The following is a 57,671-nucleotide window of genomic DNA, read 5'->3' on the forward strand; positions in this document are numbered from 1 at the left end:
GGCTGCGAGGGGACACCACAAGGAACAAGGCCAGCCGAACCCCACGACTGCCTCAACACGCGAAAAGGCGCCACGGAAACCACTCCGTAGCGCCCACTCGGCGCGCCTAATCGGCGTGCCGCAAAGAAAAACCCCGCCGCCCCTTCACGGGGTGGCGGAGTGAAAGCTACTGAGGATTACTCAGCGGACTCCTCGGAGGAAGCCTCGCCCTCAGCCTCAGACTCGGAAGCAGCCTCGGCGGCTTCGGCAGCCTCAGCGGCGGCCTTCTCTTCTGCTTCCTTCTCGGCAGCAGCCTTAGCCTCGGCCTCTTCCTTGGCCTTCTTCTTCTTTTCGGTGATGGCCTCGATGGTCGGGCCGTTGTTGGCCTCGGACAGAGCAGCGTTGAACAGGTCCAGCTTGGACGGCTTCTCCTCGGCGACCTTCAGGGTGCCCTCGGCACCCGGCAGGCCCTTGTGCTTCTGCCAGTCACCGGTGACCTTCAGCAGAGCCAGAACCGGCTCGGTCGGCTGAGCGCCGACGGACAGCCAGTACTGAACGCGCTCGGAGTCGATGTCAATCAGGGACGGCTCCTGCTTCGGCTCGTAGATACCGATGTTCTCGATAACCTTGCCGTTACGACGGGTACGGGAATCCGCAATGACAACGCGGTAGTGAGCGGTGCGGATCTTGCCCAACCGCTGCAGCTTAATCTTGACAGCCATGTGTGGCTCCTTTACTTAAGTCACTGGGCAGTTCAGACACCCGCCGCTTGCCGGCGGGCCGGTTCAGCCCTTGGGTTTTTAGCTGCGCGTGACTACCGGCCGACCGTAGACGGGAACGGGTTTACGCAGCAACCCTAGACACATTACTGGATAACCCCCGAAAAACGAAATCCCAACGCGCCGTTGGGCAGGTCGTTGTGGACTCTAGGGTGGGACAGAGTAATCTACTAAGTGGCCATGTCCGCAGACTCGGGCCAAAGTCGCACGTCAAAGAATGAAACGCGAACAGAGTTTATGTCACAAGATTCCCCACGCAGTTTTCAGTACCGGTATGACCTCGACGGTCTCCGCGGTATTGCCATCGGTTTGGTGGTTATCTACCACGTATTCGTCGGCCGTGTCTCCGGCGGCGTGGACGTCTTCTTGCTGCTCTCCGGCTATTTTTTCCTCGGCTCCCAGCTGCGGTACGTAACGAAGCCGAACGCCACCTTCAACCCCTGGTGGCCCATCTGGCGCACCCTGCGGCGCTTGGTGCCGGCCCTGGCTCTGGTCATCGCGGTGACCTACCTGCTGGTGTATTTCTGGACGCCGCAGCTGATGCGCATCGAGCTGACACAGCAGATCACCGCCACGATGCTCTACTACCAAAACTGGGAGCTGGCCTCCCAGAGCGCCGACTATGCGGCGGCCGCGGCGGACACCTCTCCCCTGCAGCACATGTGGTCGATGTCGGTGCAGGGCCAGTTCTACCTGCTGGGCATCGCCTTCGCGCTGATCCTGGGTGCGGTGATGCGCTGGCGCGGCCGGTCCAGCAAGGTCAACGCCGTGGCGGGCCCGATCCTCATTGTGGTCACCATCGCCTCGTTCGCCTACGCCAGCCGCTTCGGCTTCTTCGGTACCCCGGAAAATTACTACTCGACCTTCTCCCGCGCCTGGGAGCTGACCCTGGGTGCGGTACTGGCCATCTACGGCCACCGCATCCGCATCCCGCAGCGCCTGTCCGACGCCGTGACCGGCCTGGGCCTGCTACTGCTCATGTTTACCGGCGCGGCCATCGCGGATTCCACCGCCTACCCGGGCCCGCTGTCCCTGATTCCGCTGGGCGGCGCGGTGCTCATCATCATCGGTGGCGGCGGCCGCATCTCCCGCGCGATGGCGTCCAAGCCGGCACGCTGGCTTGGCGATGTCGCCTATTCCCTCTACCTGTGGCACTGGCCGCTGCTCATCCTGTCCACCTCGGCACTCGGTATGGAGCGCCCGGCCTGGTGGTTGGGCGCCATCATCATCGCTCTGTCCCTCGTGCTTGCCGATGCCACCCACCGCTTCATCGAGGCCCCCTTGCGGCAGCATCGCAAGCGCCCCCTGGCCGACGACATGCCCGTCCACAAGGCCATGGCCACCATGCGGGAGAAGGTCGGAACGCTACGTGCAGCCGGCGGCGTGGCGGCGACCGCCCTGGTCATCGCCCTGCTGTCCGTGCACCCGTGGTTCAAGTCGTCCCTCGACAGCGAGGAAGCTGAATACTTGGATCCGACCCTCTACCCCGGAGTAATGGCGCTGATGGGCCAGGACGTACCGGCCAACCAGCCGGTCAAGCCCGACCCAGTGCGCGTGGGCAGCATGGTCCCGCCGGTGGCCTACCAGCACTGCTTCATCCCGGACACCGCGCCCGGGGATTCCTTCTTCGAGATCGACAAGGACGGCAACCCGTGCATCTTCGGCGATCCGGATTCCGACGTCGAGGTCTACCTGGTGGGCGGCTCCCACGCGGAGCAATACGCCTCCGCCATCGACTCGCTGGGCAAGGAAATGAGTTTCAAGGTCGTGCCGCTGTTGCGCCAGGACTGCCCCATCGAGCTGGGCGACGAGCTCACCGTCACCCCGGAGTGCGCCCAGTGGTCCGAGCTGGCGACCGAGCGCATCCTCGATGCCGACCCCGACCTGGTCATCTCGAATACCACCCGCCCCAGGGGTGAGCACGGCACCGGTCCCGACGTCGTGCCGGCCGGTTACGAGCGCTTCTGGGAGGTCTTGGCCGACAACGAGATCCCGTTCCTGGGCCTGCGCGAGAACCCCTGGGGCTTCGATAAAAACTTCAACCCCATCGAGTTCGATGAGTGCTACGTGGCCAACGAGGACGCCATCGGCTGCGGCACGACCCGCGAACAGAACTACCAGCCGGTCGACCCGTCGGCGGCCATCCTGGCCCAGTGGCCGAACATGATCGCCGTGGATACCTCCGACTGGTACTGCGACGCGGACAAGTGCCCGGTCGTCATCGGCAACGTCATGGTCTACCGCGACATGCACCACATCTCGAATGCCTACGCGATGTCCATGAAGCCACTGCTGGAAGACCTCATCGCGCCCTTCCTGGCCGGCGAGCCCCAGCAGCAAGAAGCTCCGGCGCCGCCCGTCCCGGAGGACGAGGCAGAGCCGGAGCCGGCGGGGGAAATCTACTACTAGCTACTTCTTCTTGCCTTGGCCGAAGTCAAGGTTGTTGAGGTCGATGTTTTCCATGCCCTTGGGCATGCCCGGCATCCCACCCGGCATTCCTGGCATGCCGCCGCCACCCATCTGGTTCTGCATCTTCTGCAGCTCCTCCATGGACGGCATACCGCCCGGCATTCCCGGCATCCCACCGGGCGCCCCGGAGCGCTGGCGGCCGCCGCCCTTGCCCTTCTTGCGCTTGCCGTTTTTGCCCTTGCGGCCCTTGGGCTTCTTCTTCGTCGCCGAGCGGGCGCCGCCGCCCATGCCGAACTGGCCGGCCATCTTGGTCATCATTTTCTTCGCCTGCTCGAAGCGTTCGATGAGCTGGTTGATATCGGAGACCTTCACGCCGGAGCCGTTGGCAATGCGCTTGCGGCGCGAGGCGTTCAAAATCTTCGGGTTTTCGCGCTCAGCCGGGGTCATGCCGCGGATGATGGCCTGGATGCGATCGAGCTGCTTCTCGTCGACCATGTCGGCCATCTCGTTCATCTGCTTGCCGCCGGGCATCATCTTCAGCAGGTTGCCGATGGGACCCATCTTGCGGATCATCAGCAGCTGATCCAGGAAGTCGTTCAGGGTCAGCTCGCCGCTGCCCATCTTGGCCGCGGCCTCCTCGGCCTTCTGCTGGTCGAGGGTGGACTCGGCCTGCTCGATGAGCGAGAGCATATCGCCCATGCCCAGAATGCGGCTGGCCATGCGCTCCGGGTGGAAAACATCGAAGTCGCCGAGCTTCTCGCCCGTGGAGGCGTACAGGATGGGCTTGCCGGTGACCTCGCGGATCGACAGGGCGGCACCACCGCGGGCGTCACCGTCGAGCTTGGTCAGCACGACGCCGGTGAAGTCGACGCCGTCGCGGAAAGCCTCGGCGGTCTGGACGGCGTCTTGGCCGATCATCGAGTCGATGACGAAGAGGACCTCGTCCGGGTTGACGGCGTCGCGGATGTTGCGTGCCTGGGTCATCAGGGTCTCGTCGATGCCCAGTCGGCCAGCGGTATCGATAATCACCACGTCGTGCTGCGCGCGCCGCGCCTCAGCGATACCGTCGCGCGCCACCTGCACCGGGTCCCCGTGGGAGGTGCCCATCTCGTGGTCGTGGGAATCCAGGGATGTGCCCGGATCCGGGGCGAAAGTCTTCACGCCGGCGCGCTCGCCGACGATCTGCAGCTGCTGGACCGCGCCCGGGCGCTGGAGGTCGCAGGCCACCAGCATTGGGGTGTGGCCGTCCTTTTCCAGGTGTTTGGCCAGCTTGCCGGCCAGGGTAGTCTTACCGGCGCCCTGCAGGCCGGCGAGCATGATGACCGTCGGCGGGTTCTTCGCCAGGTTCAGCCGGCGGGTCTCCCCGCCCAGGATCTCAACCAGCTCTTCGTTAACGATCTTAATGACCTGCTGGGCCGGGTTGAGCGCCTCGGAGACTTCCGCACCGGCCGCGCGCGCCTTGATTCGCTTGATGAACCCGCGGACTACCGTCAGGGAGACGTCCGCCTCCAGTAGCGCGAGGCGAATTTCGCGCGCGGTGGCGTTGATGTCTGCCTCGGTCAGCTTGCCTTTGCCACGCAACCCTTTAAGGGCTGATTGCAAGCGATCGGACAATGACTCAAACACGTTTCTGGCTCTCCATTATCTTTGGGGTTATCTATTAACTCCCTCAGCTTAGTCGCTAGACAGGGCCGCGGTCACATTCGCAACCACCGCGGCGCGGCTTAAGCCCGTATAAGGGTTGCCGCGCAGGCAGATGGTCACGATCATCGTCGCGCCCAGTGCCGCGTGCTCCATCCACTCGATCTCCGGCAGCTGGGAGATCAGCGTGCCAAGCGCCGCCCGCCGCTCGACGGTGCGCACCTCCAGTAGGCCTTCCGCGTTGAACATCGCCGTCGTGTGCCCACCAGCCACCTGCGGCAGCCGGGAGTGCACGCCGGACTTGTAGGCCTGCAGGAAGCGGTCGATATCGCTGGCGTCCTCCCAGGACTCCTGCACCGTGCGCGCGGAAAACTCCGCCGCCAGCGCCCCGCCCGTGTACTCCATGCGCGAGTTCACTACGGTCCAGCCCAGGGCGGCCAGCAGGGCCAAAACCTCGACGATGCCACGCTGCTCCGCGTGCAGCGACACCGTCAGCAGCTGGTTGTCGCTATCACGGGTCACCGTCAGCTCGCTGGGCGCCGGCACCCGCGGGCGCGCGTGCGGCTGCGGCACCAAGGCCTGCAGAGCGCGGCGGCACAGCTGCCCCGCGGCGGCCTCCAACCGGTTATTCCAAACCCCGGGGCCGGTGGATTCGGCATCGGCGCGCGTGAGTACGGACAGCAGGGAGACGGTGAGCTGGTCGTAATGGCAGGCGGTCAAAAGGCGGTCGCGGGCCGCGTCCGAGGCTGGGTCCATGGTGCGGGCCAGCCGCGACAGGGTGGTGTGCTCGGCGACCAGGGTCTGCGCCCGCGACCTATCGGCCAGGTTCAGCCGCAAGCGCGCGGCCATGCGCGTTACCATCTCCGCCCCGACCAGCGCGTGCGGACGGTCATAGCCCTTGCCGATGTCGTGGAAGAGCGCCGCGAGCAGCAAGATGTCCGGGCGGGCCACGCTGGTACGTTGCTCGGCGCAGCGCGCCACCGTCGCCAAGCTGTGGTAGTCAATGCTGTGGGTGTGCACCCGCTCGCGCGGCATCAGCCCCCGGATGTGAGCCCACTCGGGCACGATCTTCTCCCACAGCCCGTGCGCGTCCATCTCCCGGATGACCCGCGGCGTATTCGCCGGCGAGGACAGCAGGGCGAAAAAGTCGTCGGTAGCGGCCGCGGTAAAACGCTCCGGCAGGGCGGGCAGCTCGCGCAGCGTGTGCCACACGCCGGCGGCTACGGGGCGCCCCGTGCGGGCCGCGGCCGCCCCGACGCGTAAGACTAGGGCGGGGTCTTCCAGGTTGGGGTGGCGCGAGAGCGTGATATAGCCGCCGTTGTCAATAACGTCCAGATCCAGCGGCCGCCGCGGCGACTGCGCGCCCCGCTTGCCCACCAGCCCCCGGGCCGTTGCCAGCCCGCGCTCCACCGCGCGGTCGACGCGCGTGGCCGTATCCACTAAGGCCGCAGACAGCTCGTAGCGGTCCGCGTACCCCAGCTCCGCGGCTACCGATGCCGCAAACTCCGGGTCCAGCACATCCCGGCGCCGGCGCGCGTGCTCGTGCAGCAGCGTGCGCACGTCGAGCAGCAGGCGGGTCTCGGCGCTTAGGTCGGGCGCGTCGCACAGGTTACCCAGCGCGAGCGCGCGCAAGAGCTGGATATCGCGCAGGCCCCCGCGGCCGTTTTTCACGTCCGGCTTCGTCATCGTCGCCACGGAGCCGGAACGGTGCCACCGGCGGATGGCCAGATCCAAGAAGGCGTCAAAGTTGCGCTGGAGCTGGCGCCGCCAGGAGGAATAGAGGTGGGCGCGGGCGGCATCGATAAGCATTTTCGAGCCGGACACGTGGGTCAGCTCCAGCTGGGACAGGCCGGCGGCGGTGTCCTGGGCGGCGATTTCGCCGCACTCGCGCGGGGTGCGCACCGCGAAATCCAGGTGGTAGCCGGCGTCCCAAATAGGGTTCCAGAGGTCAGTGGCATCCGGGATGGGGGCATCGTCCGGGCACAGCAGCATCAGGTCCAGGTCCGAGCGCGGGGTCGTCTCCCGGCGGGCGAAAGAGCCCGTGGCGGCCAGCGCACAGCCCGGCGGGACGGGCAGGCTTCGCAGGAGTTCTAGCGCGCGCTGATAGGCGTTGTCCCGCAGTTCTAGAGGGCGGATTCTCCCCGCTCCCCCGTGCGTACGCGGACGACGTCCTCGACCGGGCAGACCCAGATCTTGCCGTCGCCGATCTTGCCGGTGTAGGCCGCGTCGATGACGGCGTCGACGACCTCGGCGGCGGCGTCGTCAGCCACGACCATCTCGAGCTTGACCTTCGGCACGAAGTCCGTGGCGTATTCCGCGCCGCGGTAGACCTCACTGTGGCCGCGCTGGCGGCCGAAACCCTGCACCTCGGTCACGGTGAGGCCGTGGACCTCCAGCTGGCCCAAGGCCTCGCGGATTTCCGGCAGGGTAAACGGCTTCACGATGGCGGTCACGAGTTTCATGGATGAAAACCTTCCTGTGCTCTACTGCTGCTTCTGCTGCTGTTGGATACGGAGGGAGTGCTTGACGTCGGTGACGGTCACGCCGTAAATCGAGCGGCCCATGTAGTAGGAGCCGATGGCACCGATGATCCACACGCCGAAGCACGCGGCGAGCGCCTTGACAAGCGACATGACGTCGAAGCCCTCCGTGGAAAAGTCCACCACCAGTTTAGCCACGAGCAGCAGCGGGATAGCCAGACAGATGGTCGGGCCCAGCAGATTCACCCGTGTGAGCGCGTCCGGGGCGCGCCAGACCGCGACGGTGGTGGCCAGAACCAGCACCGTGGCGACGATGATGAGCACGGAGGCCACAATTTCGTAGATAGCCATGGGTTTAGCGCCTTCCCTTCGAGATGATGCGGGCCATCGACAGCGTCGGCAGCACGCCGCCGGCGATGGAGGCCAGCAGCGCGATGTCGTAGGCGATGGACGAGTAGACGATGGTCGAGCGGGCCAAAAAGATGGCGAGCATGCTGTAGAAGATGAGGTCGGCGACCACCGCGCGGGTGAGCTCGTCGCGCGTGCGCAGGGTTAGCACGAGCGCAGCGAAAACGCACAGTCCCATGATGAACACGCAGGCGGCAACCAACCAGTCGAAAGCGGTAAAAGCGGATACGTCAAACATTTAAACGTCCTTGCCTTTCTGCTGGCGGCGCCAGCGGCGGGTGGCCAGGGACTCGTTCTCGGAGATGGGCTGGTCTTCCGTCTCAGCCAGCTCGGGCGCGCGCAGGTAGCGGCCCACGGACTCGAGCGGGTACTCGTAGAACGCCGGGTCGGCCTCGGTGGCGCTGCCCTGCCCGGGCACGCCGTAGTCGAGCTCCTTGACGTGCGGGGCCAGGCGCTCCTCCATCTCCGCGATGCCGGCCAGGACCTCCGCGGGGTCGTCGCCCAGCACGGCCTGAACGATAACGATGCGCGGCAGGCCCTCCCGCGGGGGTTCGCGCAGGCCGAGCGAAAGGGTGCCCGGCGTGGCGGTAATCGAGGAAGTCAGCCAGAACAGCTCCCAGCTGCTGGTCACGCGCAGCGGGTAGCGCACGATGACCGGGTGGTAGCCCTTATCAGCCTTGAACGAGCAGGACGCGAGCTGGAAGCCGGAGACGAAGATTTCCTTAATGAACCAGAGGATATACGTTACAACGTGCATTTATGCTCCTCCCTCCAGTACGGACGGGTTAGGCAGCGCGACGGCATCATCGCCTAGGACCGCGTGGATGTAACTGCCGGTATCCAGCAGGTCGCCCGCGGCCGCCATGGTGTATTCGATGACGGGGCCGGCCAAGATGAACATCGTCAGCGACCCCAGGATGAGCGCGGCCGACGGGGCCATGAGCTTCTTGCGGATGACCAGCTCGTCCGGAACCTCGTCCTGGGAAAGCTGGCGGCCCCAGAAGACCTTGCGCCACACGCGCAGCATGGCCAGGAAGGCCGCGAAGGACGCCACCACGATGACAGTAATCGCGGCCCACGCCCAGCCGTTGCCGTTGCGGGCAATCTCCACGACCAGCATGACCTTGCCCCACATGCCCGAAAACGGCGGGAAGCCGACCACGGAGAAGGCGCCGGCGGCGAAGATCCACGCGATGATGGGATCCCTGCGCGCCAGGCCGGACAGTTTGTTGAGCCGGCCGGTGCCGTAGGTCTCCTCGATGGCGCCGGAGGCCAGGATAAGCGAGCCAACGGTGATCATGTGGTGGATCGTGTAGAGGATGCCGGCGGCCAGGGCGCGCTGCCCATCGGCGGCGGTAAACGCCAACATGATGAGGATGAACGGCATGCCGTTGAGCATCTGGTAGCCCAGCACGCGGCGGATGGTGGCCTCGGCCAGGCCGCCGAAGGAGCCGACGGCCATCGACAGGATCATCACCACGACGATAACCGCACCCCAACGGGCGTCCAGGTCGAAGAGCTGGACGTAAAGGCGGTAGAGCATGTAGACCGCCACCTTGGTGTGGAGGCTGGAAAACAGGCCCATGACCGCGGCGGAGGTGCCCGGGTAGGTGCGTGGCAACCAGGTGTGGACCGGGAAGACGCCGGCCTTGGCCGAAATTGCGATGATGATCAGCCCGGCGGCCACCGTCGCGGGGCCGTTGCCGGCCGCCACGCCGTTCAAGGCCGCTATGTTCACGGAGCCGGTCACGGAGTACATGTAGCCCACGCCCACCACCAGCAGCGTGGAGGCGAACAGGTTCACCAGCACGAAGGCGCGGCCCGAGGCCAGGCGGGCCCAGGTGCCGGACATCGTGATGAGCCCGTAGGACGGCAGCAACATGACCTCGATGAACACGAAGAAGTTGAACAGGTCGGCGGTAATCAGCGCGCCGGCCACGCCAGTCAGCAGGATGAGCGTCAGCGACGGGTAGTAGCGCGACTTGGTCTCCCCGCCGGCGATAGCGAACCAGTTCGCGCCGAAGGAGACGATCATCGCGGTGGTCAGCATGATCGCGGAGAAGGAATCCCCTACGAACGGGATGGCCACGTTGCCCGGGTACATGCCCACGTTGTGGGCCACCGGGCCGTTGTTGACGGTGTAGGCCAGCAGGCCCAGGCCGGCGAAGACGCCGACGGCGGGCACCACCAGCATGATGGCGTCGCGGACCGGGCGCCAGGGCGCCAGCAGCGCGAAGGCCGCCGCGATGAGCGGTACTGCCGGAAACAGCGGCAGCATTTGGCTTACTAGATCGTACATTGGTGCCTAGCCCTCCTTCGCGGTGCGGTCGGCGGCAGCTTGCTGGGTCTCGTAGACGTCCTCGTAGGCGTCGCGGGCGCGCTGGATGCGGCGCACCGCCTCGTCGGAGCGCTGCCGGATGTCCTGGTTGTGGGCGTCGCGCCCCAGGGTCGAGAACGGGTGGTCGACGATGTTGTCGTCGACGGGGTCGGCGGCATCGGTGTCGTCGTTGGGCCCCATGGCGGCCAGCGTCAGCAGGATGGTCGCGGTCGCCATGGAAATCACAACGGCGGTCAGGACGAAGGCCTGCGGCAACGGGTCCGCCATCTGCTCCGGCGGGGTCTGAGACGGGAAGGCCTCCCCGCGGAAGGAGTAGACGCCGGTGGCCAGCAGCGTCAGGTTAGCGCCGTGGCCGAAGCACATCATGCCCAGCACGATCCGTACGAGGCCGCGCTGCTGGATGAGGTAGACGGCCCCACCGATCAAGACGGCGATGGTCAAAGCCAAAATCATTTACTTCTCCCCCTTCTTACGGGCGCCGCGCCGCGAGCGGGTCAGCACCGGCTTCGGCGATTGCGCCGGGTTGATTGGGTCGGGGTACGGGTCGTCGATGTCTTCCATCGTGGCCTGCGGGGTGTTGGTGAGCACGGAGTCGTCGTCGTGGACCCACGGCAGGTACTCGCGCTCGGTGCCCGGGCGCAGGTAGCCGCCCAGGGCGTTGATGGCCATCGTCAGCATGCCCAGCACGGCCAGGTAGATGCCCAGGTCGAAAATCAGCGAGGTGGTCCAGTGCTGGCCCAGGGCCTCGCCGTGGATGGCCACCAGGAAGCCGCTCGGGTCGGCCAGGTAGCCGATGAAGCCGGCCACCAGCGCGATGATGATGCCGATGCCGGTCAGGCGGATGGGCGCCATCTGGCCGAAGACGATCTCGTCGCGGCCGCGTGAGAGGTAGGTCAGACCGATGGCCGCGCCCATGATAAGCGCGGCCGGGAAGCCGCCGCCGGAGGCGTTATGCCCGCGGAAGAAGACGATGACCGACATGATGACGAGGATCGGCACCACGATCTGCAGAGCCTTGCGCATGGGCACGGAGTTCAGCTGCGACTGCCCGAACGGGGCCGGGCGGGTGCCCGGCGAGAACGGGAAGCGCGGCAGCGTGGTCGTCACCGCGGCGATGACCACGGCGGCCATGCCCAGCACGGAGAGCTCGCCCAGGGTATCCAGGGCACGGAACTCCACGATGATGGTGGCCACGACGTTGTCGCCGCCGGTGATGTCCGGGGCGTTGTCCAAGTACCACTCGGCCAGGTCGGAGCGCTCGTGGCGGCCCATCAGCGTCCACACGCCGAGGAAGGCGGTGATACCGGCCAGCACGGCCACCACCACGGAGCCGTAGCGGCGGCGCGGGTTGCGCACCGGCTCGAACTTCTCCGGCAGGTAGCGCAGCACCATCATCATCACGATGACGGACAGGGCCTCCACCGTGAACTGGGTCAGGGCGACGTCCGGCGCGCCCAACAGGAACATCTGCAGGGTCACGCCCACGCCGACCGCGCCGACCATGACCGCGCCGGTCAGGCGGTTCCGAGTGCGCACCAGGCCGAACATCGATAGCACGATAATGCCCAGCGGCAGCAGGTCCCACGGGTTGTCCAGGCCGTCGACGCGCGGGGCCAGGGCCTGGCCGTCGATGCCCTCGCTGCCGAACAACGTCGTTGCTGCCAGCAGGATCACCAGCAACACGATGGGCAGCAGGTGGCGCGACGGGTTGTGGGTGGCGGCCATGGAGGCGAACACGTGGCCGATGCCCTCGCTGGCCTTGTGCAGCCCGTGCAGGAGCTGGTTGCCGTTGGCAGGCAGCAGCTCGCGGGATTCCAGCGCCGACCACAGCGGGCGGCGCACGGCCAAGCCGGCGATGCCGAGCACCAGCACCACCACGGAAATCACCAGCGGCACGTTGATGCCGTGCCACAGCGCCAGGTGGCTGTGGTGATCCATACCGACGGCGGCGGCGATTTTGTCCAAGGGGGCATCGAAAAGCCCGAGGATGAAGACCAGCGGGACGGACATGAGTCCGGGCAGGGCGGCCGGCAGCCACAGGGAGACCGGGGCCTCGTGGACGCCGGACATGTCCTTGTCGCCGTCGATGAAGGCGCCGAAGACGAGCTTCGCCGAGTAGGTAAACGTCAGCAGCGCGCCGATGCCGGCGGCGATCAGCAGGACCACTACCCCGGCGCCCCCGACGGGTGCGTCCTGGAACGCGGTCAGCATGCCCTCCTTGGACACGAAGCCCAGAAGGGGCGGGACCGCGGCCATGGAAGCGGCGCCGATGACCACTGAGACGAACGTGAAAGGCATCTTATTCCACAGCTTGCCCAGGTCCTTGATGTTGCGGGACCCGGCCTCGTGGTCGATCACGCCGATGAGCATAAACAGCGAGGACTTAAACAGCGCGTGCGCCAGGGTGTGGACGACGGCGGCGGCGATGGCAAACGGGGTACCCACGCCGATGGTCGCCACGATCCAGCCCAGGTGCGAGACCGTCGAATAAGCGGTCAGCTTCTTCAGGTCGGTCTTCTGGACGGCAAAGAGCGCGGACATGATTGCCGTGCCCATGCCGACGACGATCAGCAGCCAGTTCCAGACCGCGACGTCGTGAAACACCGTCGAGAAACGGATAAGCAGGTAGATGCCCGCCTTGACCACGGCGGCGGCGTGCAGGAACGCAGAGACCGGCGTGGCGGCCGCCATGGCCTCCGGCAGCCAGAAGTGGAACGGGAACTGCGCGGCCTTGGTGAAGGCGGAGACGGCGATGAGCACCGCGACCCCGACAGTCAGCGCGTGGTTGTCCGCCCAGACTGGCGAAATCAGGATGGCGTGCAGGTTGGTAGAGCCCACGGCGGTGGCGGCGATCGCCACGGCGGTGAGCAGCGTCAGCCCGCCGATAAACGTCAGGACGAGAGTGCGCTGCGAGCCCGGTTCACCGGTGGCACCGGAGCGCGCGATCAGCATGAACGAGGCCAGGGAGACCAGTTCCCAGGCCATAAAGAGCACGATCACGTCGTCGGCCAACACCAGCAGTAGCACCGACATAGTAAAGGCGGTCATCAGCGTGTAGAAGCTGACGTTGCCTTGGTGCTTGGGAAGGTACGCGGCGGAATAGATAAGGACGACGGCGCCGATCACAAGCGCGAGCAGTGCGAAGAACGAGCCGAGGGCATCCGCGCGCAACGAGACCCCAGCGTCCACCCCGGGCGCGAGGAAGTCCGCGACCCAGGTCAGCTGGTACTCGATGCCATTCCCGCTGGAGATCGCGGGAATTTCTCGAAGGAGGAGTCCCGCCGCCACGACGAAGATGGCCGCTAGCGGCCACCCTGCTTTTCGATCAAGTACCTTGACCGCGCCGGGCGAGCACGCCACTGCCAGTGCCGCGAGAAGGACAACATATAAAAGCGTCACAGGTTTAAAGCCTTAACACGATGGACGGTATTGGACATGTATGGAGTTTGCTGAAAATAGCATAAATACAGCCTCCCCAGATTAGCACTGTACTTAATCCGGATCACGTCACTGCCCGGGCAGACCGCAGATCACTTTGGCCCCCGGCTGCCAGCAGCAGCCAGGGGCCAAGGTGGGTCAGATGGGGTGTTTTCTTAACTTCCCAACAGGGCGTCGACGAAGCTTTCGACCTCGAAGGGCGCCAGGTCGTCGGCGCCCTCGCCCAGCCCCACGAGCTTCACCGGCACGCCGAGTTCTTCCTGCACCTGGAAGACGATGCCGCCCTTGGCGGTACCGTCCAGCTTGGTCAGCACCACGCCGGTGATGTCCACGACCTCACGGAAGATGCGCGCCTGGACCAGACCGTTCTGGCCGACGGTGGCGTCGATGACCAGCAGGACCTCGTCGACCTGCGACTTCTTTTCCACCACGCGCTTGACCTTGCCCAGCTGATCCATCAGGTCGGTGGAGGTGTGCAGGCGGCCGGCGGTGTCGACCAGGACGACGTCAACTTGGTTTTCGACGCCGGCGGCGACGGCATCGAAAGCCACCGATGCCGGATCCGCGCCTTCCTTGCCACGCACGGTGTCCGCGCCCACGCGCTTGCCCCAGGTCTCGAGCTGGTCCGCCGCCGCGGCGCGGAAGGTATCCGCCGCGCCCAGCAGGACCTTCTTACCCAGGGAGACCAGCACGCGGGCCAGCTTGCCCGTGGTGGTGGTCTTGCCGGTGCCGTTGACGCCGACGACCATGACGACCGCGGGCTTGCCGTCGTGCGGCATCGCCTTAATGGAGCGGTCCATCTCCACGTGGCCGGCCTCGATGAGCGCCTCGCGCAGCATGGCGCGGGCCTCGTCCTCGCTGCTAACGCCGCGCTCTGCGATCTTCCCGCGCAGAGACTCCGTGACCTTCAGCGTCGACTTGGTGCCCAGGTCCGCCATGATGAGAGTATCTTCGATTTCCTCCCAGGCGTCATCGTCTAGGTCGCCGGCAGACAGAATGCCCAACAGGCCCTGGCCAATAGCGTTCTGGGAACGCGACAGACGCCCGCGCATCCGGCCCAGGCGGCCGACGGCCGGCGCGATCTCCTCGCGCGGCTCCGCGGGTTCGGGCGCGGTCTCCGCCGCGGGCTCATCCGCCGATTCCGCTGCCGCGTCCGCGGCGGGAGCTGGCGTAGGCGCCGGGGTCTCCGCAAGCGCGCGCTCCGCGGAGCTGGTCTGCGCGTCGGCGGCCACCGCGGCTTCCTCGGCCTCCGCGGTGGAGGTCTCATCCTGTGCGGGCTGGTCCGCGGCCTCCGGCTCCTGCGGGGTCGCCGGGGTTTCCGGCTCAGCCGGTTCTGCGGGCGCGGCCTTCTCCCCTGCTTCGGCCTTCTCGGCTGCCTCGGACGGCTTAGCCTTCTCAGACGGCGCCGCGGCTTCGGCACGGTCGGCCTCGGAGGCGAGCGGGGCGTCGGCGAGCTCATCGGACTTCGCGCGGGCGACGGCCGCGGCGGCGATATCGGTGACACTCTCGGGCTTTTCGCCGCCGGGCTCGTCGGCGTTCGGCTCCTGACCGTCCGCCTGGTCGGAGTCAGCCTTGCGGACGTCCACCTTCTCACTGTCAGCCTTTGCCGGCTCGTCGTGGGCAGAGGCGAAGACCCCGGCCATGCCCGCGGCGTTAGCGTTGCCGGTGGCGTTCGGTGTGCCGGCGGGCTGCTTGTCGGGCTCGCTGCCGGCGGCGAAGTTAAAGCCGGACTTGGCCTGGTAGTTTCCTGATTTTTCCTGCTGGGTCAGTTCCTTCGGCTCGGTGTCTTCCTGGTTGAAGGACACCTTCTTGCTCTCGCCGCGGCGCTTGCCAACTAAAACCACCGCCACTAGGGCGATGACGATAAGCACGACCACGGCAATGCCAATCCATAGCGCTAAGTTAGATTCCATGCCTTCCATAGTGCCAGCAAACGGCCGCGTTAGTGAGGTGGGCCCAGGCGTTTAACCCCGGGCGGAGGCATCGACGCCGAGACGGGCGGCATCGTCAGCAGCCTTTTCGGTACCCGGAGCCGTGCCGGCGGGGTTCATGCGCTGGGAGATGACCCGGGTGATGCCGTCGCCGCGCATGGTCACGCCGTAGAGGACGTTGGCCACGTCCATCGTCGGCTTCTGGTGGGTGATCACGATGAGCTGCGAGTCGTTGCGCAGCTCCTCGAACAGGGCGATAAGCCGGCGCAGGTTGACGTCGTCGAGGGCGGCTTCGACCTCATCCATGACGTAGAAGGGCGAGGGGCGGGCGCGGAAGATGGCGACCAACATCGCCAGCGCGGTCAGGGACTTCTCCCCGCCGGAAAGCAAGGACAGGCGCTTGACTTTCTTTCCCGGCGGGCGGGCCTCGACCTCGATGCCGGTGGTGAGCATGGAATCCGGCTCGGTGAGCACCAAGCGGCCCTCGCCGCCCGGGAAGAGAGTGGAAAAGACCTTCGGGAATTCGGCCTCCACGTCGAGCCAGGCGTCGGTGAAAAGCTGCAGAATGCGCGCGTCGACGTCCTCGATGACCCCTTCCAGGTCGCGGCGGGCCTGGATGACGTCGTCAAGCTGCGTGGACAGGTAGCGGTAGCGCTCCTCCAGCGCGCGGTATTCCTCCAGTGCCAGCGGGTTGACCTTGCCCAGCGAGTTCAAGTCCTTCTCCGCCTGCTTGAGGCGTTTGTTCTCCGCGACCTGATCGAACTCCGGGCCCGGGGTGTAATCGCGCAGCAGGTCGGCGATGGAGATGCCGAGCTGCTCGGTGACTTTTGCCTCGGCTTCTTCGACGCGGACCTGGGCCTGGGTCTGAGCGACCTCGGCATCGTGGGCCTGCTGGGTGAGTCTTTCGGTCTGCTGCCGGGCTGAGGAGACGGCCTGCTTGGCCGAGGCCAGCCGCGCGTTGAGCACGTTTCGCTGGTTGACCAGCTCGTCGCGGCGCTCGGTAGCGCGGTCGAGGGCGTCCGCGGCCCGGGCGGCCAGGTCCTCGGCGTGGCGCTGCACGGCGGCCGCCAGGCGGGCCTGCGCGCGGCGGCGGGCCTGGGCGTTGTCGTGCCGCTGCTTGGCCAGGCGCTCGTTTTCGGCCTGGCGGCGCAGGTTGTCAGCCTTGCCGGCTACCTGGGAAACCTTTTCCTGCGCCGAGCGCGCGGCGTACTGGGCCTCCACCTGGCGGTTTTTAGCCTGCTCCAGCGCCGCCGATGCCGCTTCGCGCGCCGCGGAATCCGGCTCCTCGGTGGCCTCGTCGTCATCGATGCGGCTGAGCCGGTCGCGGATCTGCTCTAGTTCTTCGCGCGCCTTATCGAGCTCGACATCCAGCTCGGTGGCGCGGGCGGCGGCCTTCTCGTGCTCCTTGGTGTTCGCCTCGACCTGTTGGACTAGGCGCTGGTGATCTCGCTGCCAGGCCGCTATCTGGGCGTCGTGCTTCTGCAGGGCCGCGGTCGCCGAGGCCGCCGCGACGCGGGCCTCCTCGGCCGCCTGCTTGGCGCCCTCCAGGGTGCCGGACAGTTCCTCCGCGGCGGTCTGCGCCGCTTCCAGGCGCTGGCGCGCCTGGGCGATCTGCGCGCTGACCTCCACGGTCGAGGACGCGCCGGTGCCGGCCTGCAGCCAGCCCTCGCCGCAAAGGACCCCGTCGGGGGTCACCGCCCGCAGGCGCGGGTCGGCGGCGACGACCTCCCGGGCGGCATCCACCGTGGGCGCCAACACGACGTCGGCGAGCAGGCGGTTCAGGCCGGCGCTGACGGCGGGGGCTACCTCGACCTCGTCGAGCAACCAGCTGGTCCCGGCGGGCAGCTCGGCCTGCAGGCGCCAGCCGGAGCTGGCCGGGGCATCGGTATCCACCACGGCGGTGCGGGCGGCGCCGATGAGCTTATCCAGCACCTCGCCGTCGACTTGCCCGGCCTGGGCCTCGGCAAAGGCCCCCAGCGCCGCGGCCAAGGCGGTGTCGTATTTCGTGGTGACGTGCTCGGCCAGCGGGGAAAAGGCCTCGCCGAGTTCGATGGCCGGCGGGGCGGTCTGCACCAGGGTGTCGATCTGGGCGCGCAGCGTGTAAACCTCGCGGTCGCGGTCGCGCTGATCGTCGCGCAGCTGCTCGAGGCGCTTGTCGGCGGCGTCGGATTCGCTGGCGGCGCGCACGTGGGCCTCGTCGAGCGGCTCGCGCTCGGCCTGCAGAGCGGTGAGCTTGTCGCCGATGTCGTCGGCCTCCCGGCGGGCGCTGTGCACGCGTTCCCGCGTGGACTCGCACGTCGCCTCCTGGCGGGCCAGTTCTGCCTCCGCCTGCTCCACGCGGGCGGTCTGGGCTTCTTCCTGCGCGACTAGGCGCACCACGCCTTCGCGGCGGTCGGCCAGCGCGCGGACCTGGGCGCGGTGTTCCTTTTCCTCCGCAGCGTACTCCTCCTGGCGCGCGGCGACTTCTTCCTTGGCCTCCTCGAAGGCCTCGGCGGCGGATTCGGCGCTGGCCAGCAGCATCTCGTAGTCCTCGTCCGCCTGGCGGGCGCGAGCTTCTAGATCTTCGGGGTCCTGGCCCTGGTAGGCGGTGACCTCGCCCGAGGTGCGGGCGCGTTCGGCGGCAATGCGCAGGGTCGCCGCGACCCGCTCGCTCAGGTTGGACAGGTCGAACCAGACCTGCTGGGCCGCCTCCGCCGCAGGGGCGACCTCTTCCAGCTCAGTCTCGATGTCGAGCTGGGCGCCGGTGGTCTCCTCCAGCGCGGCCTGTGACGTGGCCAGGGACTCGGAAACGCGCTGGGTGGCCGCGCGGGCATCGTCGAGCTGGCCGCGCAGGGAAACGATCCGGGCACCGGCCAGGCCCAAACGGGCGTCGCGCAGGTCCGCCTGGACGGTGGCGGCACGCTGAGCGGCCTCGGCCTGGCGGGCCAGGGGCTTGAGTTGCTTGCCCAGTTCCTCGGTCAGGTCGGTCAGCCGGTCGAGGTTGGTCTGCATGCCGTTGAGCTTGCGCTGGGCCTTCTCGCGGCGGCGCCGGTGTTTGAGGACGCCGGCCGCTTCCTCAATATAGGAACGCCGCTCCTCCGGTCGGGACTCGAGAATCTCCGCGAGCTTGCCCTGGCCGACGATGATATGCATCTCGCGGCCGATACCGGAGTCCGAGAGCAACTCCTGGATGTCCATGAGCCGCGCCTTGGAACCATTAATTTCATACTCGCTGGCGCCGTCTCGGAACATGCGGCGGGTCACAGAGACCTCGCGGTAGTCGATGGGCAGCGCCCCGTCGGCGTTGTCGATAGTCAGGGTGACCTCGGCGCGGCCGAGCGGCTTTTTGTCGCCGGCGCCGGCGAAGATGACGTCCTGCATCTTGCCGCCGCGCAGCGTCTTGGCGCTGCCCTCCCCCATCACCCACGCGAGGGCGTCGACCACGTTGGATTTACCCGAGCCGTTCGGGCCCACCACGGCACAGATCCCCGGCTCGAATTTGAGCGTCGTCGCCGAGGCAAAGGACTTAAAGCCTTTGAGCGTGAGTGATTTCAGGTGCATTGGACAAAGTCTAACAACTTATCCTGCCCTGGCCGCGCACCAGACGCCGCTAACCACGGCGGATGACACCGTTTGGGTATAAGCGCAACCCATACCAAACGGCGTCAACATGTCAGGTAAAATTTTGCTGAACTAAGTTAAAATTTCCCGTAAATCTGCTCTAGGATTAAATCTTGAACCTTAGTTCAACTTCCCCGGTTGAACCCTACCCAAGAAAGCTGAGTTGAGAACAAGGTGACCACTCCTCAGGCCCGGGCCTTGCGCGCTCACAACGAGCGCAGCAAGCACGAGACCCGCCGGGCAGTTTTCCAGGCCGTCAAAGTCCTCGCTAAGGACAAGCTCTTTGCCGATATCACGGCCTCCGAGATCATCCGGACCGCGAAGATCTCGCGGTCCTCGTTCTACCGTCACTTCCCCACCAAAGACTCAGTAGTGGAACAGTTCATCCACCGCGTCTTCGACGAAATCGGCACCACCCCCTCGGCACGCGATTCCCTGCGCAGCTACTGGGCCGCGGTGCTGGACAAGACCTGGCAGTACCGCGAGGAGCTGACCCTAGCCATTTCCGCCGGCGCGCACTACCGCATCCTGGAAGAGCTCAACAAGAACCTCGCGGAATTCGACGACACCATCGCCGGCGTGACATGGAACGGGCTTTTGTTCAACATCATCATGTGCTGGGCGGATAACGATTTCTCCATGCCCAAAGAGGAGCTTTTGGACCGCGCCGTCAAGGTCACCCGCTCCCTGCCCGAGCCGCCGAACCTGGTCTCCACCACGATCCGTCCACCGCGCTAGCAGCCGCTGACAGCCATTAAGAGCCGTTGACAGCGGCTAAGGCGCTGGGGGCTTTTAGCGCTCGATGAATCCTTCCTCGCCCCGCGGGTCAGAATACTGTTCCACGACAGTATCCACCCGGCCGGGGCGAGACGTCGTTGTGGGCTCTTCCCGCAGCAGCTCGAGCAGCCGCGCGCAGCCTTCTCCCAGCCCTTCCGCGACGATCTGCACGCGCCCGTCCCGCAGGTTGGTCGCGTGCCCGGACAGCCCGAGCTCCAGCGCCCGCGAGCGGGTCCACCACCGAAACCCCACCCCTTGAACGTGGCCGTGGACGAAGGCGGTCATACGCGTGGTCATTGTGCTGTCACCTATTTTCTGTTGCGTGCGGCGGGCTAGGACTTGTCCGGGGTGGCATCGTCGCGCAGGATCTGGCGATCCTCGACGCTGCGCCGGGTGACCGGATCGCTGCCGTCCCAGCACTCGACGTTCTTAGCCTCAGGCAGCATGTCCCGGTGGAAGACCGGGTCCACGCCCTTGCGGCGCTGCTCGTTGTAGTTCTTGAGCAGCTTGATGGCCACGCCGCTCAGCGGCACGATGGCGATGATGTTGAGCACGACCATGGTCCCGGCGCCGGTATCTGCCAGCGAGAAGACCAGCGGCAGCGTGCCCACCGCGCCGAACCAGACGAAGAAGAGGACGACCAGGCGGAAGACAACCAACACGGCCTTGGAGCGCGACAGGTACTCCACGTTGGCCTCGGCCAAGTAGTAGTTGCCCAGGATGGAGGAAAACGCCAGGAAAAACAGGACGAAGGTCACGAAGTGGATGCCCCAGTCGCCCACCTCGGACGACAGCGCGGTCTGTGTCAGGGACACGCCCTCGGCCTCCTCGCCGTAGTTGACCTCGGAGCCCAGCAAGATGATGAAGGCGGTGATGGTACACACGACCAGGGTGTCGAAGTACACGCCCAGGGTCTGCACCAGGCCCTGCTTGACCGGGTGGGAGACGGTGGCGGTCGCCGCGGCGTTCGGGGCCGAGCCCTCGCCCGCCTCGTTGGAGAACAGGCCGCGCTGGATGCCCTGCATCATGGCAGTCCCCAGGGCGGCGCCGGCGATCTCTCTGAAGCCGAGCGCGTGGCCGATGATGGCCTCGAACATGGCCGGGACGGCGTCCAGGTTGGTCACCACCACGAACAGGCCCACAATCAGGTAGGCGCCGGCCATGAACGGCACGATGAGCTGGGTCATGTTGGCAATGCGCTGGACGCCGCCGAAAATGATGAGGCCGGAAATCGCAGCGATGACAACGCCCACGATGGCCTTGAAGGCGAAGCTGTCGTTGCCCATCGAGGTCGACAGGGAATCCGCGATGGCGTTGGTCTGGAAGGCGTTGTAGACAAAGCCGAAGGTAAAAGCGATGGCAATGGAGAAGACTACACCCAGCGGGCCCCAGCCCAAGCCGCGCTTCATGTAGTAGGCCGGGCCGCCGCGGTAGGCGTCACCGTCGCGGACCTTCCACAGCTGGGCCAGCGTGGACTCGATGAAGGCGGTCGCGCCGCCCAGAATGGCGATGATCCACATCCAGAACACCGAGCCCGGACCGCCCAGAGAGATGGCCACGGCCACGCCGGCGATGTTGCCGGTGCCCACGCGGGAGGCGGCCGAGATGGTAAACGCCTTGAAGGCGGAGATGCCGCCGTAGTCCTCGTCCTCATCGCGGCCGGTGCCGTTGGGCCGCTCGACGACGGCCTTGAACATGTCGGGCACCATGCGGATCTGGACCAGAACCGTGCGAATGCCGAAGAAGATGCCCGCGCCGATCAGCAGCCACGGCACCACCCAGGTCCACAGGAAATCGTTGCCTGTGCCAACGATGTTTTCAAGAAAAGTCATGTAAATAACATAGCCTAGATCACCCTGTGGGAGATCACCCGAAGATCTGGCACTGCGGGCAGTAGGACGTCGAGCGCCCGCCGAGGACCCGCCGCTGCAGGAGGCTGCCGCACCGCCGGCACGGCAATCCCGCCCGCCCGTAGGCGTTCAAGTCGCGGGAAAAATACCCGGACTCACCGTTGACATTGACGTAGAGGGAATCGAAGCTCGTCCCGCCGGCCGCCAGCGCGGTGCGCATGACCGCCGCGGCAGACTTGACGACCTCGCGGGCTCGGTACTGTCGCAGGGCGCTCGCCCGCTTTCGGGGGTCGAGGCCGGCCAGCCACAGGGCCTCGTCAGCGTAGATATTGCCGATCCCGGACACCACCGTCTGGTCCAGCAAGACCGTTTTGATGGGGACCTTCTTCGCCGTGATCCGGCGCGCGGCGGCCGCGATATCGAAGTTCGGGTCGAGCGGATCGCGGGCGATGTGCGAGATGGTTGCCAGCGGCCCGAAGTGCCAGCGGCCGAAGGTGCGCTGGTCGATGAAATCTAGCTCCACCCCGCCGGACAGCCGCGTGCGGATGCGCACGTGGGCGGAGTCGTTGTGACCCACCCGCAGCTGCCCCGACATGCCCAAGTGGATGAAGACCACGTTGCGGGCGGGGTCTGCGACGGGCTCGTCGGCCAGCTCTAGCCACATGTACTTGCCGCGGCGGGCCACCGCGCGCACACGGGCGCCCACGATGAGCTCACCCAGCGGCGCGTCCTGGCCGCGCGTGGCGCGCGGGTGGAGCACCTCGACGGATTCAAAGGTGCGCCCGACTACGTAGGGCTCTAGCCCACGGCGGACGACCTCAACTTCTGGTAATTCCGGCACAGTGTTTCAGGGTCTTCGGCTTCGCGGGATTAATCCGACCCCGCGCCCGGGTGCGCGGCGCCGGCGACCAGCCGCGGGGACTCGCGCAGCTTGTCGCAAGCCAGGTGAGCGGCCTGCTGCTCCGCCAGCTTCTTGTTGTGGCCCTCGCCGCGGCCGAATTCCTGGCCGTTGACCAGGGCGACGGCGGTGAAGGTCTGATCGTGCTCGGGGCCGGTGGAGCTGGCCTCGTAGACGGGCATCGGCGCGTGCAACTCCGCGCACAGCTCCTGCAGGGTGGTCTTCCAGTCCAGGTGGCGGCCGGCGACGGTGGCGGTATCAATCTTGTGCCTAAACAGGCGCAGCACCACCCGGCGGGCGGTCGCGAAGCCGAACTGGCGGTAGATAGCACCCAGCAGCGCCTCCGTGGTATCCGCCAGGATCGACTCCTTGTTCGCCCCGCCGGAGGACTGCTCGCCCTTGCCCAGCAGGATAAAGGGGCCCAGGCCGATCTCCCGGGCGATGTCCGCCAGACCGTAGCGCGAGACGATGGAGGCGCGCATCTTGGAAATATCGGACTCTGGCCGGGACGGGTACTGCTCATAGAGCTCCGCGGCCACGGACAGGCCCAGTACGGCATCGCCCAGGAATTCCAGGCGCTCGTTGTTGGGCAGGTGGCCGTTCTCGTTGGCGAACGAGCGGTGCGTCAGCGCCAGGCGCAGGTGCTCATCGTCCAGGTTGACCTGGAGCTTCTCGCGCAGGGGCTCGTGATCCACCGCGTCGTAGGCGGCCGCCCAGGCGGCCAGCGGGTCTAGCTTTGCTTTCTTGCTCACAGGAACTTCTCCAGTCGGGCCCACCGCGGGTCCACTGCCTCGTCGTCAGGGTCCTTTTCACCGGACACCCCGGCGGTCACACCCTTGGGGGTTTGGATATCGCAGCCGTTCTCACAGACCGGGGCGAAAGGCAGGCTCAGACCGACCTCGTCGATGAGTGGCTGCAGCAGATCGACCTCGTCGCCTTCGACCTGGCCGATCTCGTCGCCGGAGCCCTGCTCTTCCTCGGACTCCGGGTCGCCGGTGATGAAATCCGCGTCGGCGGCATAAACCTGGCTGACGTGGATGTCCAGCGGCGGGTTCAGGGGGCTTAAGCACCGGGAGCACTCGCCGTGCAGGAGGCCGCGCACGTCGGCATCGACAAGCACGCCTCCACCCAGCGGGGTCAGGGTCGCGTCCACGGTGAGCTCCTCGCCCTCCGACACGGCGAGCATTTCGCCGCCGATGCGCGCTGGGGTGGGACCAGTCTGGCTGCGCTGGGTCGGCAGGCCCTCGGCAGACGCCCCCAGCAGCGAAGCAACGTTGAATTTCAGTGGTGAAGTCATATCACCGGATATCCTACCCCGCCGGTCAACACCGCGGCGCGCCGCCCAGCCCCACAGCTGGCGCACGACTTTCCCGGCTAATCTGTCAGACCCCTGGGCACGCGGTCATAATGCGTTAGGTAGGCAGGTTTTCCCTTTAACAGCGCCGGCAGGCTACCTAAACTGGTAGACCATGAACATATCCATGTTGGCGGGCCTGCGCGAGGTGGCGTGGTCTTTCCCCCTCGCGGTCGTCGCCCCGACAGTCTGCCTGGGCGTGGTGGGCTGCCTTGTCCGCCGGCTACGCGGCCCGCACCCGGCCGGGCTAACCGGTACCACCGGCTCCCGCCTGCGCCGCGTCTGCCTCAGCGCACTGTTGACCGGCATGCTCGTCGGCGCCCTGCTGTTTGTACCGGTCCCCTTCGAAATCACCGTCATGCTAGGCGCGGCCTGCATGGCGGTCTGCGCAGTCCAACTGACCTGGAGCGCGAAGGAACCACTCAGCGCCGCGTTTTGTTCCGTGGGCGCGCTGACCACCGGGATCGGACTGGTCCATGCCTCCGTCTACGCGCTGGGGCTGCTCACCGGCCACGTCACCAGCGGTGGGGAAGGCGATCTGCTGACGTCCTTCCTCTTGCTGTGGCCACTGTGCGCGCTGCCCGGGCTCATCTTCGCCCTGATCGCAGCCTGCCTCAACATCAAGTCCGCGTCCGCCGAACCGGTACCTTCCCAGCGCACGCCGGCGTATTTCTAGCTACCGCGCCCGGCCCTCCCCAGCGCCCGCTGCTCGTCCAGCGGGCGCTTGCGCTTGCGCTAGAGGTTTGAGCTAGCCGCGGTTGTCGTAACCGGCGTCGTAGCCGTCGTAGGAGTCCTGGCCGTAGCCGTTGTAACCGCGGGAATAATCGCTGCCGCCGACCCGGCCGGCGGCGCCGGCGCCGCGGCGCAGGGCGGAGCGATCCGAGGAGATGGTGCGCAGCACGGAGTTGAGGGTTTCTTCGAATTCACCGAGCTTGTTGTCCACGAACTCGTCGCACTCAGTGCGCAGGCGGTGGGACTCGGAGTGGGCGGTGTCCACGATCCGGTGGGCTTCCTCGTTCGCCCGGCGCGCCACCTCCGACTCGGAGACCAAGCGGTCCTGCTCTTCCTGGCCGGCAGCGACTGCGCGTTCGTAGGACTCCTGCCCCTGGGCGACGGCACGCTCGGCGTCGGCGCGGGCCTTTTCCACGGTGGAGTCGGCCTCGTTCTGCGCGCGCTCGACCAAGCCGTTGGCGTGAGCCTGGGCGTCGGCGACCATGGACTCGGAGTCCGCCTGGGCACGGGCGATGATGTGATCGGCCTGCGCGTTGGCGTCCACCACGGTCTGCTCGGCGCGTTCCTCCGCGCCGCGGATAATCTCGTCCTGCTTGTCCAACACGTCCTGCGCGTCGTCGATCTCGACGGGCAGGGCGTTGCGCAGATCGTCCAGCAGGGCGAGCATCTCGTTGCGGGGCACCATGCAATTCGAGGTCATGGGAACGCCCCGGGCTTGCTCCAGGTTCTGTACTAGTTCATCAAGGCTTTCGAATACGCGGTACATAGTGACCAGCCTAGCCAGCGCGACCGGCCGCAGCGGCTTCCCACACTGGAATAGGGCGGAAAATCTCAAGTTTAACTTGAGACTATTTACGCCCCGTGCCGCAGACGCTTAAGCGCCCGCGGTATACCCACGCGGGCTGCGCCGGTTTTAGATGACGCCTTGGGCCAGCATGGCGTCGGCAACCTTCTTGAAGCCAGCAATGTTCGCGCCGGCGACGTAGTCGCCCTCGCGGTTGTATTCCGCGGCGGTCTTGTCGATGTTGGTGAAGATGTTCGACATGATCTGGCGCAGGCGGTCGTCGGTGTAATCGAAGGACCAGGAGTCCCGGGAGGCGTTCTGCTGCATCTCCAGCGCGGAGGTGGCCACACCGCCGGCGTTGGCGGCCTTGCCCGGCACGAAGTTGACGTGGGAATCCTGGAAGGCGTGCACGGCCTCCGGGGTGCACGGCATGTTGGCGCCCTCGGCCACGTACTTCACGCCGTTGTCAATGAGCTGGCGGGCGGCGTCGCCGTCCAGCTCATTCTGGGTCGCGCACGGCAGAGCCACGTCGGCAGCCACCGACCAAATCCCCGCGCCCGCGTGATAGGCGACGTTGCCGCCGGCCTCCTCGGCGTAGGTCGAGATGCGCTGGCGGCGGTTTTCCTTAACGTCCTTGAGCAGCTCGATGTCCACGCCGTCCGGAGTGGTGACGTAGCCGGCGGAGTCCGACATGGCGACCACGGTCGCGCCGAGTTCCTGAGCCTTGGCAGCGGCGTAGATGGCCACGTTGCCACTACCGGAGACAATCACGCGGGCGCCGGAGAGGTCCTCACCGTGGGCCTGGACCATCTGCTCGGTGATATAGACGGTGCCATAACCGGTTGCCTCGGTGCGCACCAGGGAGCCGCCCCAGCTGAGGCCTTTGCCGGTCAGAACGCCGGACTCGTGCTGGTTAGACAGGCGGCGGTACTGGCCGAAGAGGTAGCCGATTTCGCGGCCGCCGACCCCGATGTCGCCGGCGGGCACGTCGCGGTACTCACCGATGTGGCGGTGCAGCTCCGTCATGAAGGACTGACAAAAACGCATGATCTCCTGGTCTGTCTTGCCCTTCGGGTCGAAGTCCGAGCCGCCCTTACCGCCGCCGATGGGCAGGCCGGTTAGGGAGTTTTTGAAGATCTGCTCGAAGCCCAGGAACTTGATGATGCCCAGGTTGACCGACGGGTGGAAGCGCAGACCGCCCTTGTACGGACCCAGCGCCGAGTTGAACTGCACTCGAAAGCCGCGGTTGACGCGGATATTGCCTTCGGCGTCGGTCCACGGCACGCGGAAGATGAGCTGACGTTCCGGCTCACAGAGCCGCTCGACCAAGCCGTAATCCGCGTAGTGGGGATCCTTTCCCAGCACGATCTTGAGCGAGTCCAGAACCTCGGAGAGCGCCTGGTGGAACTCCGGCTCGCCCGCGTTCCTCTTCAGCAGCTTGTTGTAGTAATCGGAAATCTGGAGGTCTACGGACATCTCTTCTCCTGTACTCGGAAGTAACTAGTTGGCTTGGGCCAGCCCCTAAAACCGCGGGAACCTGCCTAGTGACAGTTTCCTAGGGCGGAACTGCTTTCGCAACCACCCTTTAGCCAGCACGGAAGAACCCAGCCTCCCTACCTGTACTTTTGCATACTATCTTTTCTGTCACTTTACCGAAATTGAGGGGTAGAGCCGCGTGCCGCACGGTGGTCCGCAGGTAGCGGGAGGCGCGTGCCATATAATTGCGCCCATGCATATCGTCGTCGCCCCAGACTCTTTCAAAGGTACTGCTAACTCGAGCCTGGCCGCCGCCGGCCTGGCCTCCGGCATCCGCCAGGAGCTACCCGAGGCCACGGTGGTGACCTGTCCTCTAGCCGACGGCGGCGAAGGCACCGCGCACACGCTCGCCACGGCAGCCAGCCTGGCGGGCCGCCAGCTGGACCGCGTGTGCATCCCCTCGGTGGACGCGCTGGGGCGGCTGACCGAGGCGGAGTACTACCTCGATCCGGAAACCGCCACCGCCTATATCGACGTCGCCGCGGCCACCGGCCTGCCCGCAGTCGCCGATAGCCCGGATCCGCTCCGCGCGGATTCCTTCGGCACCGGCGTCCTCATCGCCGACGCCGAGACCCGCGGCGCCAAGTCAATCGTGCTAGGCCTGGGTGGCAGCGCAACCATCGACGGCGGCATCGGCATCCTGTGCGCTCTGGGTGCAGCGCCCCACGATGCCCGCGGGCTCGCCCTAGCCCAAGGCCCGGCCGAGCTGGTGCGCCTGGGCGATATCGACACCGCGCAGCTGAACTCCAAGGCCGGGATGCTGGACTACACCCTACTGGCGGATACCCGCTGCACCCCAAGGGAGGCGTCGTCCATGTACGGCCCGCAAAAGGGCGCTAACCGCGAGCAGGTCGCCCTGCTGACCGGCGCGCTGCTTAACCTGTGCGAATTCACCGAAGAAGACCCCACCACCGAGTACTTCGGCGCGGCCGGAGCGATCCCGGTGGGTCTTAGCTGGATGTCGCGCATCCTGTGGGGCAACGACGAACATGTGCGCGTTCTAAGCGGCGCCGAGTATGTCGCCGACGCGCTCGACCTCGACCGGCACCTGGCTGAGGCGGACGCCGTGGTCACCGGCGAGGGGCGCTTCGACGCCCAGTCGCTGACCGGCAAGGCCGTGGGCACCGTCGCCGACCGCGCGGCAGCCTCCCCCAACGCACCGCGCGTTGCCATCGCGGCCGGCCAGTTCGCTGACGATGCCGAGCTGCCCGCCGGCAGCTTTCACGCCGCGCTGCCAGCGGGCGGCGAGATGCCCGAACGCCTTCGCGCGGCCGGCCAGGCCCTGGCCCGCCAGATCCAGGAAGAGCTAGGGTCTTAGCGCTGGATATCCACGGTCCACGGGAAGATGGCGGGGCGCTCGTGGGCGGTCTCGTCTTCGAGCAGGACGTGGTCCTTGGGCAACGCCGCATGCGGGGTGAGAAGGCGCGCGAGCACCATCGTCAGCTGGTTGATGGAACCGGTAGCCCCCTCCACGGCCAGGGCGTAGCGCCGTACCTCGGCATTGTCGAGGTCGCGGTCTTCGTGCTCGTCGCGGTAGGTCTGGCGCAGCTGTTCTTCTACCCCCTCCGCCAGGCGCGGAGTATCATGACGCTTTACACTCGCCTGGGCCAGCTGCCCGTTGTCGACTAGCCGATCCAAGGCTTCGCGGAAGACTTCTTCCACGCGGTCGGCTTGGTGGTCGGGGACGAGTACATCAAACTGAATAAGTGGCATGCAGGTAACCCTACCCAAACTATCGGAGTGAGATCTATGGCTTCCCCCACAAAGAATCCGGAGTTCGTCCGCGACCACGGCGTCGACCTGACCTGGCAGGAGGGTTTTTATCAGGATCTCCACCGCCACCCGGAGCTCTCCCACGAGGAGGAACGCACCGCGGCCCAGATCCGCTCCCGGCTAGCCGGCCTGGACTGCGAGGTCGTCGACGGCATCGGCGGCTTCGGGATGGTTGCCGTCTTCCGCAACGACGCTACCGAGGCCACCCCCACGGCCCTGATGCGCGCCGACTTCGACGCCCTGCCGGTGCGGGAGGCCACCGGCGCGGACTACGCGTCCACCAACGGCGCCATGCACGCCTGCGGCCACGACATGCACGCCACCGCCCTGCTGGGAGTGTGCGAGGTTCTCGACGCCCGGCGCGACGCCTGGTCCGGGACCTTCCTGGCGCTGTTCCAGCCGGCCGAGGAGTCCTCCATGGGGGCGAAATACATGCTGGCCGACGGGCTAACCGACCGCGTGCCCAAACCAGACGTCTGCTTCGGCCAGCACATCATGCCTGGGCCGGCCGGCACGGTGCAAAGCACGCCCGGGCCCATCATGGCCGGCTGCGACAGCCTGCGCATCCGCGTCTTCGGCCGCTCCGCCCACGCCTCCATGCCGCACAACTCCATCGACCCGACCTTCCTGGCGGCGATGATCGTGGTGCGGCTGCAGGGCATCGTCGGCCGCGAGGTCGCCCCGCACGAGTTCTTTGTCATCTCCGTCGGCGAACTGCACTCCGGGGATAAGAACAACATCATCCCGGCCTCCGCCGAGCTGGTCCTCAACACCCGCTACTACGACCCGCAGGTGGCCGAACGCGTCTACGCCAGCCTGGAGCGCGTCGTGCGCGCCGAGTGCCTGGCCTCCGGCAGCCCGCAAGACCCGACCTTCGAGTACTACGCCCACGGCGAGGTCACCGACAACGACGCAGGCGTCGATGCCGCCCTGCGCCCGGCCTTCGACGCCGTCTTCGGCGAGCAGTCCGTGACTTCCACAGGCAGCACCGCCTCCGAGGACTTCTGCTATCTCCCGCAGGCCTGGGGCGTGCCCTATTATTTCTGGCACGTCGGCTGCACCCCGGCCGCGCAGCTGGACGACCCGCCGGTCAACCACCAGGCTGACTTCCTGCCCGACTACGCCCCGACAGTGGCCGCCGCCACCCAGGCGGGTCTTACCGCGGTACTTGCCTATCTGGGTCGCTAAGGCGCCCCGCGCGAAGTCGGGCGGGGCGGGCTACCTTCCGTTACAGTAGGCAGTGTTTTTACACTCTCCCCTCGACGCGAAGGTGTCTTAGCCCATGGCCTCTCCCACGGATTTTTCCTCTGCCATCCCCGGTCACGTCCGCGCCGCCGCCGGCGTGACTCCGCCCAACGCCTCTAACCGCAAGTACTGGTCCGGCCTCGCCAACGCGGTCATGGACCACATCGCCGCGGACTGGGAAACCACCCGCCGCGCCTACGCGCCGGCCCGCCGCCAGCACTACTTCTCCGCCGAGTTCCTCCAGGGCCGGGCCCTCCTCAACAACCTCACCAACCTGGGCCTGGTCGATGACGCCCGGGAGTATGTTCAGTCCACCGGCCGCGAGCTGGCCGACGTCCTAGAGGCGGAGCACGACGCGGCCCTGGGCAACGGCGGCCTGGGGCGTTTGGCTGCCTGCTTCCTAGACTCCGCGGTCACCCAGAACCTGCCGGTAACCGGCTACGGGCTGCTCTACCGCTACGGCCTGTTCAAGCAGACCTTCGACAACGGCTACCAGGTCGAGAAGCCGGACGCGTGGATGGAAAACGGCTACGACTTCCTGGTCCGCCGCGCCAGCACGCAGCGCCGCATCCACTTCGACGACATGGACGTACGCGCCATCCCCTACGACCTGCCGATCACCGGCTACGGCACCCGCAACGTCGGTACTCTGCGCCTGTGGAAAGCGGAGCCCATCGATGATTTCGACTACGATGCCTTCAACTCCCAGCGCTTTACCGACGCCATCGTCGAGCGCGAACGCGTCATGGACATCTGCCGCGTGCTCTACCCCAACGACACCACCTACGAGGGCAAGGTCCTGCGCGTGCGCCAGCAATACTTCTTCGTCTCCGCTTCCCTGCAGGAGATGGTGGACAACTACCTCGAGCACCACGGCGAGGACCTGCGCGGCTTCGCCCAGTACAACTGTATCCAGCTCAACGACACCCACCCGGTGCTGGCCATCCCGGCACTGCTGCGCATCCTGCTCGACGAGCACCAGATGAGCTGGGATGATGCCTGGAAGGTGGTCACCGAGACCTTCGCCTACACCAACCACACCGTCCTGGCCGAGGCCATGGAAAAGTGGGAGGTCTCCATCTTCCAGCGCCTGTTCTGGCGCATCTGGGAACTGGTCGAAGAGATCGACCGCCGCTTCCGCGAGGACATGGCCCAACGTGGCCTGGACCAGGGCACGATCGACTACCTGGCCCCGGTGGCAGACGGCCAGGTCCGCATGGCCTGGATCGCCTGCTACGCCTCTTACTCCATCAACGGCGTGGCGGCCCTGCACACCGAGATCATCAAGGCCGACACTCTGCGCGACTGGCACGAGATGTACCCGGAGAAGTTCAACAACAAGACCAACGGGGTTACCCCGCGCCGCTGGCTCAAGATGTGCAACCCGCGGCTGGCGGACCTGCTCACCCGGGCCAGCGGTTCGGACAGCTGGGTGACCAACCTGGACGAACTCGCCGGCCTCGCCGGGCTCGCCGACGGCCCCGACGGCGCCGCGCTGCTGGACGAGCTGCGGGAGATCAAGGCCGCTAACAAGCGCGACTTCGCCGAGTGGATCTACCGCCACCAGGGCGCCGGGGTCGATCCGGCTTCCCTCTTCGACGTGCAGATCAAGCGCCTGCACGAGTACAAGCGGCAGCTGCTCAACGCGCTCTACATCCTGGACCTGTATTTCCGCATCACCCAGGACGGCGAAGAGCCGACGCCGCGCACCTTCATCTTCGGCGCGAAGGCCGCGCCCGGTTACGTGCGCGCCAAGGAGGTAATCAAGCTCATCAACTCCGTGGCCGACCTGGTCAACAACGACCCGGCCACCCGGGATATCATCCGCGTGGTCTTCGTGGAAAACTACAACGTCTCCCCCGCCGAGCACATCATCCCGGCCGCCGACGTCTCCGAGCAGATCTCCGTCGCCGGCAAGGAGGCCTCCGGCACCTCCAATATGAAGTTCATGATGAACGGCGCACTGACACTTGGCACCCTCGACGGGGCGAACGTCGAAATCGTCGACGCCGTGGGCCGCGAGAACGCCTATATCTTCGGCGCCCGCAACGACGAGCTGCCGGGCCTGTGCGAGAACTACACCCCGGGCGCGCTCTACCACGAGGTGCCCGGCCTGGCCCGCACCCTGGATGCCCTGACCAACGGCACCCTGGACCGCAACTTCGACGACCTGCGCTCCAGCCTTCTTGATGGCTACGGCACCTCCGCCGCCGACACCTACTACGTCCTGGGCGACTTCGCCGACTACCGCGACAAGCGCGACCAGTCGGGCGCCGACTACGTCAACGACCCGCGCGGCTGGGCCCGCAAGTGCTGGCTGAACATCTGCTACTCGGGCCGCTTCTCCGCCGACCGCACCATCCACGACTACGCCACCGAGGTCTGGCATCTCGACGCCCTACCCATCGACTAGGACTTAGACACGGTCAAGCGCCCGGCACCGATTCCAGGTGCCGGGCGCTTGCGCCTTAAGCACAATGCCTTAGGAAGCCTTAGGAGGCCTTAGGAGCGGGTCTTCCCAGCAGGTGGCACTGGATCATGTTGGTGTTGCCAGAGATTCCCGGAGGGGTACCGGCGACGACGACCATCAGGTCGTTCTCGTCGTAGGCGTCCATGGACAGCAGGGCCTCGTCCAGGGCCTGCATCATCTCATCGGTCGAGCCGACCTGCGGGCTCAGGAAGGTCTGCGCGCCCCAGGTCAGCGCCAGCTGGGAGCGCACCGCCTGGTTCGGGGTGAAGACCAGCAGGGGCAGCTGCGAGTGCAGGCGGGCCACGCGGCGGGCGGTGTCGCCCGAGGTGGTAAACGCCACGATGGCCTTCGCGTTGAGGCGCTCGGCGATGTCGCGGGCGGAATAGGAAATCACGCCGCGCTTGGTGCGCGGGACGTGCGCCAGCGGCGGCACGCGGCCGTCGGTCTCCGCGCGAGAGACGATCCGGGCCATGGTGCGCACCACGTTGTGCGGGTCCACGCCCACGGAGGTCTCGCCGGAGAGCATCACCGCGTCCGCGCCGTCCAGCACGGCGTTGGCCACGTCGGAGGCCTCCGCGCGGGTCGGGCGGGAGTTTTCGATCATGGAATCCAGCATCTGGGTTGCCACGATAACCGGCTTCGCGTTCTCCCGGGCGATCTGGACCGCGCGCTTTTGGACCAGCGGGACCTGCTCCAGCGGCACCTCGACGCCCAGATCGCCGCGGGCGACCATGATGGCGTCGAAGGCCAGGACGGTAGACTCGAGCGCGTCCACGGCCTCCGGCTTCTCCAGCTTTGCGATGACCGGCAGGCGGCGGCCCTCTTCATCCATCACCTCGTGGACCAGGTCCACGTCCGCGGGCGAGCGCACGAACGACAGGGCGATGAAGTCCACGCCCAGGCGCAGGGCGAAGCGCAGGTCCTCGATGTCCTTCTCGGACAGGGCGGGCACAGAGATGTCCATGCCCGGCAGGGACACGCCCTTGTTGTTGGAGACCGGGCCGCCCTCGGTGACCTCGCAGATGACGTCGTTGCCGTCGACTTCCTTGCAGACCAGAGCCACCTTGCCGTCGTCGACAAGCAGGCGGTCGCCGGGCTTGGCATCGTTAGCCAGGCCCTTGTAGGTGGTGGAGACGCGGTCGTGGGTGCCCTCGACGTCGTCGATGGTAATACGGACTACCTCACCGGTTGCCCAGTAAGTCTCGGTCTCCTTGAAGCGGCCGAGGCGGATCTTCGGGCCCTGGAGATCGGCTAGGATGCCGACCGCGCGGCCGGTCTTATCCGTGGCTTCGCGCACCCAGCGGTAGTTCTGCTCGTGATCAGCGTGGTCGCCGTGGGACATGTTGAGACGGGCAACGTCCATGCCGTCTTCAACCAAGCGGTGAATAGCGTCTTCGCTCGCGACCGCAGGGCCGAGTGTGCATACGATTTTGGTTCTTCTATCCAACATCTATCTGTGCCTACTCCTGTAATGGTGACTGCCTAACCATTCCCAACGTACCCCGCCCCCGCGGCCGGTGCCACTACAAAAGCGGAAACACTCCCACAGATTCCCACATCAGGGCTCGGAGCGCTCCTGCCCCGCCCCAGCGAACTTCGGTTCCACCTCGTCCGCGGACTCCTGGCCGCGCGGCAGGCGGAAAAAGACAATGCAGGCCGTCACGAAGACCACCACGGAAACCAGCACGTTGACGCGCACGTCGAAAATCAGCGTGGCCTCATCAGTGCGCATCTGCTCGATGAAGAAGCGGCCGAAGGTATACCCCATGACGTAGAGCGTGAAGACCCGCCCGTGCCCCAGCTTCCACGCGCGGTGCGCCCACAGCAAGAACAGGCATACGGCCACGTTCCACAGCAGCTCGTAGAGGAAGGTCGGGTGGACCGAGGCGATGACCTCACCCGTAGAGGTGCCGCTGACCGGCGCGACCCGGCCGGCCTCGTCGACGCGGTAGTAGATGTCCAGCGCCCACGGGACATCGGTTTCTGCCCCGTAGAGCTCCTGATTGAACCAGTTGCCCAGGCGGCCGATGCCCTGGGCCAGCACCAGCCCCGGCGCCACCGCGTCCGCAAACGGCCCCAGCGGGATGCCCTTGACCTTGAACATCACCCACAGCGCCACCGCCGCCAGCACCACCGCACCCCAGATGCCGAGGCCGCCGTTGGTGATCTTCAGCGCGTCGACCGGGTTGCACTCGGCACAAAAGTACTTGTCGTAGTCCGTGATGACGTGGTAAAGGCGACCGCCGATGATGCCGGCGGGGATGACCACGATGGCAGCGTCCCAGACGGTGTCCGGGTTCCCGCCCATCGCCCGGTAGCGGCGCAAGGTCATCCACATTGCCACCAGGATGCCGGCGACGATGCACAGCGCGTAGGCGCGGATAGGAATCGGGCCTAAGTGCCACACGCCCTGCGGCGGGGACGGAATATTGGCCAAGTTCAAAATCTGCACGTACACAGTGTGCCCCAAAGCCCACCCGAATGCGAGATCAGGGGGTCTTACGCGATGGGCACGCCGGGTGCTTGCCGGCGGCCACCAGGCTGCGGGCCAGGGCGGTGGGATCCTGGGCGGTCATCACCGACTCGCCCACTAGCACGGCGTCGGCGCCCTGCGAGGCGTAGCCAAGTAAGTTGCGGGGGTTTTCCACCCCGCCGACGGCGATCCGCAGCAGGGATTCGGGCAAGCCAGGCACGATCTCGGCGAAGGTCCCGCGGTCGATGGCATCCGAAGACAGCGACCACGCGTTGATGCCCACCACGGTACCGCCCGCCTGTATGGCTCGGTCCGCGTCTTGGCTGCTGCGGATTTCCAGCAGGGCCACCATGCCGAGCGACTCGATCCGGTCCAGCAGGGCCTCCAGGCGCGCCTGCTCCAGCAGCGCGACCTGCAGAGGGACGACATCCGCGCCGAAGCAGCGGGCCTCGTGGATCTGGTACGGGTCGACGATGATGTCCCGGCAAATCATCGGCACCTCGGTGGCAGCGCGGATAAGCCGCATATCATCCACCGATCCGTGGAAACGGCGCCGGTCGGTCTGGCAGGCCATCATGATCACCCCAGCCTCTTCGAAGCTACGGGCAAGCCGCGCCATCCGCTCCGGGTTGCCCAGGCGCGCAATCTCGCCTAGGTATGGCACCGCCCGTTTGAATTCGGTGATGACCGAGCAGCCGCTGGTTAAAAGCGCCGCCTTGGCGTCCCGGGGCGGTTCCATGGACCGGGATTTCGCCTTGATGTCTTGGAAAGAAACCTTCGCTTCGCGCGCGGCTACGTCTTCGAGGACGCCGGTGACTAGACGGTCAACGGCAATAGGGGTGGGCACCGGGGCACCTCCTCGAAGTAAGCGACAAGGATCACATGCGCAGTTTCACCTAAGGCTATCCCTTCAAGCGTGCCCAGCGGAAATCCAAAGGTACCCCCGATTGGCAAACTTTAGGTTAAACGCCCACGTTGGTTGTCTAAATCGGTGGGGTCAATGTCAGCGTCCAGCGCGTCCCACAGCACTCGGCCGCTGTCCGGGGACTCCTGCAGATCCTGGGCCAGCTTCTCCTGCCGCATGGCGGGGGTTTCGTATTTGTTGGAGCGGGCGGTGTCCTCGCCCGGACGGGTGGCCAGCAGCACGGCGCCAAAGAGTGCGACCGCCGCGGCGACGAGGGCAAGCACGGGGCCGGCGGTGTGCGCCGTGGCCTCCGTGATGACGGCCCAGTCCGAAATGGAGGTCACGTCCACCGCTAGGTCGTTGTCCTGGCCGGCCTGCAAAATGTCCTGGGCGCGCTGCACGTCCGGGCCGACGGTCAGCAGCTGCAGGGGCCGCCAGGCCAGCGCGGCCGCCGCCACCGCGCAGACGATGGCCACCACCCGGCGGGCCAGCCGCCGCAGCACCAGCCCGGCCAGCGTGCCGGCCAGCAGCAACAGCATGACGGCCATGAGCTCGACCGACCAGTGCGAGCCCAGGATGTCCACGACCTGCCCGCCGGACTTGTCATCCTCGGCGGAGGCCTGGACCCAGCTCATGCGCGACGAGCCCCACAGCCCAATCGCGCCGAGGGCCATGAGCAGTGGGCCAACTCGCTTTCCCACGTCTACTCCCTTCCTGCGGTTACTCAAGGATCCTAGAGTAGTACATCGGCGTCGAAGCAACTGCGATCGCCGGTGTGGCAGGCCCCGCCCCTTTGCCGGACGGTCACCAGGAGGGTGTCGCCGTCGCAGTCGAGCTTGACGCCCAAGACCTCCTGGGTATTGCCGGAGGTCTTCCCCTTGACCCAGTACTCCTGCCGGGAGCGGGAGAAATACGTGCCCTGGCGGGTGGCCAGGGTATGGGCCAGCGCGTGGTCATCCATCCAGGCCAGCATCAGCACCTCGCCGTCTACCGACTGGACGACGGCTGGCACTAGCCCATCCGCGTTGCGCTTCAGGCGGCTAGCAATCGCCGGGTCCAGTTCGCATACTGCCGGGTTGGCCGGGGCAGGCTGCGCCTCCGGTTCCGGCACCGGCTCCGGCACCGGCCGGACCGGGTAACCGGCGCGAGCCAGGGCGTCTTTGACCTCGCCGATGGAGGTCTTGCCGAAGTGGAAGATGGAGGCGGCCAGGACCGCGTCCGCGCCGGCGGCCACGGCCGGCGGGAAGTCTTCCGGCGCGCCCGCCCCGCCCGAGGCGATGACTGGCACGTTGACGGCGGCGCGCACGGCGGCGATGAGCTCGGCGTCGAAGCCGCCTTCGGTGCCGTCGCTGTCCATGGAGTTGAGCAGGATCTCACCTACGCCCAGGTCGGCGGCGGTCCGGGCCCACTCCAGGGCGTCGAGGCCAGCGGAACGGGTGCCGCCGTGCGTGGTGACCTCGAAGCCCGACGGGGCCCAGTCCTGGCGCTGCGCGGTCCGGCGCGCGTCCAGCGAGAGCACGATGCACTGGGAGCCGAAGATCTCCGCCAGCTCCCGCAGCAGCTCGGGGCGGGCGATGGCGGCGGTGTTAACGGAGACCTTGTCCGCGCCGGCGCGCAGGAGGACGCGCACGTCGTCGGCGCTGCGCACTCCCCCGCCGACGGTCAGCGGGATGAAGACCTGTTCGGCGGTGCGGCGCACGACGTCGATGAGCGTGCCGCGGCCCTCCTTCGAGGCGCTAACGTCCAGGAAGGTAAGCTCGTCGGCGCCGAGCTGGTCGTAGCGGGCGGCCAGCTCCACTGGATCGCCGGCGTCGCGGAGGTTGGCAAAGTTGACGCCCTTGACCACGCGGCCGTTATCGACGTCGAGGCAGGGAATAACCCGCACAGACAAGCTCACGGGGAGCACACTCCTTTTTTAAAAAAGTCTTGGCCAGTGTAGGAGCTGGCCTTAAAGCTACGGTATTAGTTGTCGGCCCGGTTGGCGCGGATAGAATCCAGGATGGTCGCGTGCACCTGCGCGGTGCCGACCACCATGCCGGCCGAGTGCACAGTCCACTCCTCGCCGTAGGGATCAGTGACCAGCCCCCCGGCCGAGCGCACGAAGAGCGCACCCGCGGCGTTGTCCCAGGCGTGCGGTGAGAAATTCACCGCTCCGTCGAAGACCCCCTGGGCCACAAAAGCGCTGTCCAGCCCCACGGATCCGGTGATCCGCGGGCGCAGGCCCTTGCGCTTGAGATCGTTGAAGATGGGCGTTTGCAGGTACGAAGAGCAGCCGACGTGGCCGCGGGCCTCGTCAAAGCCCAAAGCGTCTTCCCCGCCGCCGAAGCCGTTCGGCGGTCCCCCGACCGAGCGCAGCGGCGCGCCGTCAGCTGCCGCGAGCCGGCGCCCCAAAAGCGGGAAGTCCGCCACGGCCACGACGGGCTGGTGGTCCTGGACGAGTGCCACCAGGGTGCCGCACAGCGGGTTGCCCGCCGAGTAGTTGGCGGTGCCGTCGATGGGATCGACCACCCAGACGGTCTCGGCCAGCTTGCCGCCGGATTCTTCCCCGTAGACCGGGATGCCGGTGAGCTGGGTCAGGCGCCGGCGCAAGTTGGTCTCGATGGCGATGTCGACCTCAGTGGCGAAGTCGCCCTGGCCCTTGAACTGGGCCGGCTTCGCGCCCAGCCCGGTGCGGAAACGGTCGGTGGTCTCATCCACGATGGCCTCAGCGAAGGCCAGCAATTCCAACGGCGATGTCATGGCGTGCTCACTCATCCTCGGTCGGTTTTTATCCTGCGGTGGGGTGGTCTGTGGGTCGGTCTATCCTCTGTCGTCCGAGGAATCAAGGAGGTCGATGGGGGTCTCGGCCGGCAGCGGGTCTACCTGGGCCACCGCTGCAAGCGCGTCGTCCAGGCGGAAGCGCCCCTCGTAGAGGGCCTTGCCGATGATCGCGGAGTCGATGCCACGGTTAAGGAAGGTGGCCAATTCCGTGACGTCGTCCAACGTGGAGATGCCGCCGGAGGCCGTCACTGCGGCATCGGTAGCCATGGTCACGTCCTGGAGCAGCTCCAGGTTGGGGCCGGTCAAGGTGCCGTCCTTCGTGACGTCGGTGACCACGAAGCGCTGGCAGCCGGTGGCGTCGAGCCGCTCGAGGACCTCCCAGAGGTCGCCGCCGTCGGACTCCCAGCCGTTGCCGCGGGTGCGCCACTCCCCGTCTTCTTCCTGGACCGCCAGGTCGACGCCGATTTTGTCGCCGTATGTGTCGATGACGCGGGCGATCCACTCCGGGTTCTGCAGCGCGGCGGTGCCGATGTTCAGGCGGCGCGCGCCGGTGGCCAGGGCGCGGTCCACCCCGGCGTCGTCACGGATTCCGCCGGTCAGCTCCACCGGGATGTCGAGCCGGCCGACGACCTCAGCCATCATCTCGTGGTTGGAGCCGCGGTTGAAGGCGGCATCCAGGTCGACGAAGTGGAGCCACTGCGCGCCCTGCTCCTGCCACTGCAAAGCGGCCGCCAGCGGATCACCGTAAGACTTCTCGGTGCCGGCCTTACCCTGCTCGAGGCGCACGGCCTGGCCGCCCACGACGTCGACGGCGGGCAGGAGTACGAAGGAATCTGTGTGCTGAGTCATTGTCTATATCCTACCTACAGGGTGCCCATCCAGTTGGATAAAAGCTTCAGTCCGGTGGCCCCCGATTTCTCCGGGTGGAACTGCGTGGCCCACAGGGCGCCGTTTTCCACCGCGGCCACGAAGCGATCGCCGCCGTGGCTGGCCCACGACACCGACGGCGGGGTGGTGATTTCGGTCTCCAGCTCCCAGGTCCGCGAGCCGTAGGAGTGCACGAAATAAAAGCGTTCCTGCGGGTCGATGCCGGCGAACATCGCGCCGTCGCTAGCGCGCTCGACCGTATTCCACCCCATGTGCGGCAACACGTCCGTTTGCAAGCGCGTGACCATGCCGGGCCACTCACCGCACCCGACGGTTTCGATGCCGTGCTCGTTGCCGCCGTCGAAGAGCACCTGCATGCCGACGCAGATGCCCAGCACCGGCCGGGACCCGGCCAGGCGCTGGCCGATGATCCGCGGGCCCTGGATGGCGCGCAGCCCCTCCATACAGGCGGCGAAGGCGCCCACGCCAGGCACGACGAGGCCGTCGGCCTCCGTGGCCACCTTCGGATCCGCGGTGACCTCGACCCGCGCCCCGGCTACTTCCAATGCCCGCTGGGCCGACCGGAGGTTTCCGGCCCCGTAGTCCAGCAGAGCTACCCATTTCTCCGCCACTAGTCCAGCTCCTTGTCGACGTTGTTGACGTTATCGAGTGTGTTCTTCTTCAGTTCTTCGGTCCGGGTAACGGTCCGGCGCTGGTTTCTCGCCGGCGCCTTCCGCAGGCGGCGCAGGCGCGTGCGGATGTTGTCGATTTCGACCACGCGGTGGCGGCCCAGGATGGTATCCAGGCCGGTCATCAGGATGCCGGCCAGGATGATGACGCCACCGGCCCCGTACGCGCCCGCGTAGCCATAGCCAGTGACCAGGGCGGCGAGCACGACCGAGCCCAGGCCCGTGCCGGCGTCGTAGAAAATGTTCCACACCGCCGAGGCCTGCGAGATTTTTGAACGGGGCAGGCGGTTGAACATCGACAGCAGCGCCTCGTTTTGCCCGATACCGAAGGCGATTCCGAAAAAGACCGAGGCCAGAACCATCCACCACACGGACCAGCCGTTTATCATGGCGGCCGCCATCAGCAGCATGCCCACGCCGCCGATGACCTGGGCGGGAATGTACAGATGGCCGGGCTCACCCAGGCGGTCGGCGACCACGCCCGCGAACAGGCGCGAGACCATCACCGATCCACCCACGATGGACAGCATCAGCCCGCCCAACACCGCGCCGGTTTCCGGGTCAATCTCGCGGACCGAGGCCGGCAGGAAGGAAGAAACCACGCCGTAGCTCATCGACAGGGTGGTCAGCGCCAGGGCCGGCACGATAACCAGCTTCCAGGTGGAGGCCCTAGGCGCCTCGGCGGTCTCCGACTCGCCGCCGCTGCGCGGGTGCACGCTCGGCAGGCGCAGGCACATGACCACCGCCAGGCAGGCAATAGCCGCGGCCGTGTAATAGGTCGAGGCGAAGCTGATGTTTTCTGCCATCGCCAAGCCCACCGGCAAAAAGATCATCTGCGACAGGCCAATGAATAAGCCCATCGTGCCGGTGGCCTTGCCCAGGAGGCGCAGCGGGACCAGCTCCGCGATGAGGGCAGATTCCGCCACCGTCAGCGCGCCGAAGCCGACGCCGCGCAGCGCGGAAAACAGCAGCACCTGCCAGACCTCCATGCCCAGCAGGTGCCCCAGGGCGGGGATGCCCAGCATGCCGGCGGCCACGGCCATGACCGGGCGGTAACCGAAGCGACTGAGCAACCAGGGCGTGAACATCTGGGTGATGACGGTCGCGGCCATGAACGCACCCGTGGACCCGCCGGCGAGCGTGCTCGAGCCGCCCGCGTCGAGCACCGCCATGGGCAGAACGGGAAGCAGCAGCGACCACGCGCCGAAGGCGGCGGCCACGGCGACCATGGTCTCCGGGAACCCCGGGACCTTCCACAGACTAACTGTGCCCTGCGATGCGCCTGCTTCTGCCATCTATTGCATCTCCCCAATCATCCAAATCAACGCGGTAATGGTCGTAATGCCGCCGAGTGCGGCGGCGACGATGGTCCAGAAACGCGAGCCGGACTGGTAGGCCGTCCAGGCCCCTCCCATAAGGAGCCCACCCAGCAGGAAAAGGATCCAGACCATCATGTACATGCGGCTACAGCGCTCCCTTCGTCGATGGTATGCCGTCCACGCGCGGATCGGATTCTACCGCTTGGCGCAATGCCCGGGCGACCGCCTTGTACTCGGCCTCCGTGATGTGGTGGGGGTCGCGGCCGTAGCGGACGTTGACGTGCAGGGTGGTCTTGCTGTGGGCGGCAAAGGTTTCAAAAAAGTGCCTATTGATAACCGTAGCGTAGTGGCCCCCAATGATTTGCCATTGGAGGTGCTCCGGCTCCCCGTGCATGACAAAGTAGGCACGGCCGGACAGATCGACGACGGCCTCGACCAGGGTCTCGTCCATCGGCAGCAGCTGGGATCCGAAGCGGCGGATGCCGCGCTTGTCCCCTACTGCCTCGGCGAAGGCCTGGCCGAAGACGATGGCGGTGTCCTCGACGGTGTGGTGCGCGTCGACCTCGACGTCCCCGCGGGCGCTGACCTCCAAGTCGAAGCCGCCGTGCGTGGCCACGGCGGTGAGCATGTGGTCGAAAAACGGCAGGCCGGTGTCAATACTCGACTGGCCCGTGCCGTCGAGGTCCACGCTCACCGTGATATCGGATTCTTTGGTGCGGCGGGTGACCTTCCCGCGGCGCGGTTCCGGTTGGTTCATCAGGCACGTCCTTTCTCAGCGTCGGTCTGGTAGTCGGTCAGCTGCGCGGCGGCGGTGAGGAAGACGTCGTTCTCGCCCGGCAGGCCCACGGTCGCGCGCAGGAAGCCGGCCTGGCCGACGTCGCGGATGAGCACCTCGCGGTCCAGGAAGGCCTGCCAGGCGGCGGCCTGGTCGCTGAATGCGCCGAAGAAGATGAAATTCGACTGGCTGTCGACGACGCGGTAGCCCAGCTCCCGCAGGCCGGTGGCGACGCGGTCGCGCTCGGCCGCGAGCTTCGCGACGGTCTCCAGGGTCGCCGCGCGGTGGCGCAGCGCCACCAGGGCCGCGGCCTGCGACAGGGCGGACAGGTGGTACGGCAAGCGCACCAGCATGACGGCCTCCACGAAGGCAGGGTCGGCCACGAAGTAGCCCAGGCGGCCGCCGGCGAAGTCGAAGGCCTTGGACATCGTGCGCGAGACGATCAGCTTGTCCGGGTAGTCGGCCAGCAGGCGCACGGCCGAAGGCCCGTCGGAAAACTCCGCGTAGGCCTCGTCCACGATGACGATGCCCGGCGCGGCCTTGACCAGCTCCTCGATGTCGCCGAGTTCCGTCACGTCGCCGGTCGGGTTGTTCGGGGTGGTCACGAACACGACGTCGGGCTGGTGCTCGGCGATGGCATGGCGCGCCGCCGCCATGTCAATGCGAAAATCCGCGCCCCGCGGGCACTCCAGGAATTCGGTCTGGGTGCCGGCGGAGAGCACCGGGTGCATGGAATAGGACGGCGTGAAGCCCAGCGCGCTGCGTCCGGGGCCGGCGAAGGCCTGCAGCAGCTGCTGGAGGACCTCGTTAGAGCCGTTGGCCGCCCAGACCTGCGCGGCCGTGACCTCCACACCGGTGCGCTCGGTGACGTAGTCGGCTAGGGCCTCGCGCAGCTCGACGGCGTCGCGGTCCGGGTAGCGGTTGAGCTGCGGTGCGATCCGGCGGACCTCGCTGACCAGCTCCTCGACCAGCTCGGCAGACGGCGGGTACGGGTTTTCGTTGGTGTTGAGTTGGTTGGCCACCTTAAGCTGCGGGGCGCCGTAGGCGCTGCGCCCGCGCAGCTCGGGGCGCAGGGGAAGGTTTTCCAGGGACAAAGACACGACAAGCCTTTCTGACAGGGTCGGTTCGGGTGGCAGGTGGCGTTTTAGCGTTCGGTGCGGGCGCGGATGGCCTCCCCGTGGGCGGGCAGGCGCTCGGCGTCGGCGAAGGCGATGACGTGGCTGGCCACCTCGCGCAGCCCCGTCTCGTCGTAGTCGATGAGATTGACCGGGCGCAGGAAGGTGTGCGTGGACAGCCCGGCGCCATACCTCGCGGTGCCGGAGGTCGGCAGCACGTGGTTGGAACCGGCCGCGTAGTCGCCCAGCGGGACCGGCGAGAACTCGCCGACGAAGATCGCGCCGGCGTGCCGGATACGCTCCGCGACGGTGCGGGCGTTGCGGGTGTGGACCTCCAGGTGCTCGGCCGCATACGCGTCGGCCACGCGGATGCCGGCGTTGATGTCATCAACCAGGATGATCCCGGACTGCTTGCCGCGCAGGGCCTCGGCGGCGCGCTCGGCGTTGGCGGTGGCGGTGTAGCGGGCCTCCACCTCGGCGTCGACGCGCTGGGCCAAAAACTCCGAGTCGGTGATCAGCACGCTGGCGGCCATCGGATCGTGCTCCGCTTGGGAGATGAGGTCGTAGGCCACCAGGACCGGATCGGCGCTGTCGTCGGCCAGCACGGCGATCTCCGTCGGGCCGGCCTCCGCGTCCACCCCGACAAACGAGGAGACCTGCCGCTTCGCCGCAGCCACGAAGATATTGCCCGGGCCTGTGATCATGTCGACCGGCTCCAGGCCCGCGGCGTCGTCGCCGTAGGCCATCAGCGCGACCGCCTGGGCGCCGCCGACGGCCCAGACCTCGCTAACGCCCAGCAGGGCGCAGGTAGCCAGCACCGTCGGGTGCGGCAGGCCGTCGTGCTCGGCCTGCGGTGGGGAGGCCACGACCAAGGAATCCACCCCGGCGGCCTGCGCCGGGACCACGTTCATCACCACGGACGACGGGTAGACCGCCTGCCCGCCCGGCACGTAGAGGCCCACGCGCTCGATGGGCGCGAATACCTCGGTGACGGTCGCGCCCTCGCCCAGCTGCGTGGTGTGCGGCTGCGGGACTTGCTCAACATGGACCTTGCGCACGCGCGCGATGGCCTCCTCGATCGCGGCGCGAACGTGTGGCTCAAGGACCTCGACGGCGGTATCGATAGCCGTGGCCGGGACCTGGACCGCCGCCGGGCGGACGTGGTCGAAGCGCTCGCCGTAATCCAGCGCGGCGGACTCGCCGCCGGCCTTGACCGCCTCGACGACGGGGGCGACGGTGCCGGCCACCGATTCGACGTTGACGCCGCCGCGGGGCAGAACCTTCCGCAGCGCCGACGTCGTCAGCTCGGTATTCCGCAAATCAATGGTATTGAGCAATTTTATGCCTCCTCAAAGGGCCAAACGTTTAGTAGAGACCATCTTACGAGCAATTTCTACGTGCCGGGCCCGTATGAGCAGATAGACTTGGGTCGCGGGCCAAAATCTCGGCCCACCCGGCCGGCGCCCCACAGACTAAAGAGAAAAGCAGGTGTTAGACGTTGACTACCTCCCCTCGCCCCGGTTTCCCGGATGCCTTGGCGCCGGTGGATCTGCCGCGCGTTTACTCCTGCGCCCAGGAGATTGGCCTGCCGCTGCACTGGGCCGATGGTCCCCAGGCCCAGCTGGTCTACCAACACACCTCACACTGCCGGCTGACCCTGTCCCTCAACCCGGACAACCCCGCGGTCATCAACTGCCGCCTAGAATTCGACGGGCCCATCGCCTTTTCCGCCATCAATGATTTAGCCCAGGCGCTCAACGAATGGAATCACGACTGCTTCACCCCCACCATGGTCTTCGAGCACAGCGACCTGGAAAACCTCACCCTCTCCGGGCACGGGGCGATTGTCAGCCACCAGGGCCTGACCACCGCGCAGCTGGAGTCCTGCCTCATCCGGGCCCTGTCCAACGCCGGCGCCGCCTTTGACTTCTTCATCGAGCATTTCCCCGAGATCGACCACGCCCCTGGCAGCGCCGCGCACACCAGCTGGGCCGGGTGGGCCCCGCAGCTAACCGAAGGCGACAGCGAGCGGCCGATGCCCGTGAGCTACCCGCGGCTGCGCGAGCGCCTGCGCCAGATGGGGGTGGTCAACCAGCACGGCTTGGAGCACGGCCCGGTCCTGGCCTGGATCAACGAGGTCCTGGTCAGCTTCGCCATCGACTCCGGCCCCTCCGTGGTCATCAACGGCCGCTGGGAACCGCAGCTGCCGGCCACGGAATTCTCCAAGCTGTTTTTGACCTGCAACGACTGGAACCGCACCACGGAGGCCTCCTCCGCGTTCTGCCACCTGAGCTCCCCGGGGCCGGGAAGCGCTGACGCTGCCGCGGCCGAGCCCGAGCGCACCGTCGACGTCCACATCGACTATTCGGTCGTCACCGCCGAGGGGCTCACGGACGCGCAGCTGACCCAGCACATCGGCATCGGGCTGCACAACATCCTCTACGGGCTCGACTCGATTGCCCGCGACGTCGTGGGCGTCTCCCCCGTCAAGTGGCCTCACTAGGCCGGGTGGTTGTCGCCCGCCGTAACCGGGGCCGCGGTCGGGGCTTCTTGGGCCGGCTGGGCCGGCTGTACTTGCTGGGCCTCCCAGGCCTCGTCGCCGCTGACGAAGGCCGCCGACCAGTAGCCGAACATCGCCATGAAGGGCGCGGCTAAGAGGGCTACCCCGAGCGGGAACGGCGGGACGAACTCCGCGCCGTCGACCATCTCGGCCGGCTCGGTGGGCGCGAAGAGCCAGGAGAAGATCACAAAAGCGGCGGCGCCGGCCAGCGCGCACACGCCCACCCACAGCAGGGTGCCTAACCCGCGGAAGCGCGCGCCCCGCGTAAAGGCCAGCACGCCGGTGACCGTGCCGGCTACCCCGGTAATCACGGTGAAGCTCAGCATCGCCACCGCCGGCGCCGAGCCCATATCCACACCGAAGCTGCCCTCGGGCAGCTCCGCGAGGGCGACACGCGGGCGCCACAGGCCCCAGAGGATGCCCGCGACCCCGAAGACCACGAGTACGCAAGCGAATAACCCCGCAGCGAAACCGACGCTGCGGGGTGGAGTAAACGAGCGGCTCAACATAGCCTTCCAGGCTACCCTGCCGGGCGCTCCTAGTTACAGAAGGTCCAGTTGCCGCCCTCGTTGGCAAAGCGCATGGTGGTGGTGTCCGGGCCCTGCGGGGTAGCTACCTCCACGGTGGCCGAGGCGGTATTGTCCTTGACCTTGATGTCGCGGATGTCTTGGACGAAGGTGTCCTTCCACTGCCCGTTGCTAGCCTCGTCCATGGAGACCTGCGGGATCTGGTTGTAATCGGCGTTGCGCAGCTCCGGCTGGGCGTCCAGCACGCGCTGGCAGGTGTGGTCCGGCATGTAGCGCATGAAGGAGCGCATGTCCTGCTGATCGTACAGGCCGCGAACCAAGCCGTTGATCTCGCCGGAGACGGCGCCGTCGGCAGCCTGGCCGCCCTCGACCGGGGCGATGTCGGCTTGGCCCTGCAACGGGTCGCCGCCCTCGAACGGGTCAACCAGGGACTCGGCCGCCGCGGCTTGGTCGCCGCCGCCGGAGTTGTTGCCGTCCTGGTTGGAGGCGGAGCGCTCCTTGCCCTGAGCGGACTTCTCGGAATCCTTATCCTTATCCTCGGCATTGTCCTTATCCTTGGCCTCGGAGGACTTCTCGGCGTCCTTGTCCTTATCCTCGTCCTCGGCCTTGGAGCTCGGGGCCTCCTTGGTGGCGGTCTCGGTCGACGGAGCAGCCTCGGTGGAGTCTTCCTCGTCAGAACCGCAAGCCGTAAGGGTCAGTGGAACGACCAACGCAAGCGCGGCAACGGACATCTTAGACGGGGTGAAAAGGGACAACATTTCTCCTGACGATTTGAGGGACTACAGGCTTTCGGGGGCGCTACCCTAGCGCAGCGGCAGTACACCCTTGACGTCGAATATCATAACAACCTTTGCGTGGCAGGACAGTTACAGTTTGGTTATAGAAACCTGTGAACGTGGGCGTTCTGGCCCGCGCTGGGCCGGCCCGCTAGACTAGGTCATCGTGCAGTTATCCCGCGAGACCATTATCAAAGCCGCCCTTGACCTGCTAGATACCTACGGGCTGGCAGACACCACCATGCGGCGCGTCGCGGGCTCGCTGGGGGTTGCCCCCGGCGCGCTCTACTGGCACATCACCAACAAACAGGGCCTCATTTCCGCGCTTGCCGATGCCATCCTGGCACCCCTGTCCGGCACCTCCCCCGTCGAACTCAGCCTGAGCCTGCGCTCTGCCTTGCTGGCCCACCACGACGGCGCCGAAGTGGTCTCCGCCGCCCTGTCCCAGCCGCACTCGCTGGCCTGGGAGCAACTCGTAGCGCGCTTCAAGTCTGCGCTGGCCGCCGCCGGCCACGGCGCTGACGATGCCACCCGCCAGCTCGGCGCCGAGTCCGTCCTCCACCTGGTCCTGGGGTCCACCACGCTGGAGCAGTCCCTGCGGCAATACCAGGCGGCCACCGGTAACACGACAGCCGAGGAGCGCGCGGGTGAGCACTCCGGGGCGGACAAGCTCGCCCGCGCGGTTCACATCGTGCTCGCGGGTACCGACTCGCTCGACAGGTGAAAGCGCCCGGTTGCCATTAAGCTAAGCAGCCATGAGCGCAACTTCCCGCCCCCAGATCACCCAGGTTTGGCCCGGCTCGCCCGCGCCCCTGGGTTCCACTTTCGACGGTTCCGGTACAAATTTCGCGCTCTTCTCCGAGGTGGCCGACAAGGTAGAGCTCTGCCTTATCGATGCCGCCGGGCAGGAAGAGCGCATCGAACTCACTGAGGTCAGCGCCCACGTCTGGCACTGCTACCTGCCCTACGTCTCGCCCGGCCAGCGCTACGGCTACCGCGTCCACGGGCCTTACGATCCCGAGGCCGGCCTGCGCTGCGATCCCTCCAAGCTGCTGGTGGACCCGTACGCCCGCGCCTTCACCGGGGAATTCGACCGAGACGCCGCGCTTTATTCCTACGACATCCACGCCGAAGAACCCGGCACCGGGCGCAACACCTCCGACTCGCTCGGCCACACCATGTACTCGGTGGTCATCAACCCCTTCTTCGACTGGCGCGGGGACCGCCGCCCGCACACGCCCGAAAACGAAACGGTCATCTACGAGACTCACGTCAAGGGAATGACCATGCAGCACCCCGGCGTCCCGGAGCACCTGCGCGGCACGTACGCCGGTATGGCGCACCCGGCGGTCACCGACTACCTGCGCAACCTCGGCGTGACCGCCGTGGAGCTCATGCCCGTCCACCAGTTCCTCCAGGACGACCGCCTGCGCGAGCTGGGGCTGCGCAACTACTGGGGGTACAACACCTTCGGCTTCTTCGCGCCCCACCAGGACTACGCATTTGCCCGCAAGCCCGGCGAGGCCGTGGCCGAGTTCAAGACGATGGTGCGCGCCTTCCACGCCGCCGGCATCGAGGTCATCCTTGACGTGGTCTACAACCACACCGCCGAAGGCAACCATATGGGCCCCACCATTGCGTTTAGAGGCATCGATAACCAGGCCTACTACCGCCTGGACGATGACAAGCCCGAGTACTACATGGACTACACCGGCACCGGGAACTCGCTGAACGTGCGCCACCCGTCCTCGCTGCAGATGATCATGGACTCGCTGCGCTACTGGGTCACCGAGATGCGCGTCGACGGCTTCCGCTTCGACCTGGCGGCCACGCTCGCGCGGGAGCTCAACGACGTCGACAAGCTGGCCACCTTCTTCGACCTGGTGCAGCAGGACCCGGTGGTCAGCCAGGTCAAGCTCATCGCCGAGCCCTGGGACGTCGGCCACGACGGCTACCAGGTGGGCAACTTCCCGCCGATCTGGAGCGAGTGGAACGGCAAGTACCGCGACACCGTCCGCGACTTCTGGCGCGGCGAGCCGGCCACCCTCGGCGAGTTCGCCTCCCGGCTGACCGGTTCCTCCGATCTCTATGGCAACAACGACCGCCGCCCGACTGCCTCCATCAACTTCATCACCGCCCACGACGGCTTCACCCTCGCCGACCTGGTGACCTACAACGACAAGCACAACGGGGACAACGGCGAGGACAACCAGGACGGCGAGTCCTTCAATCGCTCCTGGAACCACGGCGTCGAAGGATCTACCGACGACCCCGACATCCAGCGCCTGCGCCGCCGCCAGCAGCGCAATTTCCTGACCACGCTGCTGCTGAGCCAAGGCACCCCGATGCTCAGCCACGGCGACGAGTTCGGCCGCACCCAGTCCGGCAACAACAACGCCTACTGCCAGGACAACGAGATCTCCTGGATGGACTGGTCCCTGCTAGAGCAGGAGAAAAACTCCGAGCTCTACGACTTCACCAAGCGGCTCATCGGCATCCGCCACCGCCACCCGGTCTTCCGCCGGCGCCGCTTCCTGGCCGGCGGCCCGCTGGGCACCGACGCGCGCGACCGCGACATCGCCTGGCTGGTGCCCTCCGGCAAGCTGATGACCCAGGACGACTGGGACCACGACTTCGGCAAGTCCCTGATGGTCTACTTGAACGGCAACGCGATTAGCGAGCCCGACGCCCGCGGCCAGAAAATCGTCGACGACTCCTTCGTGATGATTTTCAACGCCCACCACGAGCAGATCGAGTTCACGCTGCCCACCCAGGATCTCGGGGCGAAGTGGAAACTGGTGGTCGACACTGCGCACCCCGGCGGGTACCCCACCGAGGAAATCCTCATCCCGGCAGCGGGTACCATCGATGTGCAGCCGCGCTCCACGCTGTTGCTCAAGCAGGTGGAGCCGCCCGTTCTCGATTAGTTCCTGCTTGGAAAGGCCCTGATTTTAGTGTCGGTTAAAGCCCACGGCGCCCACGTCGATGTCACCGCTACCAGCGTGGAGATCCACCACTCCGTGCTCTCGCTGAGCCTGGGGAAGCCGGCAACCACCTCGGTCCCACTCACCGACATCAGGGGTTTAAGCGTGCGCGAGCCCACCGCCACCGCGCAGGGCTGGGTGACGCTGGAGGGCACGGCAGTGACCATCCCCGTCGACCCGCACCAGGACGCCGAGGCCATCCGCGCACTGATTGCCGCCGCCCAAAGTGGTGAGCACGACCCGGGCGTGCCGGGGCTGGATTTCACCGCCGTCGACGTCGAAACCGCCAACTGGCACTGGGGCTCCATCTGCCAAGTGGGCGCGGTCCGCTTCCGCGACGGCCGCGAGACCGAGTCGCGCACCTGGCTGTGCCAGCCGCCGGCTAGCTGGCCCGACTTCGACGAGGTCAACATCTCCATCCACGGCATCACCGCCGCAGACGTCGCCGATGCCGCCCCCTTTGCCACCGTCGCCGCCGAACTCGTCGACTTCGTGAGCGACGACGTCTTCGTTGCACACAACGCCCAGTTCGACTCCAGCGCCTTGCACTCCGCCCTGCAGGCCACCTCCAGCGACGTCCCCGAATGGCAGCTGGCCTGCTCCCTGGCGCTGGCGCGCTACTGCTCCGACCGCGGGGTACTGGACGTGGCCAACCACAAGCTGCCCACCGTCGCCGCGGCGTGCGGCCTAAATTCCTTCAGCCACCACGACGCCTGCGCCGACGCCCGCGCGGCTGGCATCATCGTCGCCGGCCTGGCGCAGAAGCTGGGGCTGACCGGGGGGATCGCCGGGCTATTCGACGAGTGCGGTTTCCGCCTGGGGTCCCTGTCTCCCGAGCAGGTCATGCCGGTCCTGCAGGACAACGTGGCGCCAACCTCGGCTGCCGACCTCGGCGCGGGCACGGATTTCCGATCGCAGACCCGCGAGTCCGGAGCGCGCCGCCCCGCCCCGTGGAAGACCGTCGCCACGCCGGAGACCATCCCCGAACCCAACCCCGACGCCGACCCGCAGGGCCCGCTTTTCGGCCAGAACGTCACGCTGACCGGCGACTTCGAGCCCTTCGATAAAGGCCAGCTGTGGTCCGCCATCGCCGAGCGCGGCGGCGTTATCGGCAAAAACGTCACGAAGAAGACCACCCTGCTGGTCGTCGGCACGTGGGCGAAGAAGACCTCCAAGGAAAAGCGCGCCGAAGAGCTGCGCGACAAGGGCCAGGACATCACCTTCTGGAGCGCGAACGAGCTCCTCGACGCGGTGGGCTTGAGCGACCAGCCACCGTTCTAAGGGAACCGTTGCGGCCGCGGCGCAGTCTAACTATTCGTCAGGGTTTCCCGCCGACTTCCCAGGAGAATAGTTGTGACCACCGCCCTCCACCCCGCCACGCACCCGAAGCTGAGCTTAAGCGGCCTGCTGCCCCGCCTGGTCCGCCAGCGCTGGACGACTAACACCGGCTTATCCGATGACGGCTTCTGCGACTCCGTGGCGACCCTGCCGCTGTCGCAGAACTGGTCGATGACCCTGCGGTGTACAACCTCTGACGGCGGCATCAACGTCAGCCAGCGCGGCCTGGATGAGCTGGGCGTGTCCATCCAGCACGCGTGGGATTTCGCCGCCATCAACCTGGCCGAGGCCTCCCGCTCCGAGTACGGGACCCAGTTCTGGATGCGGCCGGCCAGCGCAGTCCTCGGGCCGGGCTGCCCCGACGGCGTGCAGGTGGCCACCTCGCGGTATCCGATTAGCTCCTGGCTGGCCCACCCGCGCGCCTTTCTCCTGCTCGACGATCACCTGCGCACCATCCTGGCCGCCGAGCGCCTGGTCTATCTCGTGCCCGACCCGGCCACGGTGATTGCGCTGGCCGGTGTCGGCCACCAGGAGGCCACGGCGTGGGCGCAACGGGCGCAGGAAACGCGGCCGCGGCATCGGGTGCAACTGTCCTCGGTACCGTTACTATTGGTGCAGGGGTTTCCGCAGGACTACTGCCTCAACACTTAAAGCTCGACCCGAAAGGAGCCGCCCCGTGGCCCGCCTGGGCACCCACTACCACGACTGGAACCGGCAGCACCCGCACGCCGCCGCGGACTTCCACTCGGCCATCGAAGAATTGCTTAACGATGCCGGCGTCATCTTCGATCACGTCTCCGCCCGCGTAAAGAGCTGGTCCTCGTTCAAGGCGAAGGCGAAAAAGCGCAACTCCGACGGCGATCCGGTCTACCCGCACCCGTGGGAGGATATCCACGATCTGGTCGGCGTGCGCGCCACGGTCTTCCACTCCACCGCCATCCCGCAGGCCATCGACGTGTTAAGCGAGTCCTTCGAGGTCCTGCGCTCGGTCGACAAGGCGGCGCAGACGCGGATCTCCGGAGGCTTCGGCTACGGCTCGCACCACCTGGTGCTACAGGTGACCGACGCCATCGAGGAGCTGGGCGCCTACCGCGGCTTCACCTTCGAGGTGCAGGTGCGCACCGTCCTGCAGCACGCCTGGGCCGAGTTCGAGCACGACATCCGCTACAAGCAGGGCCCTAACCCGCCCTCGCCGCAGGTGGACCGCCTATTCACGCTGGCGGCCGGGCTGATCGAGCTCGCCGATCAGCAATTCGACGAGATCGCCGCACTCAAGAGCCCGCGGACCGAGACCACCGAGGACGTGGTGGTCACGGCGGAGACGCTGCCCGGGATTCTCACCATGCTGCTGGGATCGCGCTTCCCGCGTTCGCGCTCGGATCACTACCGCTGGCTGGCGGAGCTACTCGAGCTTAACGGGGTGACCACGGTGCGCCAGCTCCAGGAGCTGCTCAACGACGAGGACATCGCCTCTCTGCAGAAGGCCTTCCTGTACCGCTTCCGCCCCGGCCATATCCGGCTGGTCGACGATCTCCTGCTCAACCGCTTCGGGCAGGCGCACATCGATGCCACCGCGCACACCGGCAACCGCACCGACCGCGCCAAGCGCCTGCGCGGGCGCTTAAAGCAGCTGCGCGGCTAGGCTAGCGGAAGCCGCCGCGGAACTTCTCCATCTGTCGGCGCTCCCGCTTGGTGGGCCGGCCCGCTCCCTTCGCGCGGACGGGCACCGACGGCTGGAACTGCCGCGGCGGGGGCGGCGGCGCGTGGTCGGTGTAGCAGGTGCGCGCGACCGGCGCCCCGACGCGCTTGCGGACGGTGGCTAGCACCTCGAGGTCGTATTCGTGGTGGTCCTTCCACACGCGGACGCGGTCGCCGGGGACGACCTGCTGCGAGGGCTTGACGGCTTCGCCGTTGATTTTGACGTGGCCGGCTTTGACGGCATCGGCGGCCGCGGAGCGGGTTTTGAACATTCGCACCGCCCAGACCCACGCGTCGATACGAACCGGCCTACCAGCAGGCTGGTTATCCATGAACTAGTAGTTGTTGTAGTTCTGGTTGATGATCTTACGTACCTTGAGGAAGTTGGCGGCGCCGCCCACGACGGCCACCACCAGGCCGAGCACCAGCCAGAAGCCGGGGTTGCCGAACAGGATAGTCATCAGAACGCCGCCGCCGACCCCGGCGCCCACGGAGATGAGGCCGTTGCGGGAGTGCTTGCGGACTGCTTGCTTGCGCGCTTCAATCGGATTGTTGGGACGTCGCTGCATGGTCATGGCACGCTATTCTACCTCACGCACCAGGTAACTCCACCCAGGCTCGCCCACCGGCCCGCGGGATCACCCGCCCCTGCGTCAGCGCCGCCAGCTCGGCCTCCAGGCCGTCGCGGCCGCCGGGCGCGCACGCCAACGTATAGGTCACCGCCGTGCCGTACTGGGTGTCCTGGATGTCGTAGTCGCGGGCCCGCAGGTCCGCCTCTAAGCGGCCGGCCTCCGCGTGCTCGACCTCAATCGTGTAGAGCTCCCGCTTCGCGCGAGTAACGCGGTCGACCTGCGCGACCGCCTCGCTGAGCGTGCCGCCGTAGGCGTGCACCAGCCCGCCGGCGCCCAGCTTTATGCCGCCGAAGTAGCGCACCACCACAGCGCACACGTCCAGCATGCCGCTGCCCTTGAGCACGTCCAACATTGGTTTGCCGGCGGTGCCGGAGGGCTCGCCGTCGTCGGAGGACCGCTCCACCGGCTGCGCTCCGTCCTGGTGGTAGACGTAGGCGCTGCAGTGGTGGCGGGCGTCCGGGAAGCGCTCGCGCACGCTCGCGATGAACCCGCGCGCCTCCTCTTCGTTCTGGGCCCGCGCGACGAGCGCGATGAAGCGGGAGCGCTTAATTTCTACTTCATGCTCGGTGACCTTCCCGGCCGCGGGTAGCGGGTAGCGCTCCATTAAGACACCAGGAATTCGTACTCGGGGGTGCCCGGCTCTAGGCGCTGGCAGTTAATGCGCGACTCCTCCATCCGGGCGAGCAGCCCCGGCAGACCGACGGCCTCCCCGAGCTGCAGACCGACCAGCGCCGCTCCGGTCTCACGGTTGTTGCGCTTGAGGTACTCGAACAGGGTGATGTCGTCGTGCGGGCCCAGGATCTCCTCCAAGAACGCGCGCAGCTGCCCGGGTTCTTGCGGGAAGTTGACCAGGAAATAGTGCTTGAGCCCGCGGTGGACCAGGGAGCGCTCCATGATCTCGGCGTAGCGCAGTACGTCGTTGTTGCCGCCCGAGATGACGCAGACGACGGTGGACCCGGCGGGGGCATCGACAAGCTCGAGCCCGGCCACGGACAGGGCGCCGGCGGGCTCGGCGATGATCCCCTCGTTCTGGTAGAGCTCCAGCAGCTCGGTGCACACCGCACCCTCGGATACCGTCTCGCAGCTGAGCCGCTCGCGGTTATGGCTGACGATGTCGTACGGCAGCGAACCAATGCGTCCCACGGCCGCGCCGTCGACGAAGGGATCGATCTCGTCCAGTGCCACCGGCTCGCCCGCCCGCAGGGCCGCGGTCAGCGATGCTGCCCCTTGCGGCTCAATCCCGTAGACCTGCGTGCGCGGGGACATGTCGGCCAAGTAGCTGACGATGCCTCCCAGCAAACCGCCGCCGCCCACCGGGGCGACGACCGCGTCGAGGCTGCGCCCCTGGGCGGACAGCTGCGAGACGATCTCCGCGGCGACGGTGCCTTGGCCGGTGATGGTGTCGCGGGCATCGAAGGGCTCGATCATGGTGGCGCCGCGGGCTTCGGCATCGGCGCGGGCTGCGGCCGCCGCCTCGTCGAAGTTGGCGCCGACGACGACCAACTCGACCGCGTCGCCGCCGTGGACCAGGATGCGATCGCGCTTTTGCTTCGGGGTGGGGCCGGGCACGAAGATTTTGCCCTTGATGCCCATGGTGCGGCAGGCATACGCCACGCCCTGGGCGTGATTGCCCGCCGATGCCGCCACTACCCCGCCGGCACGCTGCTCCTCGGACAGGTTGGAAATCGCAAAATAGGACCCACGGATCTTGTAGGAGCGCACGTCTTGCTGGTCTTCCCGCTTGAGGAAGACTTCGTAGCCTGTAATCTGCGACAGACGCGGGCAGTAGTGCAGCGGGGTGGGGGCGATCTCGGACGAAATGCGGGACTGGGCCAGCTGGACGTCGGAGGCTCGGATGGGGTCGTAGTTTTGCGTCATGTCGGTTCATTCTAGCGGGCAGGGTAGCGGCCGGGGCGCAATACCTATAGTTTGACAGACATTCCCCAGCACCGGGGTGTCACGGACCACTAATGCGCCCGCAGGGGTAGACATCTCCAAACAACCTGATAGATTCATACGAGGATTTTTAGCACCGTTTCTCTCGTCTTGTTTTAAGGAGTTTCCACCATGCGCCGTACTCGCCTTTCCACCACCCTTGTCGCAGCCGCCGCCGTCACGTTCAGCCTCGCCTCCCCGGTAGCCATGGCCGACGAGGCCGCGGAGATCCCGCTCTCTTCCGAAGCCCCCAGTGACAAATCCACCGAGAGCGGTAACGCCGGCGAAAACGGTGACTCCAAAGCTCCCGACGGCAATGGCGGCGCCGAGGGCGACGGGACGGATAGCGAAGAAGAACCCGATACCATGTTCGGCTCCAGCGCCGAGCAGACCGAAAAGTTGAAGGAGGTCATGTCGTGGGTCTCCGTGGTTGGTGCGCTGCTGGCTGGCATCGTTCAGGCCACCGTGATGCTCGCGCAGATCAATCCGGCCATCCTCAACCCGCTCAAGGACCTCCTGAAGCAGGCCGGCGTCAAGTTCTAGGCCTTCTAAGGCGCGCCGAGTAGGCGCTACGGAGTGGTTTCCGTGGCGCCTTTTCGCGTGTTTAGGCAGTCGTGTGCTTCTGCTGGCCTTGTTCCTGGTGGTGTCCCCTCGCAGCCTTGGTCTCGCGGCGGGCTTGTTCTCGCGGCTGACCCCTGTGTTAGCCGTCAGCCCCGCGGCTTTGTTCTCGCGGCTGACCCCCGTGTCAGCCGTTGGCCGTTAGGGCCTGTTGCTCCAGGGTGGGTCCCAGGTGACTGTGCCGTGTCTTCGGGTGATCCTGCCGTGTCTGGGGTAGGTCGGGTCGTCGTCGTTCCAGGAGTTGTGGAACTCGCACAACAAGGTGAGGTTTTCTTGGTTGGTCTCACCGCCGTCTGCCCAGGGGTGGATGTGGTGGACTTGGCACTCGTCGGCTGGTTTGCGGCAGTTCGGCCAGGCGCACCGGGTGGTCTCCGCCTTGGCCATGTCCTTCTGCTTCGGCGAGGCGTGCCGTTGGTAGCGGTACTGGTTGACCGGCCCGCGCCTCGGGTCCACCAGGGTGGCTAGGCCGGCATCGAGTAGGCATTGGCGGATGTAGTCGGCTCCGGTCATGGTGGTGCCGTTGCTGAGCTGCAGGGTGATCTCGTCGCCGTCGCCGGTAAGGATGCGCACCCAGTCGGGTAGGGAGATGACCACGTGGGTGGTCTTGGGTTGTTTTTCGAGGCCGCCACTAAAGAGGGCTTCGACGTCGGGGATGGTTTTAATTGATGCCCAGAGGTTTTCTATCAGCTGCGGGTCCCCGGTAATGGAGAAAGTACTGGGCCCGTCCTTGCGGCGGATAACTCGTATTCCTTCGGTGGGTGGGGCGGGGCGGTTGAGCTCCAAGACTTTTTGGTTGGCAAGTCTGCGCAGTTGTGTGGTGGTGCCGGGGGTGTTGCACAATTCGATGAGCATGGCCCAGGCGTCGGCCTGGTTGCGTACCCGGCGGAAGGCGTTGTCCAACACTAAGAGGGTGTCGAGGTGGTGTCCGGATTCGGCGGCGGCTTTCCGGGCGGCGGCTTGCTTTTTCGTAAAGGATGTCGTCCCGAAGAAGGTGTGGCAGGCACGACAGTGCGCGGCGGCGGCAACATCGGACATGACCGCCTTCAAAGCGGGCAGGCTGAGCTGGCGGCACAGGTCCAAATACTGGATCCCGTCCGCGAAGATGGCGTGCGCTGCTTTCACAGTGTCCAAGGCTGTCGTTGCTGTCATGCCTCACACGCTAGAAGCGGCTGACAACCCCCACAAGGGCCGAAATACGGATCTGTGGATAACCCGGGGCAAAGTAACCATCCCGCACGGGCCCCGAACGAGGCGAAAACGCCCGTTTTTGCGGCGCCAC

53 protein-coding genes and 1 pseudogene are annotated in these 57,671 nt (G+C 66.6%); 13 read left to right on the top strand and 41 right to left on the bottom strand.

All coding sequences use genetic code 11. The annotated features are described in order from the left end of the window. Positions 1–176: 176 nt before the first annotated feature. Positions 177–701 (bottom strand): 30S ribosomal protein S16, encoded by a 525-nt coding sequence (gene rpsP / locus QQS52_RS05125; protein ID WP_070769139.1) that lies wholly within the window; start codon positions 699–701, stop codon positions 177–179. Between the two features lie 294 nt (positions 702–995). Here rpsP and QQS52_RS05130 point away from each other — a divergent pair, with 294 nt between their 5' ends. After that, on the top strand, positions 996–3,167 hold the full coding sequence (locus QQS52_RS05130) for an acyltransferase family protein (protein WP_472772875.1): 2,172 nt from the start codon (positions 996–998) through the stop codon (positions 3,165–3,167). On the opposite strand, the gene ffh is transcribed toward QQS52_RS05130, so the two are convergent. From ffh to smc, 11 genes are all read right to left on the bottom strand, one after another. After that, entirely contained in the window at positions 3,168–4,793 is a 1,626-nt protein-coding gene (gene ffh, locus QQS52_RS05135; protein WP_472772876.1) for a signal recognition particle protein, read from the bottom strand. A gap of 48 nt (positions 4,794–4,841) precedes the next feature. Further along, positions 4,842–6,944 carry a [protein-PII] uridylyltransferase gene (locus QQS52_RS05140; protein WP_472772976.1) on the bottom strand — a complete coding sequence of 701 codons (2,103 nt, stop codon included), beginning with the start codon at positions 6,942–6,944 and terminating at the stop codon, positions 4,842–4,844. Then, on the bottom strand, positions 6,932–7,270 hold the full coding sequence (locus QQS52_RS05145; protein WP_472772877.1) for a P-II family nitrogen regulator: 339 nt from the start codon (positions 7,268–7,270) through the stop codon (positions 6,932–6,934). Before QQS52_RS05145 ends, QQS52_RS05140 begins: the two co-directional genes overlap by 13 nt. Before the next feature lie 21 nt (positions 7,271–7,291). Beyond that, positions 7,292–7,639, bottom strand: coding sequence for a Na+/H+ antiporter subunit G (locus QQS52_RS05150; RefSeq protein ID WP_472772878.1), 348 nt, complete (start codon positions 7,637–7,639; stop codon positions 7,292–7,294). Positions 7,640–7,643: 4 nt separating this feature from the next. Next, the gene (locus QQS52_RS05155) at positions 7,644–7,934 is read right to left on the bottom strand and encodes a cation:proton antiporter (RefSeq protein ID WP_472772879.1); all 291 of its coding nucleotides are present in this window, start codon (positions 7,932–7,934) and stop codon (positions 7,644–7,646) included. Next, entirely contained in the window at positions 7,935–8,453 is a 519-nt protein-coding gene (locus tag QQS52_RS05160; protein ID WP_472772880.1) for a monovalent cation/H+ antiporter subunit E, read from the bottom strand. It abuts the gene before it with no gap. Then, positions 8,454–9,995 (bottom strand): monovalent cation/H+ antiporter subunit D family protein, encoded by a 1,542-nt coding sequence (locus tag QQS52_RS05165; RefSeq protein WP_472772881.1) that lies wholly within the window; start codon positions 9,993–9,995, stop codon positions 8,454–8,456. A gap of 6 nt (positions 9,996–10,001) precedes the next feature. Further along, entirely contained in the window at positions 10,002–10,487 is a 486-nt protein-coding gene (locus QQS52_RS05170) for a sodium:proton antiporter (protein ID WP_472772882.1), read from the bottom strand. After that, positions 10,488–13,433 carry a DUF4040 family protein gene (locus QQS52_RS05175; protein WP_472772883.1) on the bottom strand — a complete coding sequence of 982 codons (2,946 nt, stop codon included), beginning with the start codon at positions 13,431–13,433 and terminating at the stop codon, positions 10,488–10,490. 194 nt (positions 13,434–13,627) lie between these two features. Beyond that, positions 13,628–15,385, bottom strand: a complete 1,758-nt coding sequence (gene ftsY, locus QQS52_RS05180) for a signal recognition particle-docking protein FtsY (protein ID WP_472772884.1) — start codon at positions 15,383–15,385, stop codon at positions 13,628–13,630. 51 nt (positions 15,386–15,436) lie between these two features. After that, complete coding sequence (gene smc, locus QQS52_RS05185; protein ID WP_472772885.1) at positions 15,437–18,943, bottom strand: chromosome segregation protein SMC; 3,507 nt, start codon at positions 18,941–18,943, stop codon at positions 15,437–15,439. A gap of 234 nt (positions 18,944–19,177) precedes the next feature. Between smc and QQS52_RS05190 the strand changes: the two genes are divergently transcribed. Then, positions 19,178–19,741 (top strand): TetR/AcrR family transcriptional regulator, encoded by a 564-nt coding sequence (locus QQS52_RS05190; RefSeq protein ID WP_472772886.1) that lies wholly within the window; start codon positions 19,178–19,180, stop codon positions 19,739–19,741. 54 nt (positions 19,742–19,795) lie between these two features. Here QQS52_RS05190 and QQS52_RS05195 read toward each other — a convergent pair whose 3' ends face one another. Genes QQS52_RS05195 through QQS52_RS05215 form a run of 5 tightly spaced genes read right to left on the bottom strand, consistent with a single transcriptional unit; the run spans position 19,796 to position 23,825 of the window. Beyond that, positions 19,796–20,077, bottom strand: a complete 282-nt coding sequence (locus QQS52_RS05195) for an acylphosphatase (protein ID WP_472772887.1) — start codon at positions 20,075–20,077, stop codon at positions 19,796–19,798. A gap of 35 nt (positions 20,078–20,112) precedes the next feature. Next, complete coding sequence (locus QQS52_RS05200; protein WP_472772888.1) at positions 20,113–21,612, bottom strand: alanine/glycine:cation symporter family protein; 1,500 nt, start codon at positions 21,610–21,612, stop codon at positions 20,113–20,115. 34 nt (positions 21,613–21,646) lie between these two features. Continuing rightward, the gene (gene mutM / locus QQS52_RS05205) at positions 21,647–22,471 is read right to left on the bottom strand and encodes a bifunctional DNA-formamidopyrimidine glycosylase/DNA-(apurinic or apyrimidinic site) lyase (RefSeq protein WP_472772889.1); all 825 of its coding nucleotides are present in this window, start codon (positions 22,469–22,471) and stop codon (positions 21,647–21,649) included. 29 nt (positions 22,472–22,500) lie between these two features. Further along, a complete protein-coding gene (gene rnc, locus QQS52_RS05210) occupies positions 22,501–23,280 on the bottom strand; it encodes a ribonuclease III (protein WP_472772890.1) in 780 nt (259 codons plus the stop codon). Continuing rightward, entirely contained in the window at positions 23,277–23,825 is a 549-nt protein-coding gene (locus QQS52_RS05215) for a YceD family protein (RefSeq protein ID WP_472772891.1), read from the bottom strand. The genes rnc and QQS52_RS05215 overlap by 4 nt, the downstream gene beginning before the upstream one ends. A gap of 172 nt (positions 23,826–23,997) precedes the next feature. Between QQS52_RS05215 and QQS52_RS05220 the strand changes: the two genes are divergently transcribed. Beyond that, complete coding sequence (locus tag QQS52_RS05220; protein WP_472772892.1) at positions 23,998–24,558, top strand: hypothetical protein; 561 nt, start codon at positions 23,998–24,000, stop codon at positions 24,556–24,558. A gap of 72 nt (positions 24,559–24,630) precedes the next feature. On the opposite strand, the gene QQS52_RS05225 is transcribed toward QQS52_RS05220, so the two are convergent. Both QQS52_RS05225 and gdhA read right to left on the bottom strand, forming a co-directional pair. Beyond that, positions 24,631–25,380 (bottom strand): DivIVA domain-containing protein, encoded by a 750-nt coding sequence (locus QQS52_RS05225; protein WP_472772893.1) that lies wholly within the window; start codon positions 25,378–25,380, stop codon positions 24,631–24,633. A 147-nt stretch (positions 25,381–25,527) separates the two neighbouring features. Continuing rightward, a complete protein-coding gene (gdhA, locus tag QQS52_RS05230) occupies positions 25,528–26,874 on the bottom strand; it encodes an NADP-specific glutamate dehydrogenase (protein ID WP_472772894.1) in 1,347 nt (448 codons plus the stop codon). A gap of 253 nt (positions 26,875–27,127) precedes the next feature. On the opposite strand from gdhA, the gene QQS52_RS05235 reads away from it, so the two are divergent. After that, complete coding sequence (locus QQS52_RS05235; protein WP_472772895.1) at positions 27,128–28,252, top strand: glycerate kinase; 1,125 nt, start codon at positions 27,128–27,130, stop codon at positions 28,250–28,252. Here the strand turns inward: QQS52_RS05235 and QQS52_RS05240 are convergent. Further along, a complete protein-coding gene (locus QQS52_RS05240) occupies positions 28,249–28,647 on the bottom strand; it encodes a hypothetical protein (protein ID WP_472772896.1) in 399 nt (132 codons plus the stop codon). The two genes, QQS52_RS05235 and QQS52_RS05240, sit on opposite strands and share 4 nt — an antisense overlap. A 36-nt stretch (positions 28,648–28,683) precedes the next feature. Here QQS52_RS05240 and QQS52_RS05245 point away from each other — a divergent pair, with 36 nt between their 5' ends. Then, the gene (locus QQS52_RS05245) at positions 28,684–29,895 is read left to right on the top strand and encodes an amidohydrolase (protein WP_472772897.1); all 1,212 of its coding nucleotides are present in this window, start codon (positions 28,684–28,686) and stop codon (positions 29,893–29,895) included. 94 nt (positions 29,896–29,989) lie between these two features. Beyond that, positions 29,990–32,365 carry a glycogen/starch/alpha-glucan phosphorylase gene (locus tag QQS52_RS05250; RefSeq protein WP_472772898.1) on the top strand — a complete coding sequence of 792 codons (2,376 nt, stop codon included), beginning with the start codon at positions 29,990–29,992 and terminating at the stop codon, positions 32,363–32,365. A 79-nt stretch (positions 32,366–32,444) separates the two neighbouring features. On the opposite strand, the gene pyk is transcribed toward QQS52_RS05250, so the two are convergent. The 14 genes and pseudogenes from pyk to hisD form a co-directional block, all read right to left on the bottom strand. Then, positions 32,445–33,869: a pyruvate kinase gene (gene pyk / locus QQS52_RS05255; protein ID WP_472772977.1), complete on the bottom strand. Its 1,425-nt coding sequence runs from the start codon at positions 33,867–33,869 to the stop codon at positions 32,445–32,447. Positions 33,870–33,980: 111 nt separating this feature from the next. Further along, positions 33,981–34,874 carry a prolipoprotein diacylglyceryl transferase gene (gene lgt / locus QQS52_RS05260; protein WP_472772899.1) on the bottom strand — a complete coding sequence of 298 codons (894 nt, stop codon included), beginning with the start codon at positions 34,872–34,874 and terminating at the stop codon, positions 33,981–33,983. 37 nt (positions 34,875–34,911) lie between these two features. Continuing rightward, on the bottom strand, positions 34,912–35,742 hold the full coding sequence (locus tag QQS52_RS05265) for an indole-3-glycerol phosphate synthase TrpC (RefSeq protein WP_472772900.1): 831 nt from the start codon (positions 35,740–35,742) through the stop codon (positions 34,912–34,914). A gap of 110 nt (positions 35,743–35,852) precedes the next feature. Beyond that, the gene (locus QQS52_RS05270) at positions 35,853–36,500 is read right to left on the bottom strand and encodes a TIGR02234 family membrane protein (RefSeq protein ID WP_472772901.1); all 648 of its coding nucleotides are present in this window, start codon (positions 36,498–36,500) and stop codon (positions 35,853–35,855) included. A gap of 32 nt (positions 36,501–36,532) precedes the next feature. After that, positions 36,533–36,922: a phosphoribosyl-AMP cyclohydrolase gene (hisI, locus tag QQS52_RS05275; RefSeq protein ID WP_472772978.1), complete on the bottom strand. Its 390-nt coding sequence runs from the start codon at positions 36,920–36,922 to the stop codon at positions 36,533–36,535. Between the two features lie 3 nt (positions 36,923–36,925). Continuing rightward, positions 36,926–37,696: pseudogene (gene hisF / locus QQS52_RS05280) on the bottom strand (imidazole glycerol phosphate synthase subunit HisF); the annotation flags it as partial. A gap of 65 nt (positions 37,697–37,761) precedes the next feature. After that, positions 37,762–38,538, bottom strand: coding sequence for an inositol monophosphatase family protein (locus QQS52_RS05285; RefSeq protein WP_472772979.1), 777 nt, complete (start codon positions 38,536–38,538; stop codon positions 37,762–37,764). 60 nt (positions 38,539–38,598) lie between these two features. Further along, a complete protein-coding gene (gene priA, locus QQS52_RS05290; protein WP_472772902.1) occupies positions 38,599–39,408 on the bottom strand; it encodes a bifunctional 1-(5-phosphoribosyl)-5-((5-phosphoribosylamino)methylideneamino)imidazole-4-carboxamide isomerase/phosphoribosylanthranilate isomerase PriA in 810 nt (269 codons plus the stop codon). A gap of 14 nt (positions 39,409–39,422) precedes the next feature. Next, positions 39,423–40,058 (bottom strand): imidazole glycerol phosphate synthase subunit HisH, encoded by a 636-nt coding sequence (gene hisH / locus QQS52_RS05295; RefSeq protein WP_472772903.1) that lies wholly within the window; start codon positions 40,056–40,058, stop codon positions 39,423–39,425. Then, positions 40,058–41,410 (bottom strand): MFS transporter, encoded by a 1,353-nt coding sequence (locus QQS52_RS05300; RefSeq protein ID WP_472772904.1) that lies wholly within the window; start codon positions 41,408–41,410, stop codon positions 40,058–40,060. Before QQS52_RS05300 ends, hisH begins: the two co-directional genes overlap by 1 nt. After that, positions 41,411–41,569, bottom strand: coding sequence for a hypothetical protein (locus QQS52_RS05305; RefSeq protein WP_472772905.1), 159 nt, complete (start codon positions 41,567–41,569; stop codon positions 41,411–41,413). It lies immediately after the preceding gene. A 10-nt stretch (positions 41,570–41,579) separates the two neighbouring features. Continuing rightward, positions 41,580–42,191, bottom strand: coding sequence for an imidazoleglycerol-phosphate dehydratase HisB (hisB, locus tag QQS52_RS05310; protein WP_296205082.1), 612 nt, complete (start codon positions 42,189–42,191; stop codon positions 41,580–41,582). Beyond that, positions 42,191–43,309, bottom strand: coding sequence for a histidinol-phosphate transaminase (locus QQS52_RS05315; RefSeq protein WP_472772906.1), 1,119 nt, complete (start codon positions 43,307–43,309; stop codon positions 42,191–42,193). The genes hisB and QQS52_RS05315 overlap by 1 nt, the downstream gene beginning before the upstream one ends. A gap of 44 nt (positions 43,310–43,353) precedes the next feature. Further along, complete coding sequence (gene hisD / locus QQS52_RS05320; protein ID WP_472772907.1) at positions 43,354–44,661, bottom strand: histidinol dehydrogenase; 1,308 nt, start codon at positions 44,659–44,661, stop codon at positions 43,354–43,356. 161 nt (positions 44,662–44,822) lie between these two features. Here hisD and QQS52_RS05325 point away from each other — a divergent pair, with 161 nt between their 5' ends. Then, positions 44,823–45,827: a type III secretion system chaperone family protein gene (locus tag QQS52_RS05325; protein WP_472772908.1), complete on the top strand. Its 1,005-nt coding sequence runs from the start codon at positions 44,823–44,825 to the stop codon at positions 45,825–45,827. On the opposite strand, the gene QQS52_RS05330 is transcribed toward QQS52_RS05325, so the two are convergent. After that, on the bottom strand, positions 45,824–46,393 hold the full coding sequence (locus QQS52_RS05330; RefSeq protein WP_472772909.1) for a hypothetical protein: 570 nt from the start codon (positions 46,391–46,393) through the stop codon (positions 45,824–45,826). The two genes, QQS52_RS05325 and QQS52_RS05330, sit on opposite strands and share 4 nt — an antisense overlap. A 29-nt stretch (positions 46,394–46,422) precedes the next feature. Beyond that, entirely contained in the window at positions 46,423–47,142 is a 720-nt protein-coding gene (locus tag QQS52_RS05335; protein WP_472772910.1) for a hypothetical protein, read from the bottom strand. Positions 47,143–47,353: 211 nt separating this feature from the next. Between QQS52_RS05335 and QQS52_RS05340 the strand changes: the two genes are divergently transcribed. The 5 genes from QQS52_RS05340 (at position 47,354) to QQS52_RS05360 (ending at position 53,151) form a co-directional block, all read left to right on the top strand. Then, on the top strand, positions 47,354–47,911 hold the full coding sequence (locus QQS52_RS05340; protein ID WP_472772911.1) for a TetR family transcriptional regulator: 558 nt from the start codon (positions 47,354–47,356) through the stop codon (positions 47,909–47,911). Between the two features lie 31 nt (positions 47,912–47,942). Then, a complete protein-coding gene (gene glgX / locus QQS52_RS05345) occupies positions 47,943–50,114 on the top strand; it encodes a glycogen debranching protein GlgX (protein WP_472772912.1) in 2,172 nt (723 codons plus the stop codon). Positions 50,115–50,141: 27 nt separating this feature from the next. Continuing rightward, on the top strand, positions 50,142–51,452 hold the full coding sequence (locus QQS52_RS05350; RefSeq protein ID WP_472772913.1) for a 3'-5' exonuclease: 1,311 nt from the start codon (positions 50,142–50,144) through the stop codon (positions 51,450–51,452). 72 nt (positions 51,453–51,524) lie between these two features. After that, positions 51,525–52,160 (top strand): hypothetical protein, encoded by a 636-nt coding sequence (locus QQS52_RS05355; protein ID WP_472772914.1) that lies wholly within the window; start codon positions 51,525–51,527, stop codon positions 52,158–52,160. 25 nt (positions 52,161–52,185) lie between these two features. Beyond that, the gene (locus QQS52_RS05360; protein WP_472772915.1) at positions 52,186–53,151 is read left to right on the top strand and encodes a GTP pyrophosphokinase; all 966 of its coding nucleotides are present in this window, start codon (positions 52,186–52,188) and stop codon (positions 53,149–53,151) included. A 1-nt stretch (position 53,152) separates the two neighbouring features. On the opposite strand, the gene QQS52_RS05365 is transcribed toward QQS52_RS05360, so the two are convergent. The 4 genes from QQS52_RS05365 to ilvA are packed head-to-tail and all read right to left on the bottom strand — an operon-like array spanning position 53,153 to position 55,717. Next, positions 53,153–53,539 carry an RNA-binding S4 domain-containing protein gene (locus QQS52_RS05365; RefSeq protein WP_070769539.1) on the bottom strand — a complete coding sequence of 129 codons (387 nt, stop codon included), beginning with the start codon at positions 53,537–53,539 and terminating at the stop codon, positions 53,153–53,155. Positions 53,540–53,542: 3 nt separating this feature from the next. Beyond that, positions 53,543–53,782, bottom strand: a complete 240-nt coding sequence (locus QQS52_RS05370; RefSeq protein ID WP_070769540.1) for a hypothetical protein — start codon at positions 53,780–53,782, stop codon at positions 53,543–53,545. 16 nt (positions 53,783–53,798) lie between these two features. Beyond that, positions 53,799–54,443 carry a YigZ family protein gene (locus tag QQS52_RS05375; protein WP_472772916.1) on the bottom strand — a complete coding sequence of 215 codons (645 nt, stop codon included), beginning with the start codon at positions 54,441–54,443 and terminating at the stop codon, positions 53,799–53,801. Next, a complete protein-coding gene (gene ilvA / locus QQS52_RS05380) occupies positions 54,443–55,717 on the bottom strand; it encodes a threonine ammonia-lyase IlvA (protein ID WP_472772917.1) in 1,275 nt (424 codons plus the stop codon). The genes QQS52_RS05375 and ilvA overlap by 1 nt, the downstream gene beginning before the upstream one ends. Before the next feature lie 189 nt (positions 55,718–55,906). Between ilvA and QQS52_RS05385 the strand changes: the two genes are divergently transcribed. Further along, positions 55,907–56,317 carry a hypothetical protein gene (locus QQS52_RS05385; RefSeq protein ID WP_472772918.1) on the top strand — a complete coding sequence of 137 codons (411 nt, stop codon included), beginning with the start codon at positions 55,907–55,909 and terminating at the stop codon, positions 56,315–56,317. A 216-nt stretch (positions 56,318–56,533) separates the two neighbouring features. Here QQS52_RS05385 and QQS52_RS05390 read toward each other — a convergent pair whose 3' ends face one another. Further along, entirely contained in the window at positions 56,534–57,541 is a 1,008-nt protein-coding gene (locus QQS52_RS05390) for an HNH endonuclease signature motif containing protein (RefSeq protein WP_472772919.1), read from the bottom strand. Between the last annotated feature and the right edge of the window lie 130 nt (positions 57,542–57,671).

The organism is Corynebacterium sp. 1103A, from assembly GCF_055700955.1.

Coding starts and splice junctions, on each gene's coding strand:
- QQS52_RS05365 (WP_070769539.1), bottom strand. CDS start 53,539: ATGGATAACCAGCCTGCTGGTAGGCCGGTTCGTATCGACGCGTGGGTC.
- QQS52_RS05240 (WP_472772896.1), bottom strand. CDS start 28,647: ATGCCACTTATTCAGTTTGATGTACTCGTCCCCGACCACCAAGCCGAC.
- QQS52_RS05130 (WP_472772875.1), top strand. CDS start 996: ATGTCACAAGATTCCCCACGCAGTTTTCAGTACCGGTATGACCTCGAC.
- QQS52_RS05305 (WP_472772905.1), bottom strand. CDS start 41,569: ATGATGGTCTGGATCCTTTTCCTGCTGGGTGGGCTCCTTATGGGAGGG.
- QQS52_RS05390 (WP_472772919.1), bottom strand. CDS start 57,541: ATGACAGCAACGACAGCCTTGGACACTGTGAAAGCAGCGCACGCCATC.
- QQS52_RS05160 (WP_472772880.1), bottom strand. CDS start 8,453: ATGCACGTTGTAACGTATATCCTCTGGTTCATTAAGGAAATCTTCGTC.
- QQS52_RS05220 (WP_472772892.1), top strand. CDS start 23,998: ATGAACATATCCATGTTGGCGGGCCTGCGCGAGGTGGCGTGGTCTTTC.
- QQS52_RS05155 (WP_472772879.1), bottom strand. CDS start 7,934: ATGTTTGACGTATCCGCTTTTACCGCTTTCGACTGGTTGGTTGCCGCC.
- QQS52_RS05200 (WP_472772888.1), bottom strand. CDS start 21,612: ATGACTTTTCTTGAAAACATCGTTGGCACAGGCAACGATTTCCTGTGG.
- QQS52_RS05330 (WP_472772909.1), bottom strand. CDS start 46,393: ATGTTGAGCCGCTCGTTTACTCCACCCCGCAGCGTCGGTTTCGCTGCG.
- QQS52_RS05335 (WP_472772910.1), bottom strand. CDS start 47,142: ATGTCCGTTGCCGCGCTTGCGTTGGTCGTTCCACTGACCCTTACGGCT.
- ftsY (WP_472772884.1), bottom strand. CDS start 15,385: ATGGAATCTAACTTAGCGCTATGGATTGGCATTGCCGTGGTCGTGCTT.
- hisB (WP_296205082.1), bottom strand. CDS start 42,191: ATGAACCAACCGGAACCGCGCCGCGGGAAGGTCACCCGCCGCACCAAA.
- QQS52_RS05250 (WP_472772898.1), top strand. CDS start 29,990: ATGGCCTCTCCCACGGATTTTTCCTCTGCCATCCCCGGTCACGTCCGC.
- QQS52_RS05235 (WP_472772895.1), top strand. CDS start 27,128: ATGCATATCGTCGTCGCCCCAGACTCTTTCAAAGGTACTGCTAACTCG.
- smc (WP_472772885.1), bottom strand. CDS start 18,943: ATGCACCTGAAATCACTCACGCTCAAAGGCTTTAAGTCCTTTGCCTCG.
- QQS52_RS05165 (WP_472772881.1), bottom strand. CDS start 9,995: ATGTACGATCTAGTAAGCCAAATGCTGCCGCTGTTTCCGGCAGTACCG.
- QQS52_RS05215 (WP_472772891.1), bottom strand. CDS start 23,825: ATGACTTCACCACTGAAATTCAACGTTGCTTCGCTGCTGGGGGCGTCT.
- rpsP (WP_070769139.1), bottom strand. CDS start 701: ATGGCTGTCAAGATTAAGCTGCAGCGGTTGGGCAAGATCCGCACCGCT.
- QQS52_RS05385 (WP_472772918.1), top strand. CDS start 55,907: ATGCGCCGTACTCGCCTTTCCACCACCCTTGTCGCAGCCGCCGCCGTC.
- QQS52_RS05170 (WP_472772882.1), bottom strand. CDS start 10,487: ATGATTTTGGCTTTGACCATCGCCGTCTTGATCGGTGGGGCCGTCTAC.
- QQS52_RS05375 (WP_472772916.1), bottom strand. CDS start 54,443: ATGGAGCGCTACCCGCTACCCGCGGCCGGGAAGGTCACCGAGCATGAA.
- QQS52_RS05145 (WP_472772877.1), bottom strand. CDS start 7,270: ATGAAACTCGTGACCGCCATCGTGAAGCCGTTTACCCTGCCGGAAATC.
- QQS52_RS05285 (WP_472772979.1), bottom strand. CDS start 38,538: ATGACATCGCCGTTGGAATTGCTGGCCTTCGCTGAGGCCATCGTGGAT.
- QQS52_RS05300 (WP_472772904.1), bottom strand. CDS start 41,410: ATGGCAGAAGCAGGCGCATCGCAGGGCACAGTTAGTCTGTGGAAGGTC.
- QQS52_RS05195 (WP_472772887.1), bottom strand. CDS start 20,077: ATGACCACGCGTATGACCGCCTTCGTCCACGGCCACGTTCAAGGGGTG.
- QQS52_RS05370 (WP_070769540.1), bottom strand. CDS start 53,782: ATGACCATGCAGCGACGTCCCAACAATCCGATTGAAGCGCGCAAGCAA.
- QQS52_RS05245 (WP_472772897.1), top strand. CDS start 28,684: ATGGCTTCCCCCACAAAGAATCCGGAGTTCGTCCGCGACCACGGCGTC.
- ilvA (WP_472772917.1), bottom strand. CDS start 55,717: ATGACGCAAAACTACGACCCCATCCGAGCCTCCGACGTCCAGCTGGCC.
- gdhA (WP_472772894.1), bottom strand. CDS start 26,874: ATGTCCGTAGACCTCCAGATTTCCGATTACTACAACAAGCTGCTGAAG.
- QQS52_RS05150 (WP_472772878.1), bottom strand. CDS start 7,639: ATGGCTATCTACGAAATTGTGGCCTCCGTGCTCATCATCGTCGCCACG.
- priA (WP_472772902.1), bottom strand. CDS start 39,408: ATGACTCAGCACACAGATTCCTTCGTACTCCTGCCCGCCGTCGACGTC.
- glgX (WP_472772912.1), top strand. CDS start 47,943: ATGAGCGCAACTTCCCGCCCCCAGATCACCCAGGTTTGGCCCGGCTCG.
- QQS52_RS05225 (WP_472772893.1), bottom strand. CDS start 25,380: ATGTACCGCGTATTCGAAAGCCTTGATGAACTAGTACAGAACCTGGAG.